The following is a 57,272-nucleotide window of genomic DNA, read 5'->3' as shown; positions in this document are numbered from 1 at the left end:
GATACGGATGCGTCAAGCTGGGTGATCGAGGCACGCGGACGCCGCTTCAGCCCGCCACGGCGCGGACTGGTCGCGCCCCACGCGTTGACCCTCAAGTCGCTGGTCTACTCCGACAAGCGCATCCTTCACCCGATGAAACGGGTCGACTTCGACCCGGACGGCGAGCGCAATCCGCAGAACCGGGGCAAGTCCGGCTATGTGCGTATCAGCTGGGACGAGGCCCTGGACATCGTCGCCAAGGAGATCAACCGGCAGAAGCGTGTTCACGGCCCCGGTTCCATCACGTTCCCGATGTCGTCCCACCACCAGTGGGGCAACGTCGGCTACTACCTCAGCGCGCTGACGCGCTTCGCCAACCTGATCGGCTTCACCCGGGTCGCCGCGAATCCGGACAGCTGGGAAGGCTGGTACTGGGGCGCGATGCATCATTTCGGCAACTCGATGCGTGTCGGCGTGCCCGCCGGCTACGGCGGCCTCGAGGACGGTCTCAAGGAGGCCGAAATGATCGTCTTCTGGTCCTGCGACCCCGAAAGTACCAACGGGGCCTACGCCGGATTCGAGGGAACCCCGCGCCGCCTGTGGGCCAAGGAGCTCGGCATCGAGTTCGTTCACATCGACCCGCACTGCAATCCCACCGCACAGCTGCTGGGCGGCCGCTGGATCCCGATCCGGCCGCAAACCGATGCCGCGCTGGCGACCGCCATCATGTACGTCTGGACCGTGGAGGGCCTCTACGACAAGGATTACGTCGCGACGCGCACGACCGGTTTCGACGATTGGAAAGCCTACCTGCTGGGCGAAACCGACGGTACTCCCAAGACACCCGAGTGGCAGGAAAGCGAGACCGGCGTGCCGGCCAAGGACGCCCGTGCGCTTGCGCGCCTGTGGGGGAAGAAGAAGGTGCATCTCGCCGTCGGGATGACCGGCGCGGGATTCGGCGGCGCGGGCCGCGGGGCGACCGGCGCGCAATGGGCGCGCTGCATGATCATGATGATGTCCATGCAGGGCTGGGGCAAGCCGGGGGTGAATTTCGGCTGCCTCGAAATCGGCGTCCCGCACGACCTCCAGTTCTACTTCCCCGGCTACGCGGACGGCGGCATTTCGGGCGACCTGGCGTGGACCGCCAATGCGGTGGACAACTACCAGCGCATGCCGCATATCCTGACCATGAATCCCGTCAAGCAAATGGTGCCGCGACAGCAGATGCCCGATGCGATTCTCAACGGTCACGCCACCGGTTATCTCTGGGACGGCATGTCCCAGGAAGCCCAGTTTGCGCCGTTCACGTACCCGATGCCCGGCTATTCGCCGATCCACATGATCTATCGCTACGGCGGATCCGCGTTCAGTACCGTGACGAATTCCGGACGCTGGACGCAGGCCTACCGGCACTCGAGCATCGAGTTCGTCGTCAATCAGTCGATCTGGATGGAAGGCGAAGCCCAGTTCGCCGACATCATCCTGCCCGCGTGCACTTCGCTGGAGCGCTGGGACATCGGAGAATGGGCGAATTCGGGCGGCTACGCCCACCACGGGTATGGCACGGTCAACCATCGCATGCTGACGCTGCAGCACAAGTGCATCGAACCCCTGGGCGAGTCCCGCTCCGACTACGACATTTTCACTGCCATCCTGACCCGGTTGGGCCTGGGTGGCATTTTCACCGAAGGCTGCGGAGATCTCGACTGGGTCAAGCGCGTCTTCGACTCGTCGGATCTGCCCGATCACATTTCGTGGCGCGAATTTTGCCGCAAGGGCTATTTCGTCGTGCCGCCCGAAAAGCCCGAACTGCGCCATCCCGTGGACATGCGTTGGTATGCGGAAGACAGGAAGAAGGACCTGCCGGAACCTCATCCGCTGCCGTCACAGTTCTCGGAGCGGTTCGGCAAGGGCCTGCAGACGCCGAGCGGCAAGCTGGAGTTCGTGCCCGAGTTGCTGAAGCGGCACACCGCGGACAATCCGGAGCGCCCACCGCTCAACCGATATATCCCCTCCTGGGAGGGGATGCGATCGGACCTGGCCCGGCGCTACCCGCTGCAACTGATCGCCACCCACAGCCGCTACAGCTTCCATACCCATTGCGACGGCAAGAATTCTGCCGTGAACGGCATCGACGATCACCGCGCGCTGATCGCGGGGCACCGGTTCTGGCTCCTGAGACTCAATCCGGCTGACGCTGCGGCTCGACGCATTGCCCATCGCGATCTCGTCAAAGTACACAACGACCGCGGCGCCGTGATCTGTGCGGCCGATGTCTCGCCCCTGGTGAACGCCGGAGTGGTGAAATCCTACGAGGCGAGCGCTGAATTTCAGCTGATCGAAATCGATGGCGAGCAAGTCGAGATCGGCGGCTGCATGAACATGCTGACCCCCGATCGGCCGCAGACCGCCGGCACCAGCAGCATGAGCCCGAATTCCTGCCTGGTGCAGGTCGAGAAATGGCGCGGTGCCGAGGCATTCATGCTCGGTCGCGCAGCGTGAGGAATTTCAAATGAGCAAGTGGAACCTGATCATCAACGTCGGCCGTTGCGAGAACTGCCAGAACTGTGTGATCGCCGCGCGAGACGAGCACGTCGGCAATGACTTCCCCGGCTATACGGCACCCGCCTCGGCCAGTGCCGAGAGCCCCATCCGCATCCTGCGTCGTGTACAGGGTGCTTCGCACATGATCGAGACCACTTACTTGCCGGTCATGTGCAACCACTGCGACGACGCGCCCTGCATGCGTGTGGGCGGCAGCGCCATTCGCAAGCGCGCCGACGGCATCGTCATCATCGATCCGGACAAGGCGCGAGGCCGAAAGGACATCGTCAAGGCGTGCCCTTACAAGGCGATCGTCTGGAACGAAGAACTGCAACTGCCGCAGATCTGGATCTTCGATGCGCATTTGCTCGACCAGGGCTGGTCCCGCCCGCGTTGTCAGCAGTCGTGCCCCACCGATGTCTTCGAGACGGTCAAGCTCGATGACACGGCGATGGCCGAGAAGGCCAGGCGTGAGGGACTCAAGGTATTGCGACCCAACCTGAGAACGAAGCCCCGCGTGTGGTATAGCGGCCTCGAGCGTTGGGAAACGTGCTTCGTCGGCGGAAGTGTCAGTGCCGAGGCAGGAGACGTGGTCGAGTGTGTCACGGATGCGGTCGTCGTCTTGTATGCAGGTAATCGGCAGGTAGCCGAAACCGTCTCGGACGGCTTCGGCGATTTCCGGTTCGACGGCCTGGCCAGGGGCAGCGGCCTCTACCGAGTCCAAATCCGGCATGCCCGCGGCAATGCCTGGCGCGAGTGCAGATTGGGCGACAGCGCCTACCTGGGCGAGATCAGGCTCAGCCGGTCGACCAACACCGTGGCGATCGAGTGCTCATGATCCGGGCGAAACTGGACGCTGCGGTTACCGACGGTGAGCGAATCAGAAAAAACAAGGCCGGGCAGAACACCCGGCCTTCGCCAACGCCATGCCGCATGCGCACCGCCCAAACGGAGGCACGCACGCGACCACCCGGTCGTCAGACCGCCATCACCGTCACCGACTTCGTGACGAGATACGGCTCCAGCGCTTCCGGCCCGCCTTCCGACCCGTAGCCCGAATCCTTCACGCCGCCGAACGGCATTTCCGGCCAGGGCGTCGCCGGCTGGTTGATCCACAGCATCCCGACTTCAAGGCGCTGCGTCAGCAGGTGCACGTTCGCGAACGAACGCGTGAACGCATAGCCGGCCAGCCCGAACGGCAGACGATTGGCTTCGGCGATCGCGTCCTCGAGCTTGTCGAAACCGCGGATCGCCGCGACCGGGCCGAACGGCTCGTTGTTGAACACGTCCGCTTCGAGCGGCACGTTCGCGATCACGGTCGGCGCGAAGAAGTTGCCTTCCGAGCCGATCCGTTCGCCGCCGGTCTCGATGCGCGCGCCGACCTTGCGCGCGTTCTCGACGACCGACGCCATCGCGGTCAGCCGGCGCGGGTTCGCCAGCGCGCCGAGCGTCGTGCCTTCCTCGAGGCCGTTGCCGACCTTCAGCCCCTGCGCATGCGCGACCAGCGCACGCGTGAATTCGTCGCGGATGCTGTTGTGCACGAGGAAGCGCGTCGGCGAGATGCACACCTGGCCCGCGTTGCGGAACTTCGCGCCACCGGCGGCCTTCACCGCCAGCGCGACGTCCGCGTCCTCGGCGACGATCACCGGCGCGTGGCCGCCCAGCTCCATCGTCGCGCGCTTCATGTGCTGGCCCGCGAGCGCCGCGAGTTGCTTGCCGACCGGCGTCGAGCCCGTGAAAGTCACCTTGCGGATCACCGGATGCGGAATCAGGTACGACGAGATTTCCGCCGGATCGCCGTACACGAGACCGACCACACCGGCCGGCACGCCCGCGTCGACGAACGCGCGCAGCAGCGCGGCCGGCGATGCCGGGGTTTCTTCCGGCGCCTTCACGAGGAACGAACAGCCGGTCGCCAGCGCGGCGCTCAGCTTGCGCACGACCTGGTTGACCGGGAAATTCCACGGCGTGAACGCCGCGACCGGTCCGACCGGCTCCTTCACGACGGTCTGCTGCGCGCCGAGATTGCGCGGCGGCACGATCCGGCCATACACGCGGCGGCCTTCGTCCGCGAACCATTCGATGATGTCGGCGGCCGACAGCACTTCCACACGCGCTTCCGTCAGCGGCTTGCCCTGCTCCTGCGTCATCAGCTGCGCGATCGTGTCGGCGCGCTCGCGCACCAGCGCGGCGGCCTTGCGCATCGTCGCCGCACGCTCGTGCGCGGGCACCTTGCGCCATGCTTCGAAACCGCGCTGTGCCGCGGCCAGCGCGCGATCGAGATCGGCGATGCCCGCGTGGGCCACCTTGCCGATCGCCTTGCCCGTCGCCGGGTTCACGACGTCGATCGTCTTGCCGCTCGCGGCGTCGACCCACTCGCCGTCGATCAGCAGTTGCGTATCCGTATAAGTCACGTTAGCCATCCAGACACCCCAGTTTTACGTCGATAAAACGCGCGCGGCCGCGAACGGCCGCACGCCGGTTGACAGAAAGCGCTGCGCCACCGGGCGCCCCGCACCCGGCAATGTTCGACGACGGGCGCGCGGCACGCATGCCCGCCGTCATTCGCCACGGTCGGTCGCGCTGAGCGGTCAGCGCGCGGCCGCCGTCGCCTTGCGGAGTTTCGCGACCTCCGTCGCCTGCACGGCCGGCGCGCCGTTGTTCCAGCCGGCGCGCATGAACGTCAGCACGTCGGCGATCTGCTGGTCGTTCAGCTGGTTCGCGAACGCCGGCATCGGGTACGCGGACGGCACGCCACCGATCACGAGCGACTCGCTGCCGTTCAACGTCACGTTGATCAGCGACGCGGCATCGGCCTCGAGCACGTTCGGGTTGCCGGCGAGCGGCGCGAGCAGCGGCGCGTAGCCGCGGCCGTCCGCGCCATGACAATGCAGGCAGTAAGCGTTATACACCTTTGCGCCCGGATCGTTCGCCGGCCGGCCCAACACGACCTGCGTCGCCTTCGGCTCATAACGGTAAGGCGGCGCGCCCGTGCCGCCCGCTGCCGGCAGCGATTTCAGGTAGCGGGACATCGCCGCCAGATCGTCGTCGGTCAGTTCCTGCGTGCTGTGGTTGATCACGCTGACCATCGAGCCGAACGCGGTCGCATGCCGGTTCGCGCCGGTCTTCAGGAATTGCGCGATATCCGCATCGCTCCAGCGGCCCAGCCCGGTATTGTGCTCGCCGGTCAGGTTCGACGCGAACCAGTTGTCGATCGGCGCGCCCGACAGGAACGCCGAACCGCCCTCGTCCAGCGCCTTCTCCTGGAAGCCGACACCGCGCGGCGTATGGCACGATCCGCAGTGCCCGAGCCCCTGCACGAGATATGCGCCGCGGTTCCACATCGCATCCTTGGCCGGCTTGTCGGCATAAGGCGTCGTATCGAGGAACACCATGTTCCACAACGCGAGCGGCCAGCGCATGTTGAGCGGCCACGGGATGTCGGACGCCCGGTTCGCCTGCTTCACCGGCTCGACGCCGTGCATGAAGTACGCGTACAGCGCCTTCACGTCGTCGTCCTTCAGCTTCGCGTACGACGGATACGGCATCGCCGGATACAGGTTGTGACCGTCCTTCGCGACGCCCTTGCGCAACGCGTTCGCAAAATCGGCTTCCGTATAGCCGCCGATGCCCGTGTCCGGGTCGGGCGTGATGTTGGTCGTGTAGATCGCGCCCATCGGCGTGACCATCTTCAGGCCGCCGGCGAACGGCGTGCCGCGCGGCGCGGTGTGGCACGCGACGCAATCGCCGGCCTTCGCGAGATACGCGCCGCGTGCGACCAGCGCGCTGTCGGCGGCCGCCGCTTGCGCGGCGTGCGCCGCCGTGCCGGCCATCAGCGCGGACAGCGCGATCAACGACGTGCCGAACGTGCGAGCGGCGCGACTCAGGCGGTTCGGACGATTCGAGGTGAGGTTTCGCATGGTTCGTGTCCTCCCCTCAAGCCGTCTTCAGCTGGTTGCCGACCGGCAGCTTGCGCAGCCGCGTGCCGGTCGCCGCGAAGATCGCGTTCGACACGGCAGCCGCGGTCGCCGCGGTGCCCGGCTCGCCGATTCCGCCCGGCGCCTCGGCGCTTTTGACGAGATGAACCTCGATCGGCGGCGTCTCGTTGATGCGCATCACCCGGTAGTCGGTGAAGTTGCTCTGCACGACGCGGCCGTCCTCGATCGTGATCTCGCCATACAGCGCGCCCGTGATCCCGAAGATGATGCCGCCCTGCACCTGCGCCTCGATCGTGCTCGGATTCACGGCCATCCCGCAGTCGACCGCGCACACGACACGCTTGACCTGCACTTCGCCGCCTTCCACCGCGACGTCGATGACGATCGAGAAGAAGCTGCCGAACGCGTGCATCACCGATACGCCGCGCCCTTGCCCCTTCGGCAGCGGCGTGCCCCAGCCGGCCGCCTTCGTCGCGACATCGAGCACGTTGCGCGCACGCGGCGTCTTGTCGAGCAGCGCGCGGCGGTACTGGACGGGATCGGTCTTGGCCTGCGCGGCGAGTTCGTCGATGAAGCTCTCGACGACGAACGTGCTGCGGGTCGGCCCGACGCCGCGCCAGAACGCGGTCGGCACGTGGCGCGGTTCCTGGCGCACGTAGTCGATCAACTGGTTCGGCAGGTCGTACGGCAGGTCGTTGGCAACCTCGACCGCGTCGGGATCGACGCCGTCCTTGAAGGCCGGCGGTGCGAAGCGCGCGAGGATCGACGAACCGACGATCCGGTGCTGCCATGCGACCGGCTTGCCGTTCGCGTCGAGGCCGGCCGAGATCCGGTCGTAGTAGTACGGGCGATACATGTCGTGCTGGATGTCTTCCTCGCGCGTCCACACGACCTTCACCGGCGCGTTGACCTGCTTCGCGATCTTCACGGCCTGGCCGATCATGTCCGTTTCGAGCCGTCGGCCGAAACCGCCGCCGAGCAGGTGGTTGTGCACGACGATCCGGTCGGGCGCGAGACCTGTGAGCTTCTGCACGGTGTCGACCGCCCGCGTCGGCACCTGCGTGCCGACCCAGATCTCGCAGCCGTCGCCGCGCACGTGCACCGTGCAGTTCACCGGCTCCATCGTTGCGTGCGCAAGGAGCGGCTGTTCGTAGACGGCATCGATGCGCGTCTTCGCGTTCGCGAACGCGCGGCCGACGTCGCCGTCCTTGCGCGCGACCGCACCCTTGCCATTCGCTGCGGCCTGCGCGAGATCGGCGACGATGTCCTTCGTCGACACCTTCGCGCCCGCGCCTTCGTTCCACTTCACGACGAGCGCCGACGCGCCGCGCTTCGCGGCCCACGTGTGATCGCCGACCACCGCGACCGCGTTGTCCGCGCGCACGACTTGGCGCACGCCCGGAATCTTCTTCGCGGCCGTGTCGTCGACGCTCGCGACCGTGCCGCCGAACACCGGGCTGTTCACGATCACCGCATACAGCATGCCGGGCACGCGCACGTCGAGCCCGAACTGCGCGGTGCCGTCGACCTTCTCCGGCGAGTCGAGCCGCTTCACCGGCTTGCCGATCAGCTTGAAATCGGCCGGCTGCTTCAGCGCGACGTCCTTCGGCACCGGCAGCTTCGACGCGGCATCCGCGAGCTGGCCGTACGATACGCGCCGGCCGCTCGGCGTGTGCTGCACTTCGCCGTTCGCCGCCCGGCAGTTGGCCGGATCCACGTTCCATTGCTTCGCCGCCGCCGAAACCAGCAGCGTGCGTGCGGTCGCGCCCGCGCGGCGCAGCGGTTCCCACGCGTACCGCACCGACGTCGAGCCGCCCGTCAGTTGGCCGCCGAGCAGCGGATCGAGGAACAGCTTCTCGTTCGGGGGCGCATGGTCGAGCGTGACGTTCGACAGCGGCACCTCGAGTTCCTCGGCGATCAGCATCGGCAGCGCCGTGTAGACACCCTGGCCCATTTCGACCTTCGGCATCACCAGCGTGACCTTGCCGGCGCGGTCGATCTGCACGAACGCGTTCGGCGCGAATACGCCGGCGCGCGCGCGTTCGTCCGCATCGCCGCCGATCACCGAGCGCCGTGCCTCATCGCCCGCCGCCGGCATGCTGAAGCCGAGCAGCAGGCCGCCGCCCGCCGCCGCGCCGAGCGACATGCCCGCCTTGAGAAACGAGCGGCGCGACACGCCCGCGCCGGCCCGACCCGCTTCGATCAGTCCTCGCGACATGTCAGCCTCCGCAGAGCCGCCTCAAGGAGGCTGACCGCCCCCTCGGGGGGCAGCGAACAAAGTGAGCGTGGGGGCTGTTTCATCTCATATCCCCTTCGCGGCGTGTTTGACCGCCGCGCGAATCCGGTTGTAGGTACCGCAGCGGCAGATGTTGCCGGCCATCGCCGCGTCGATGTCGGCGTCGCTCGGGTTCGGGTTCGATGCGATCAGCGCGGTGGCCGCCATCACCTGCCCGGACTGGCAGTAGCCGCACTGGACGACGTCCAGCTCGCGCCACGCCTGCTGGACCTTCTGCCCGGCCGGCGTCGCGCCGACGGCTTCGATCGTCGTGATCTTGCGGCCCGCGACGGCCGCGACCGGCAGTACGCATGCGCGTGCGGCGAACCCGTCGAGATGCACGGTGCACGCGCCGCATTGCGCGATCCCGCAGCCGAATTTCGTGCCGGTCAGGCCGACGACGTCGCGCAGGACCCATAGCAGGGGCATGTCGTCGGGCGCGTCGACCGTGCGGTTCTCGCCGTTGATGTTGAGGGTGACCATTCAGACTCCGGGGCCGGTGTATTGGGGAAGCGGCGCGAACGATGCGCTACGCCGCGTTGTCGTTGTCATTGCCGTCGCGTCATGCGTGACGGTTGCCGCGCGGCCCGGGCGGAGCGAGCCGCGACGACGGTGCCGCGTCGTTACTCGGCCACGTCGATGCCCGACAGCACCTTGATGACGGGCGGCGCCGCGAACCAGTCGGCCGACTTCACGCGAAATTCCGTGAAGTGCGGGCTGGCGAGGTGCGCGTCGAACGCGGCCTGGTCGTCGTAGATCTCGTACAGGTGCAGGTTCGGCGAACCGTCCTGCTCGCGGAACAGGTCGTAGCGCCGGTTGCCCGGCTCGACGCGCGTCTTGGCGACCATGCTGCGCAATTCGGCCTCGGCGGCCTGCGCGTGTTCGGGTTTCAGGAACAGGGAAGCAATCACGTGAAGCGTCATCTTTGTCACTCCTTTCGAAACGGAATCGAGCATGCCACAAGCCGGCGTCTCGCGACGCCAGCGTGCAATCGTCGTGTGTCGTCTTGCGCCGGTGTCAGGCCAGTTCGTCCGGACCCACGCGCACGACGACCTTGCCGAAATTCTTGCCGGCGAGCAAACCAATCAGCGCATTCGGCGCATCGGCGAGATCGGGGATGACATCCTCGAGCGCCTTCACCTTGCCCTGCGCGAGCCACTCGCTCATCTCCGTCAGGAACTGCGCGTAGCCCGTCGCGTAATGATCGAAAATGATGAAGCCCTGCATCCGGATGCGCTTGCGCAGGATCGTCCCCATCAGCAACGGCAGGCGATCGGGGCCGGCCGGCAACGCGGTGTCGTTGTAATGGGCGATCAGCCCGCACACCGGCACGCGCGCATGCTCGTTGAGCAGCGGCCACACCGCATCGAACACGGCGCCGCCGACGTTCTCGAAATAGACGTCGATACCCTTCGGACAGGCTTCCTTCAGCCGGGCGGCGAATTGCGGATCGCGGTGATCGACGCAATCGTCGAAGCCGAGCGTGCCCTTCACGTACGCGACCTTGTCGGCGCCGCCCGCGACGCCGATCACGCGGCAGCCCTTCAGCTTCGCGATCTGGCCGACCACCGCACCGACCGCCCCGCTCGCGGCGGCGACGACCACGGTTTCGCCGGCCTTCGGTTCGCCGATCTTCAGCAGCCCGGTGTACGCGGTGAACCCCGGCATGCCGAGCACGCCGAGCGCATGCGACGGATGCGCGAAGTCGCGGCCGAGCGGAATGAGACCGCTGCCGTCCGACAGCGAATAGTCCTGCCAGCCACCGCGCGCGACGACCAGGTCGCCTTCACGATACGCGGGCAGGTTCGACGCCACGACACGGCTGACCGTGCCGCCGACCATCACGTCGCCGAGTTCGACCGGCGGCGCATACGACGGCGCGTCGCTCATCCGGCCGCGCATGTACGGGTCGAGCGACAGCCAGATCGTGCGCAGCAGCACCTGGCCGGCGCCGGGCACCGGTACGTCGCCGGTTTCGAGACGAAAGTCGTTCGGGGTGGGCGCGCCGACCGGGCGCGCGTTCAGGATGATTCTGCGGTTTGCTGCCTTGCCTTGCGGCATGGGAACCTCCGTCAACAGGAAGGGACGTGCACGGGCACGATCGGATCAACGTTGGACAACCGTGATGCGCGAGGCTGCGGCCTTGCCGGCGAATCATCCGGCGGCGGGGCCGCCGCCTCGCGGGTAAAACAATGTGATTTCAGCCTAAGTAGACCAGTCGTCTAGCACTCACGCAAAAAACAAGGCGCGCCTGCGCGCGCCCACATTACGACTGCACTCCGTCGGGCTCGAAGGACGGCAGGTTCAGCATCCGCCGTGTTTCGAGCATCGCGCGTTCGAGCGGTTTGCGGTCGCGGTGAATCTTCTCCAGCAGCGTCGCGCCCAGCCACAGCTCGTAAAGGATCGCGGCCGTATGCGCCGGATCGTCGACGCCGCCCAGCGAACCGTCGGCCAACCCGGCCTCGATCCCGCCCGCGAGTCGCTCGATGATCTGGCCGGTGCCGCGCCGCAGGACCGCGCGCATCGCCTCCGACAAATCGGACACTTCCGCGCCGAGCTTCACCGCGAGGCACTTGCCTTCCGGATCGTCTGCGCACTGCGTGCGCAGCCAGTTGCCCCAGTACGTCATCAGGCGCTGCGCGCCCGAGCCGGCCGGGTGCTTGAGCAGGTTGTCGAGGTGCTCGAGATAGCCTTCGAAATACGATTCGAGCAGCGCCTCGCCGAACGCCTCCTTCGAACCGAAGTAATGGTAGAACGAGCCCTTCGGGATGCCCGCCGCGGCGAGAATCTCGTTCAGACCGACCGCCGAAAACCCCTTGTGGAGCATGATCGGCTTCGCGATATTCAGGATGTGCTGGCGGACTTCCGCGCCTGAAGATGCATTCATGATGGCGTATCTTAGCAACGATTAGACCGGTCGTCTAGTAACGTCGAGCCGGCAAGTTGAGCGGCACTTTACCCGAATCGCACCGCGTCGCGGACACGTCGTCGCCGCACCGTGGCGCCCACGTCACGCGGGTTTCGGGACGCGCTTCCTCGCGACCGGTTTCGCCGCACGCAGGGTGCCGCCCGCCGGTCGACCCGGCGCCCGGCGCGCGGGGGGGCGTGACGCCCGTTCGGCACGCAATGCGTCGAGTTCGCCGACGTACGCGGCATTGGCCGCGCGGGCCCCGTCGAGCTGGCCTTCGAGCATGCCGCAGCGGTGTTGCGTGTCGGCCAGTTGCGCCTGCAGTGCCGCGAGATCCTTGCGGTGCTGCGTATCGCGCTGTTCGGCGCGAGCCGTGGCCGCGTCGAATTCCTTCTGAACGCGCGCGGCCGCGAGCCGTTCGCGGTCGATCTCCTGAAGCGCTCGCCTCTCCGCTGCACGCAAGCGTTCTTCGGCCCGGCCCGCGTCGTCGCGCAGCCGCTCGAGTTGCGACGTGAAATCGGCGCGCGCCTGCGCCAGCGCGCGATCGGCGTCCGCGTTGTCGGATTTTAGCCGCTCGATTTCCGCTTGCAGCGCGCGGCGCGATGCTTCGTCGGCCGCCCTCGCCTGCTCGAGTTCCTGGATGCGCACCTGGGCCGCCAGCAACGCGCTCGTGCGGTGCTCCAGCGCGGTTTCGGTGCGGGACAGGTCGGCTTGCAATGCCGCGACCTCCGCTTTCGCCGCGGCCCGCTCGGCTTCGACTTCGGCGCGCAGTGCATCGAGCGCTGCGGCGGCGTCGGTACTCGAGCGGCGCCACAACGCGGCGACGAGCTCGCCCGCTGCCGCCTGCAGATCGGCCGGCAGATCCGGATGCTCGATGCGCACCCGGCTCTTTTCCCGCAACTCGGCCCAGAACTCGCCGAGCACCGCCGTCGGCGTGCTCATGCTGCCCTTGCGCACGAGCTGGTAAAGGCGGTTCGCGGTGGGCGTGACGCCGAAACGGAAGAACATCAACGCGCAGACCTCGCGATAGAGCTCGCGGGTCTTCGGGAAATCGGCCCTCAGGCGGTCGATTTCGGCGATCAGGCGGGATTCGTCGGCAACGAGGTCGGACATGACGGTTTGAGTCGTAGTTTCGTTAATAATATAACGTAAACCGTTAAATATCCAATTTCTCTGCGCCTATTATTTGACATTATTTCTATAATGTTGAGTTTTTAACGGCGAGCGTTGTCATTTCTGAACATGGCTTCCCGCCTCGCTGTTGCCATAGGCGTAGTGCGTCCTTTCACCGCTGCGGAGGGTAGAAACGAAAGAGGCTCGCACCGCGCGAGCCTCTTGTTTATGACGTCGTAATCGTCGTCACACCGACGTCGACCGCAGTCGACGTAGCGGCAGACCAATGCGCTCGCTACCGACGCGGCGGCTTACGGCACGACGTGCCGCCCCGATCAACCCAGCGGCACCACGCTCCCGAGCAGGATTCGCACGAGTGTCGCCTGGCGCGTCACGCCCGTCTTCGAGAAGATCGCGCGCAGGTGCGTGCGCGCGGTGTTCTTGCTGATCCCCGATTCCTCCGCCGCCTCCTCGAGCGTCAGCCCGTTCGTCAGCAGCAGCGCGAGCGACGTCTCGGCGGGTGTCAGGTCGAACAGCTTGCGGATGATTTCCTGCGCGCCCTGCGGCTTGCGGTCGGGGTCGCGCAGGAACAGCGTGACGGCCGGCCGGCGCTTGTTGTCCTCCGACCAGTCGGACAGCAGCACGGTGCGCACCAGCAGCCCGAGGCGCGGCTTGTCGAAGCCGCGCGTGATCGGCATCGCCTCGACGATCGCCGCGGCCGTGCCGTGGTGCCCCATCACCGCGTGGCGGATCAGCCGCTTGAGCGTGCGGTTCTCCTGCGCATCGGTCGCCTCGATCGTGCCGCGCGCAATCGTCAGACCGTTGTTCTGCTTCAGGATCTCGTCGGCGACGCCGTTCATGTCGATGATCGTGCCGTTCTCGTCGAGCGTGATCGTGCCGATCTGCATCCGGTTGATCGCGTTGGCATAGATCGACCGCTCGACCTCGGCCGTGTCGAGCCGCGAATGCAGTTCGACCGCCCGCTTCAGGTGCGGCAGCAGCAGCGCGCAGATCGCCTTGTCGCGCGCGGAGAACTGCTTCGACGCATGATTGCGGCACACGCGGAACCGGCACTCGACGCCCGACGGCGTGCGCAGGTCCGCGCCGAGGATGTAGCGCACGTCCTGCGGCTTCAGGAACTGCTTGTACAGTTCGCTCGACAGCCAGCCCGTGTCGCCGAACACGTCGTCGACCGTGACCACGCGATCGGCCGGCAGGCCGACGAACGGGTCGAGCGAATAGTAGTAGTTGTTGTACGACGCCTCGCCGTCCCCCGGCACGACCGGGCCGAACTCCGATGCATGCACGGACAGCGGTGCGCGACGGTCGCTCGCCGCCGCGCGCAGGATCAGCGTCACGTAGCTGGCCTGCAGCAGCCGGCGAACCATCTCGAGCGCGCCGGCCCACGGCGGCGTTTCCATCGGCCCCTGGTAGATGCGCGCCATCAGCTCGCTGAAATCAGCGACGCCGATGTCGGCCTCCTCGCTCGTTGACTGGCTCTCTTGCGGGGCCCATCTCGTCTCCATCAGCACGCTCCATCCTCCATGCAACTTGTGTTCGGTGCGATTCATCCGCGCCGCCATGATTAAGACGTGTCTTAATTCCGGCGTCATCGGGACATTCACTGAATGGTGAGCTTTGGCCATCCGGACGCGCGAACCATCGTCCAATCGGATGATGTGGCGCCCTGCCCGCTGCGCTGGAATGCCCGTCAGGCCGTGCCGGCAAGCGTCCGGCGCGGGCTCAGGGAAAACCGCGACGCGGGTTTACCTGATTCAGACCGCATCCGATTCAGACAGGAGTTCCAATGCCGCTCGACCCTCAGGCGCAGGCGCTGCTCGCCGCGCTCGCCCAAGTGCCCGCGATCGATTTCGATCGACTGACCGTGCCCGCGTACCGTGCGAGCCTCGCCGGAGGCAGCGCGTTCGCGCCCGGCGACGCGATTGCCGCCGAAGAGGACTGGCAAATCCCGGCGCCGGGTCGTCAGTTGTCCGCACGACTGTATCGGCCCGATGCCGACGGGCCGTTGCCGCTGACCGTGTTTTTCCACGGCGGCGGCTTCGTCGCGTGCGGCATCGATTCGCACGCGAACCTGTGCCGCAGTCTTGCCAGGCGGGCGCGCACGCTCGTGCTGTCGGTCGATTACCGGCTCGCGCCCGAAGCGCGCTTCCCGGCAGCCGCGCAGGACGCTTGCGACGCGGTGCGCTGGGCCGCCGCCGGTGCGCGCGATCTCGGCGCGCGCACCGGTGCGATCGCCGTGGCCGGCGACAGCGCGGGCGGCAACCTGGCCGCGGTCGCCGCGCTGCAGTTGCGCGGCTCGGGCATCGCGATCGCGCACCAGTTGCTGCTGTATCCGGTCGTCGATTGCGCGACCGAGCATCCGTCGTACGAATCGCTCGGCGAAGGCTATTTCCTGACGGCGGACGCGATGCGCTGGTTCAAGCGCCAGTATTTCGACGACGGCGCCGACCGCGCATCGCCGCTCGCGAGCCCGCTCGCCGTGGCGGACCTGTCGGGCGCGGCGCCGGCCACCATCGTCAGCGCGGAATTCGATCCGTTGCGCGACGAGGCCGAAGCGTACGCACTGCGTCTCGCGCAGGCCGGCACGCCGGTCTCGCTCGTGCGCTGGCCGGGCCAGCTGCACGGCTTCGCGAGCATGCTCGGCGCGCTCGACGCGGCCGATCGCGTGCTGACCTTCGGCGCCGACGCGCTGCGCCGCGCCTTCGACGCGACGGAGGCGCAATGACGCTCGCCAGTACGCCGGAAATCGTCGACGAGCTGCGTGCGGGGCGGATGGTCCTGCTCGTCGACGAGGAGGACCGCGAAAACGAAGGCGACCTCGTGATCGCGGCCGATCACGTGACGCCCGACGCGATCAACTTCATGGCGCGCTTCGGGCGCGGGCTGATCTGCCTGACGCTGACCGCGGAGCGCTGCGAGCAACTGCGTCTGCCGCCGATGGCCGAGCGCAACGGCACGCCATTCGGTACCGCGTTCACCGTCAGCATCGAGGCGGCCGAAGGCGTGACGACCGGCATTTCCGCGGCCGATCGCGCGCGAACGATCCGCGCGGCGGTGCGCGCGGGCGCGCGTCCCGACGATCTCGTGCAGCCCGGCCACGTGTTTCCGATCGCCGCGCGCCCGGGCGGCGTGCTGGTGCGCGCGGGACACACGGAGGCCGGCTGCGATCTCGCGGCGCTCGCCGGGCTCACGCCCGCGTCGGTGATCTGCGAGGTGATGAACGACGACGGCACGATGGCGCGGCTGCCCGAACTGCGGACGTTCGCCGCGCATCACGGGCTGAAGATCGGCACGATCGCGGACCTGATCCATTACCGCCGCGAGCACGAATCGCTCGTCGAGCGTGTCGGCGAACGGCCGCTGCATACGCCGTGGGGCCGGTTCCGCGCGATCGAGTATCGCGACACCGTGCACGGTGCGCCGCATCTTGCGCTGGTGCGCGGCGAGCCCGATCCGTCGACACCCGTGCTGACGCGCGTGCATGAATGCCATTCGCTGCTCGACCTGCTCGACGCGGAACCGTCCGCGCATTCGTGGCCGCTGCACGCGGCGCTGCAGCGGATCGATGCGGCCGGTTGCGGCGTCGCGGTGCTGCTCGACTGCGACATGCGCGGCGACGCGATGCGAACGCCGGCCGGCCACGCACGCCGCGACGGCCGCGTGACGGGAATCGGCTCGCAGATCCTGCGTGACCTCGGCGTGCGGCGGCTGAACGTGCTGTCGAGTCCGTTCCGGCTGCCGGCGCTGTCGGGGCACGACCTGGAAATCATGGCGTTCATTCCGCTCGGCGACGACGATCCGGAAAGCGCGCGCCGCCGATGCGAGCCCGCTGCGGGCGGCGTGATGCCGGGCTGACGGACTGACGGACTGACGGGCGCGTGCCGCGCGTCCTGGCACCGCCCCCACGGGTTTCCGCTTGACAGGCTATCGTTTGTTTTTATGAAATACAGTCTCGGGTTTGTATTTTGACGATACATACCATAGACTGTATTTTTCGATTACAAACGATCGCCTGTCATTGCGCGGAGAGTCCATGGCATTCCCTGTCCAGACCTTGAGCCAGTTGCGCCCGATCCTCGTCGGCTTCCGGAAGTCGGCGGGGTTCACGCAGGCGCAGCTCGCTGCCCGCCTCGGCGTGACGCAACAGTCGTACGCGCAGCTCGAGGCCAATCCGTCCGCGGTCAGTATCGAACGTCTTTTCAAGGTGCTGAACGTGCTCGGCGTTCGCCTGGCGCTCGAGCCGGGCACGCCGGACGACGCAGCAGCGCCCGCTGGCACCGCGCCGGCGCCCAAGCGCACGCCGGCCGCGCGCGGTCGCTCGTCCGGTTCGTCTGGCTCGTCCGATCTGCCGGTTCGCCCGCCGACCGCTGCGAAGGCCCCATCCGCCGCCACGCGGAAACGGCCTGCCGCCGCCACGCCCGGCAAGCCTCGGGGCACCACACGGGAGGACTGGTGACGATGGCCCGCCGCCCCCGCCACGACCGCCTCGACCTGTGGATGAACGGCATCCCGGTCGGCTACTGGGAAGTCCGGCGCGGCGTCGAGCGCCTCGTCTACCTGCCGGCGTGGGTCGACGATCCGCAAGGCCGTCCGCTGTCGCTGTCGCTGCCGTTCACGCCGGGCAACCAGCCGCACCAGGGCGCGATCGTCGCCGACTACTTCGACAACCTGCTGCCGGACAGCCAGCCGATCCGCCGCCGCATCGCGCAGCGCTACCGGCTCGGGTCGACGGCGCCGTTCGAACTGCTCGCGTCGATCGGCCGCGATTGCGTCGGGGCGCTGCAGTTGTTGCCCCCGGACGAAGCACCGGTCGACCTCGAATCGATCGACGGCACCGCGCTCGACGATGCGGCCGTGGCCGACGTGCTGCGCCACGCGACCGCCGCGCCGCTGCCCGGCCACGCGGAGCCGGACGGCGAGCTGCGCCTGTCGATCGCCGGCGCGCAGGAAAAGACCGCGCTATTGCGCGACGGCAATCGCTGGCTGCTGCCGGCGGGCAGCACGCCGACCACGCATATCTTCAAGCTGCCGCTGGGGCGCGTCGGGAACATGCAGGCCGACATGCGCACGTCGGTCGAGAACGAATGGCTGTGTTCGAAGATCGTCGCCGCGTACGGCCTGCCGGTCGCCGCGTGCGACATCGGCCGGTTCGACGACCAGAAGGCGCTGATCGTCGAGCGTTTCGACCGCCGTCCGTCCCGCGACGGCACCTGGATCCTGCGGCTGCCGCAGGAGGACATGTGCCAGGCGACCGGCACGCCGTCGGGCGCCAAATACGAATCCGACGGCGGCCCCGGCATCGCGACGATCATGGGCATCCTCGCGAATTCCGCCGAGGCCGCGCGGGACCGGACGAACTTCTTCGTCACGCAGCTCGTGTTCTGGGTGCTCGCGGCCATCGACGGCCACGCGAAGAATTTCAGCATCGCGCACCTGCCCGGCAACACGTATCGCAGCACGCCGCTGTACGACGTGCTGTCCGCGCATCCGATCATCGGCACGCGCCGCAACCAGCTGCCGCCGCGGCGCGCCCGGCTCGCGATGGCCGTGTGCGGGAAGAATCGCCATTACGTGATCGGCGACATCCAGCCGCGTCACTGGATCGCGCAAGGCGCGCGTGTCGGTCTGACCGAAGACGCCGTACGCGCGGCCATGGCCGATGTGGCGGCACGCACCGAACCGGTGATCGCCGGCGTCGCGTCGCGCATTCCGGCGGATTTCCCGTCAGACGTGGCCGATGCGATCTTCGACGGGATGCGCCGCCAGGCGCGCAAGCTGGGCGCGGCCGACTAGGCGGTGCGGCCGACTAGGCGGTGCGGCCGACTAGGCGGTGCGGGCGGCGGGCGGCGAGTCATCCACGTGGACGATGCGGCGTTGCGCCGACTCCGCACAATGGTCGCCGTGCTCATCCCCGCGCTCGCCCGACATGGAAACCGCCGCCCTCGATACCGCGTTCAGCCCGCTGCAGGTCGGCCCGTTGACGCTGCGCAACCGCCTGATCAAATCCGCGACCAACGAAGGGATGACGCCGAACGGCGTGCCGTCGCGTGCGCTCGTCGGGTTTCATGAACGCATCGCCGCGGGCGGCGCCGCGCTGACGACGGTCGCGTACTGCGCTGTCAGCGACGACGGCCGCACGTTCGTCGACCAGGCGCGGCTCGATGCGCCCACGGTCCGGCAATTCCGCGCGCTGACCGACGCGGTGCATCGCCACGGCGCGGCGGCGTCCGCGCAGATCACCCACGGCGGCTGCTTCACGTTCCTGCCGTCGCTGTCGACGAAACGTCCGTTGAGTGCGTCGGGCGGGTTCAACAAGGTCGGCGTGATGAGCGGCCGCTTCCTGAAGCAGGCGATGACGCGCGACCAGATGACCGTCATCGCCGACGAATTCGCACGCGCGGCGCGCCACGCGCGCGACGCGGGCTTCGACGCGGTCGAGATTCATATGGGTCACGGTTATCTGCTGAGCCAGTTCCTGTCGCCGCTGTACAACCGTCGCCGCGACGCATACGGCGGCGATGCGGCGCGCCGCGCGACGTTCCCCGTCGAGGTGCTGCGTCGCGTGCTCGATGCGGTCGGCCGCGATCTCGCCGTGGTCTGCAAGATCGGCGTGACCGAAGGCGTGCGTGGCGGCGGAACGCCCGACGACGCATGCGGGATCGCACGGCGGCTCGAGGCCGAGGGCGCGCACCTGCTGGTGCTGAGCGGCGGGATGAACGTCGAGTCGGTGTGGCAGCTGTTCGGCAGCCCGCTGCCCGGCGAGGCGCGCGCGAACGCCGACAACGCGATCGTGCGCACTGCGATGGCGCTGCAGAAGCTCACCGAGCCTAAGATGGGCGCGTTTCGGGAGATGTATTTCCTCGAGCATTCGCGGCAGGTGCGTGCGGCCGTCCGGATGCCGCTCGCCTATCTCGGCGGCGTGCGCTCGCGCGAAAACGTCGCGCTGGCGATGCGCGAAGGATTCGACGCGGTGGCGCTCGCCCGCGCGCTCGTGTTCGAGCCGGGTTTCGTGAACGAACTGCGCGACGGCCGCATCGCGCAATCGGGCTGCACGTCATGCAATCGCTGCGTCGTGTCGATGTACACGCCGGGCGGCACCGCATGCGCGCTCAAGGCGCCGAACGATCCGGCGCCGAACCGTGTGCCGGCCGCGGGCGTGTGACGTTACGCGGTCGCTGATTCCGCAGTCGCCCTCGCGGCCGTGGCCACTACCGCGAGCACGCCCTCTGCCGCTCATCCGGCGTCGCGGGCGCGGGCCAGCGCCGCGAGGTTCCCTTCCCCGAATCCGTGGTGCCCCTGCCGCTGCACGATCTCGAAGAAGATCTCGCCGGGCCGGCGCTTGACGAAGGTCTGGAAGAACAGGCGCGGCACGCCGTCGCTGCCGATTTCGCCGTCGACCAGCACCGCGCGGCGGCGCAGCGCGTCGAGATCGACGCCGTGCCCCGGCAGCCGCGCATCGACTTCGTCGTAATAGCGCGCCGGCGGTTCGATGAATTCGACGCCGTTCGCGCGCAGCGCATCGACGCTCGCCAGGATGTCGTCGGTCGCCAGCGCGACGTGCTGGACGCCTTCGCCCGGATGGTCCGGCAAATACGCGTGCATCAGCTCGGTGCGCCGCGTGCCTTCCTCGTAGACCGGAATCCGCACCGCGCCGCACGGCGACACCATCACGCGCGACTCTTCCGACACATGCCAGTGCGCGTCGATTTCATGGATTTCGCGGAAGTGCAGCAGGTCGTGATAGAAGTCGAGCCACTCGCGCATGCGCCCCGCGCCGACCGTCTGCGTGAAATGGTCGACCTGCTGCAGGCCCGTGCCCGCGCAATCGAGATCGGTATGCGCGGTCGCGATGTCGATCGGCCGGAAATCGATGTCGAAGATCGAGATGTCGCCGACGCCGCCGCGCTGGCCGTCCCGCCCACGCCAGCGGTCGACGAAATAAAGGTGCGAATCGCCGATCCCCTGGATCGCGGGAATCTTCAGCTCGCCGACCCCGATCCGCTCGCCCTCGAACGCCCACGCGCCGAGCTCGATCGCACGCTCGAACGCGCGCCGCGCGCTGGCCACGCGCAGCCCGATCGCGCACACGCCCATCCCGTATTCCTCCGCGTAGCGCGCAGCGAACGAATCGGGCTCGGCGTTGATCAGGAACTGCATCTGCCCTTGCCGGTACAGCGTGACGTTCTTGCTGACATGGCGCGCGATCGCCTTGAATCCGAGCTGCTCGAAGCGTTGCGCGAGCGCGTCCGGCACCGGCGCCGCGAACTCGACGAACTCGAGCCCGGCCATCCCGAGCGGATTGGCGGCCGGATCGGCAACGGGCGGCGTATCGCTGGACAGGGGGTGGGAATTGCCGGGCATTACAGTCTCCGGGGTATGCGGTCGATGGGGATGACGCCCGGCGCGTGCGGCACGCCCGGCCGATGGGGTGGCCGGGTGTCCGCCCGATTCGGGCAAGGTTTTGATGGTCCCGATTTTAACCAGATCGTTCACGGCGGCACACCCTGGCCGAACGGGATACGAATGCCTCGCCTAGTGCAAACCCGGGATTCGTTCGATAATCGCACATAAAAGAGCGATAATCGCGCATTTTGACCAATCGGCCAATTGCCGTCGTGCGGCGCGCGCCCTATTCTCCGTTCACCCATCGACTTCAATGCAGCATCGGACGCGGCGCCGCCACGATTCCACGATGCGCCGCGCCAGGAGACTTCGCCATGACCCCAACCTTCGACACCCTCGACGCCGCCGCCGGCGCCCGCGCGCGCAGCCAGGCCCGCAAGGCCGCGATAGGCAGCTTCGTCGGTGCCGTCGTCGACTGGTACGACTTCCTGCTGTACGGGATCGTCGCCGCACTCGTCTTCAATTCCGAATTCTTTCCGAAGGTGAGCCCGACCATGGGCACGCTCGCGGCGTTCGCGACCTTCGGCGTCGGCTTCCTGTTCCGGCCGCTCGGCGGCGTCGTGTTCGGCCATTACGGCGACCGGCTCGGCCGCAAGCGGATGCTCGTGCTGACCGTGATGCTGATGGGGCTGTCGACCGTCGCGATCGGCCTGCTGCCGAGCTTCGCGACGATCGGCTGGTGGGCGCCCGTGCTGCTGGTGCTGATGCGTGCGATCCAGGGCTTCGCGGTCGGCGGCGAATGGGGCGGCGCGGCGCTGATGGCCGTCGAGAGCGCACCGAAGCAGAAAAAGGCGTTCTACAGCAGCGGCGTGCAGGTCGGCTACGGCGTCGGGCTCGTGCTGGCCACGGGGATCGTGTCGATCCTGAGCCATACGCTCGGCGAGGCCGCATTCAAGTCGTGGGGCTGGCGCCTGCCGTTCGTGTTCAGCATCGTGCTGGTGCTGATCGGGCTGTGGGTTCGCAAGAGCATGGACGAGTCGCAGGAATTCGTCGAGAAGGTCGAGCACGGCAATCGCAAGCTGCGCCTGCCGGTGCTGGAGGCGCTGACGCGCCATCCGAAGGCGTTCCTGCTGATCGTCGCGCTGCGGCTCGCCGAACTGTTCACGATGTATATCGTCACCGCGTTCGCGCTCAGCTATTCGACGTCGAACCTCGGCATGTCGCGCGACCTGTTCCTGAACATCGGCCTGCTGGTCGGCGCGGTCAGCTGCGTGACGATCCCGTGCTTCGCGTGGCTGGCGGACCGCTTCGGCCTGCGCCGCATCTACCTGATCGGCGCGCTGATCGGCCTTGCGTCGGCGGTGCCGTTCTTCGTCGCGCTGGAATCGCGCTCGATCGCGTGGATCGTGGTCTTTTCGATCCTGCTCGCCAATGCCGCGCACGACATGATCGTGAGCGTCCAGCAACCGCTCTTCACCGAGTTGTTCGGTGCGGAATACCGCTACAGCGGCGCGGGCGTCGGTTATCAGTTCGCGAGCGTCGTCGGCGGCGGGTTCACGCCGTTCATCGCGGTGGCCCTGGTCAGCCTGGCCGGCGGTTCGTGGCACCTGGTCGCCGGTTATCTCGCGGTGGGTTGCCTGATCTCGCTGGTGGTCGCCGCGCGGATGCGGGCGGCGTAGTGAGGGAATGACCGGATGGCCGGCCGTGATACGCGCCGGCCATTTTCACACCGGCTACTATCCCCGGCGAGCCGGACGGGCCCGGCCCTCGCCCAACGTCAAACACAGTCAATCCCGCGCGCAGAAGCCCTTTTTCCCCTCTGAACATTCCACGTCACCCGCCGACCAATGGCATCATATGGGCCTACGTCAGTCACAGATACGCCCCCATATCATGTCGAATCTCATCGTCCACGGCGGCACTCCGCTGCGCGGGGACATCAAGCCGTCCGCGAACAAGAACGCCGTCCTGCCGATCCTGTGCGCCACCCTGTTGACCGATCAGCCGCTGCGCCTCGTCGGCGTGCCGGACATCACCGACGTGCGCAAGATCCTCGACATCTTCCGCACGCTCGGCAGCGACGTGTCGGTCGACTTCACGACCGGCATTCTCGAGCTCCACCATCGCAACACGACGTTCGACCCGGCCGTTCACCGCCTGCCCGAGGCGATGCGCTCGTCGATCATGCTGATTCCGCCGCTACTCGCGCGCTTCGGCGTCGCGCGCCTCGAGAACGACGTGAAGGGCTGCACGCTCGGTGTGCGCGAAATCGATCCGCACGTCGAAGTGTTCGAGCGCTTCGGCGCGCACATCGAGCGCACGCCCGATTCGCTGATCGTCCGTGCCGACGGCCCGCTGACGGCCAACGATCACTGGCTCGACTACGCATCGGTGACGACCACCGAAAACTTCGCGCTGTGCGCGACGGCCGCGGGCGGCACGTCCACGCTGATGAATGCGGCGTCCGAGCCGCACGTGCAGGAGTTCTGCCAGTTCCTCGCGATGATCGGCGTCGCGATCGAAGGCATCGGCACGTCGCGCCTGTGCGTGACGGGCGGCGGCAAGCTCGGCGGCGGCGAATTCCGCTTCGCCGAGGATTTCCACGAAATCGCGACGTTCCTCGCACTGGGCGCGATCACCGGCGGCGACATCACGGTGCGCAACTCGTCGCCGGAGCATTTCCCGCTGATCGACCGCACGTTCGCGAAGTTCGGCGTGACCGTCACGCACCGCGACGGCTGGTCCCGTGCGGAACGCGACGGCCCGCTGCGCGTGCGCCGGCCGTTCACGCAGAACATCCTGACCAAGGTCGAAGCCGCGCCGTGGCCGTACCTGCCGGTCGACCTGCTGCCGATCTTCATCGCGCTCGGCGTGCGCGCGGAAGGCAGCGCGATGTTCTGGAACAAGGTCTACGACGGCGCGCTCGGCTGGTCCGGCGAACTGTCGAAATTCGGCGCGCACGTGCTGCTGTCCGATCCGCACCGGCTGATCACGTTCGGCGGCCTGCAGCTGACGCCGGCGCGCGTCGAGAGCCCGTACATCATCCGTGTCGCGATCGCGCTGCTGATGGTGGCCGCGAGCATCGAAGGCCGCTCGGAAATCATGAACGCGCTGCCGATCCGTCGCGCGCACCCGCATTTCGTCGAAAACCTGCGTTCGGTCGGTGCGAACGTCGAGTGGACGAGCAGCGAGTAACGTCGACCCGGATGCGGCGCGTGTAACGTTCGCGCCGCATCCTCAGGCAAACGGATTTCGCAACTCCGGACCGCCCTCCACGCTCAAGCCGTCGTGCATGTCCTCGGTGTACAGGTATTCGCAACCCTCGATCGACGCAGCTGCCACGATGCACGCGTCGTGGAAGGACAAGCGATGCCGCTCCGCCAGCCTTCGCGCGAGGTCGTGCGTATCGACCGTGATCGGCACGACATGGCACAAACTCCTGATCGGCTCCAGAAACTGCCCCACCTCGCGCCAGGGCATCCGCAATTTTCGGCTGCACACGCTGGCGACTTCGTTCAGTACCTGAACGCTGATGGTCGGCCGTCGAAGGAATAGCGCCTCCGCACGATTTGCCCTGGTTTCGTCCTCGGACAACAGATAAAGCACGACATTGCTGTCGACGAACGATTTCGCCGACTCAATCCCGCTCATTCGCGTCATCCCGGCTGAACTTGAAGTCGGCGGGCAGCTTGCCCCTGAAACGCCTCAATCGCTGCAGAAGCTCGTCCGGCCTCGGCTTGCGACGCACGGCGAAAACGCGCGGACTGTCGACGACGATTTCGATATCGTCCCCCTCGCGAAGCTCCAGTGCGTCGACCACACTGGCCGGAAGGCGGACCGCCAGGCTATTGCCCCACTTTGCAACCTGCATACGAACCTCCGTGGATATACAAGATAAATTGTATATCTGCGATGCGAGGCCACACAGCTGGCCGAACGGATAGCGCCGGCTCGCCGCATGTCGCATTGCCCGCTGAGCCGCGCGATAATCGCCCACTCCCGCACGAACATCGCGCACAACGCATCCTCGACCATGAAAAAGCCCGACCTCGACCGACGCGACTGGATTGCCGGCCTCGAAAAGGGCCTGATGATCCTCGAGGCATTCGACAGCCAGCACGCGCGGATGACGCCGACCCAGGCCGCCGCCCGCACCGGCCTCACGCGCACGGCCGCGCGACGCTACCTGCTGACGCTCGAATCGCTCGGCTACGTGTACACCGACGGCAAGCTGTACGGCCTCACGCCGCGCGTGCTGCGGGTCGGCTGGTCGTACTTCGATTCGGCGCGCCTGCCGCGCACGGTCCAGCCCTATCTGCAGCAACTGAGCGCGTCGCTGAACGAATCGGCGTACGTGAGCGTGCTCGACGGCTGGGAACTCGTGTTCATCGCCCGCAACGGCGTGTCGCGTGTGATGACGACCGGCTTCGTGCTCGGCGCGCGCGTACCGGCCCCGCTGACGTCGCCGGGCGTCGTGCTGCTCGCGCATCATCCGGATCGCGAGGCCGTCCGCACGTGGCTCGACGACACCGAACTCGCGCCGTTCACGCCGCACACGATCACCAACAAGGCGCGCCTGCTCGAACAGGTCGACCACGCGCGCGACGCGGGCTTCGCGGTGATCGAGCAGCAATTGCAGGTCGGCGTGCGCGGCATCGCGGTGCCGCTGAAGAACCGTCACGGCGAAGTCGTCGCCGCGCTGAGCACGAACATGCCGATCGGCACGGAGACGACCGACGCGGCCGTGCGGCGCGTGCTGCCGCATCTGCAGGAAACCGCGCTCGCGATGCTCAACGTGCTTTAGGGATTCACGCGAGCCGCGCGCACGTCATCCCGCTCGCGACATCCGTCACGCCCGTCACCCGATCCGCCACCACCGCGGCAACAGATCGCGCACCTCCCGCCGCCGGTAACGATCGTCGATCAGATGCACGACGCCCTCGTCGTGTTCGGTGCGGATCACGCGCCCGGCCGCCTGCACGACCTTCTGCAGGCCCGGGTACAGATACATGTAGTCGTACCCGTTGCCGAAGCGCGCCTCCATCGCGCGCCGCATCTGTTCGTTGACATCGTTGACCTGCGGCAGCCCGAGCGTCGCGATGAACGCGCCGATCAGCCGCTCGCCGACGAGATCCACGCCTTCCGAGAACGCACCGCCCAGCACCGCGAAGCCGACCCCGCGCCCGCCCGCGTCGAAGCGCGCGAGAAACGCGTCGCGCTCGCTTTCGGCCATGCCGGGCGCCTGGGCCCACACGGGCACGTCCGGATGACGCGTCTGCATCAGCGCGACGACGCGCCCGAGATAGTCGAAGCTGCTGAGGAAGCCGAGGTAGTTGCCGGGCCGTGTCGCATACTGCGCGGCGATCAGGTCCACGATCGGTTCGAGCGAACGGTCGCGGTCGCGCCAGCGCGTCGATACATGGCTCGCGACGCGCACGGTCAGTTGCTCGGCGCGGAACGGCCCGTCGACGTCGAGCCAGCCGGTGTCGGCCGGCAACCCAAGCGTGTCGCGATAGAAATGAAACGGGCTCAACGTGCCGGAAAACAGCACGGTCGCGCGCGCGGCATCGTAACGCGGCGCGAGAAAGCCGGCCGGAATCACGTTGCGCACGCACAGCGTCGACTGGATGCGGCGGCGGCGCTCGGCCGGTGCGACACCGTCGAGCCCGGACTGGCGCGGCAGCGGCTCGCCGTGCAGCGTCGCGTCGAAGATCGACGCGCCGTCGAACGCATCGGCGAGCACGCCGAACTGGATCGCCTCGAAATGAAAGCGCAGCAGCGCGTCGCCGTTCGCGCGCGGCGCATCGGTCAGGTGTTCGCCGATCGCCGCGACGAGGTTCTGCACGGCCGACACGATCGGCCCCGGAATCTCGGGGTATGCCGCATAGCGCTCGGCCTGTGCGCGATTGAGCGTGCCCCACGCGCGCGCGAGCCGGTCGAACGCCTTGCGCAGTGCCGCGGGCGCCGTCTCGCGCGCGGCCGCGAATGCGAACGGGTCGAGCGATGCGCTGTACATCTTGCGGGCTCGATCGAGCAGGTTGTGCGCCTCGTCGACGAGCACGCCGACGCGCCACTGGTTCTGCTGCGCGAGCGTATGCAGCATCGCGCTGCCGTCGTAGTAGTAGTTGTAGTCGCCGATCACCATGTCCGACCAGCGCGCCAGCTCCTGCGCGAGATAGTACGGACAGACGTCGTGCGCGAGCGCCGCCTCGCGCACGGTATCGCGATCGAGCAGCCCCGCGCCGATCGCCGCCTCGCGCGCCGCCGGCAGCCGGTCGTAGAAGCCTTGCGCAAGCGGGCACGATTCGCCGTGACACGCGCGGTCGGGATGCTCGCACGCCTTGTCGCGCGCGACGAGCTCGAGCACGCGCAGCGGCAGCGCCGGCGTGCCGGCGCCGAGCGTGGTCGCCGCTTCCAGCGCGAGCGCGCGGCCGGGCGTCTTCGCCGTCAGGAAGAACACGTGATCGAGCTCGCCCTCGCCGCACGCCTTCAGCAGCGGAAACACCGTGCCGAGCGTCTTGCCGATGCCGGTCGGCGCCTGCGCCATCAGGCAGCGCTCGTCGCGCGCCGCCCGATAGACGGACACGGCCAGCTCGCGCTGGCCGCTGCGGAATCGGCCGTGCGGAAACGTCAGCGCACGCAGCGCCGCATCGCGGGCCGAGCGGTGCGCGGTCTCGCGCTCGGCCCAGCCGACGAAGCACGCGCACTGCTCGGCGAAGAACGCGGCGAGCGCGCTTGCGCCGAGCGTCTCGGTCAGCACGGTCTCGCGCTCCGACACGATGTCGAAATACACGAGCGCGACGTCGATTTCCGCGAGGCCGCGTGCGTCGCACATCAGGTGAGCATAGACCTTCGCCTGCGCCCAGTGCAGCGCGCGATGGTTGGCCGGCATCGCGTCGAGGCTGCCGCGGTAGGTCTTGATCTCCTCGAGCCGGTTCGCGACCGGATCGTAGCCGTCCGCGCGCCCGCGCACGGTGAGCGTGCCCCACGTGCCGGTCAGCGCGATCTCGGTTTCGTAGCGTGCGCCGCGCCTCGACGTGACGGCGCCGTGGCCGGCAATGCCTTCGAGCGCGGTCGGCGCGGGCGTGAAGCGCAGGTCGAGATCGCCGCGCCGCGCGGTGAATTCACACATCGCCCGCACCGCGACGACGTAGCTCATGCGGACAATCCCGCCGCTTCGGCCTGCTCGACTCCGGCTCCAGCCCATTCGACATCGACGACACGCACCGGCATGCCGTGCGCGAGGCAGTACGCGAGCCAGCGCGTCTGGTTGTCCTGCAGCCGGTCGCCGGGGCCCTTCACCTCGATCAATTCATAGCGCCGCTCGCCGGGCCAGAAACGGACGAGATCGGGCAGCCCCGAGCGGTTGCCGCGGATATCCGCGAGCAGGCGCGTGAACCACAGCCGCAGGTGCTCGGGCGGCAGGCAGGCCAGCGCCTCGTCGATCAGTTCGCCGGTCAGCACGCCCCAGAACACGAACGGCGATTGCAGCCCCGTCTTCGTCGCGAAGTGCCGGCGGATCGTGTCGCGGTACGCGCCCGAGTCGAGTTGCGCGAAACAGGCGGCGAACGCGTCCGTGCGGCGCACGGCGAAATCGGGCGCGTGCAGGTCGGCCGGGCCGCGCTGGAACGGGTGGAAGAACGCGCCGGGCACGGCCGCGAACACGGGCTCCCAGCACAGCAGGCCGAACAGCGAATTGATCAGCGTGTTCTCGACGTAGTGAACCGGCGCGCCGGGCTGCGCGAGATGGTCGCGCACCGCGTATTCGACGCTGACGAACGCTTCGGGGCGCACCAGCACGAGCGTCTCGCGCGGCACCTCGGGCGTGCCGCCCGCGCGTTCGACCCGCTGCCCGAGACGGCGCTGCAGGCGCGGCAGCATCCGCTCGACGCGCTGGCGCTCCTCGTCGCTTTCGAAGCCGCCGCGCGCATCGAGCGCGAGCGCGAGCGCATCGGTGTCGCGGCCGCAGCGTTCGAGCACGCGAATGCGCCGGTGCCGGCTGCCCGGCCACGCGCTGCGCGCATACGCGTCGAGCGCGGCAGCCCAGTCGGCGCGGCGCTCGCAAGTCTGCCCGAGCGTGAACAGCAGCTTCGCGCGGCGCGTCGCGAGCCACGGCTGCGCGCAGCCGACCGCGTCGATCGCCTGCAGCAGATCGTCGAACGGCTGGTCGTCGGGCCATGCGTCGAGTGCTTCTCGGCAGGTCTGCAGCGCGAGATACGCGTCGACGTCGTCGCGCTGCTGGAACGCGCGCGACGACGGCGCGAACGGCACGCTTTCGTACTGGAACACGCCGAGATCGGCGAGCACGAATTCGCTCCAGTCCTGATGAAGATTGCCGAAGAACATCAGCCGCAGGCGGTCGCACAGCGCGCCGACCGTCACGCGCAGCACGCGATCGCCGGCCTGCGCGCACCATGCGTCGAGCGGTTGCGCCACGTCGTGCGCGGGCCGCAACCGCTCGAGCCATTCGGGCTTGCGCTCGCCCGCGTGCGCGGCGAGCGACGGGAACACCTTCAGCAGGTCGGCCTTGGTCGACAGCGCGAACAACTCGTCGAGCGTGAGCGCGGGTGCCGGATCGACCCAGCCGAGCTCGACGAGCGGCGCGGCCGCGTCGAGCGTGCTGCCGATTTCGTCGTACGCGAGCTTGCTCGCGCGGAAGTCGGTGCCGCTGCGCATCAGCATCCGCACGAGCAACGCACGCGACGCTTTCGGCAGTTGCGCGAAATGCGCGAGAAACGCATGTTCGCTCGCATCGAGCAGGTCGTCGTAGCGCTCGCCGAGCCAGGCCAGCGCGCGTTCGAAATTGGTCAGGTAGTAAAACGCCGGGGGCGTCGGCGATGCAGGCGTCACGGGGATCGATCACTGTACGTTTGTACAGGTCGGAATCATATCAAATGTGACGAAAAATGCCGCATGCCGCGCACCACGACGCAGCCGCCCGACCGTCGCCGATCGCGGTCAGAACTGGTAATTCACCGACATGTCGAACACGCCGTTCGTCGACTGCTGCGTGATCGGGCTGCGCCGTGCGTGGCCGACGAGCTGTTCGATCGCGCCGTCCATCGTCACGAACCAGTGCTTGTTGACGAACCACACCATCGTCACGCCCGCGCCGAACGACTTCATCCCCGCGCCCGACGAATAGGCCGGCAGGCCCGAACGCGCGGACGCCCCCGCGGGCACGCCGAACCAGCTGTTCATGTAGCGCGAATCGGCGAACGACACGGTCGGCCCGGCGAACCAGAAAAAGTGTTCGTTGCTGCCCGGCATCGGCATGTACGCGGAGAAATCGCCGACCCAGCCGTTCGAGCCGCCGATGCTGCGCCGCACATCCGCGCGCAGCACGAGCGGAAAGTCCTTCGAGATCACGTAGTCGGCCGCGAGCTTCATCACCGGCGCCGCGTTGATGTTGTCGAGTCCGTTCAGGTGGTCGAGGTCGTCCGCCGAGCGGCGTCCGAGGTCATAGCCGACCGACAGGCTCACGCGCCAGTTGGGCCCGCGCAACACGTTCGCGCCGAGCCCGTCGCCCGTCGACAGGAAGAACAGGTCGCGATAGCGCACGTCGAAATTCGGGCCGCCCATCACGCGATAGCGATCGGAACCCGCGTAGCGCGGCTGCAGCGTCATCGCCGCGCCGACGCTGACCTGCCACGTGGGGACGGTCGGACTGAACAGTTTCTGCAGCGGGACGCCCGCCGAGTATTGCCATTCGCCGAGCGGCGACGGCGTCTGGGCCGACGCGTCGCGGGCACCGGCCGCCGCCAGCGCGGCGAAGGCCGACAGGCCGGACACGAACCGGCGGGTGCCGGGCGACAACAACGGGCGGGCAACGGTCATCAAGGCGGTCTCCGTCGGTTGCACGAAACGAACCTGAGGGAAAGCGCGTCGCAGCCTGGCCGGCTGCAACGGCGAGCAGCCGACGGCGCGAACGTAGCGTGCGCTGAATTGTGAACATCCTACGCTGGCGCACGCGAAGCCGCAAAGCGCCCGTTGAACGCGGGCACTTTGCCGGATTCCGGCATGAACCGGCGCAGGGTTGCGGAATCAGAAACGCTCGACGTGATAGTCGCCGGCGAGCGCGGCGGGGCTGCGCTTCGCCATCATGCGCGAGAAGCCGTCCGCGAGACGCCCGAGCGCAAGCTGCTTCTGGCTCGCGTCCCAGTGCGTGTACGTGTCGTACGCGGTGTCGTCGAACGACACGGTGACGGCGACCGGGCGCCCGCTCGCGCGAAAGCCGATGTGCAGCACGCCGCCCGGCAACTCCTCGATGTGGTAACGCAACGAACGCGACTCGAAATAGCGGCCCAGCACCTGGGCGATCGCGCGCTTGTCGGGCGATTGCACGTGAATGTCCATGATGGTCCTCCTTTTGATGATCGCGCGGCCGGCCGCGGTTCGCTGCCCTCGCCCGGCATCCGCATCGGCGGCGGCTGCGACGGCGGATCGCCTTGCGGCAGGCCCGGGGGCACGGGCGGATCGAACGGATCGTCGTGCTCGGGCAGCGCCGGATCGGGATCGAAGTCGGGCGTCGGCTCCGGACGGTGCAGCATGGATCGTGTACTCATGTCGCTCCTGCGCGGCGGCTCGCGCGTGTCGATGGGTGCGGCGAGCGCGCGCAAGCGGCGTGCCTGCCCGGCGGGCAGCCGCGCACCGGTCATGCATCGTAGGCCGCCATCACCAGCCACAGCGTCCGCCCTTCGGCGGCGAGGCGCGCCGCGAGTGCGAACCGATCGGACGGCGCGCATCGCGCGGCGAGCGCCCGCCGTGCGCTTTCCGGCCCCGCGTAGACGGTAGGGTTCAGCTCGCGAACCTCGTCCTTCCCGTCGAACATGCGCCGCTCGGGCCGGTGGATCCGCGATTCGCGCTTCCATGTGTCGAAACGCTCGCGCACCTGACTGAAATCGCCGCCGCACACGTTCGCGTCGTAACGTATTCTTTCCCTGGGTTCATTCATCACGATGTCCTCTCGTCCACGCCGGCGGCGGGCCGGCCACGTGTCCGCCCGCCCGGCCGGCTCGACGGCTGCAAGCGTCATGCCGCCCGCGCCGCGCGGGCACGGTGCTTGCACCCCTCGTACCCGTAAGGAGGTTCGATCATGACCGCATCCGCCCCCGGTAGCCGAGACGCCGTGTCACCGGCTGCCAGCCCGCTCTCCCTGGCCACGTCGCGCAAGCCGTCCGACGACAAGACGGAAGAGCGCATCGACGAAGGGCTCGAGGAGACGTTCCCGGCCAGCGATCCGCCCGCCGTCGGCGGTGCGACCCGCATCGACCCCGCCAGGCCGTCCGGCAAACGCGAACGTCGCGCGCCCGACGCCCCGCAACCGCCCCGCGATCACGGCTGACGGCGGCACCCCGGCCCGCGATGCGCGGCAACGTAGCGTCGCCCGGCCGGCCCAACCGGAGTGAAGTGATGAAACGCATCGAACGTGCATGGCACGAAGTCAGCGGCGCCGCGGGCGTCGCGGCGCTCGCCGCGATCGAGAGTGCGCTGGTCCTCGCAATCGTCGTGATGACGGGCGTCGGCCACTGAGCGTCGCTCGCGGCCCCGCCGCGGCTGCCGCCGTGGAAGATGTACAAGGCGGCTGGCAAATTTCTCCGTGGCCCGGCCGCGCAGGCCCGGCCTGTGCCGATTGAACGCGGCACGCGTTCTGCTTCCATGTCGTCTCGTTCACGAAGGAGGCGTTCATGTATCGCGTCAATGAAATCATGTCGCGCGACGTAGTCTGCGTCGCGCCGACCGACACGATTCGCCATGCGGCCGAATTGATGCAGCGCTTCGACATCGGCGTGCTGCCGGTCTGCGATGACACCGGGCTCGTCGCGATCGTGACGGACCGCGACCTCGCAGTGCGAGCGCTGTCGCACGGGCATTCGTCCGATACCCCGGTGAAGGTGGTCGCATCCGCGCCGGTGCAGTGGTGCGTGGAGGACGACGGCGTCGGCGACGTCCAGCAGCGGATGGCCGACGTGCAGTTGCACCGGATGCCGGTGCTCGACGCCAATCACCAGATCGTCGGCATCGTGTCGCTGGGTGACATCGCGACACGCGCGGGCGGCCCGGCACGCGACGAGCTGGCGAACACGCTCGAGGACGTGTCCCTGCCGCGCCGCCGCTGACCGCGGCCCTCACCCGTGCGGCCCGCGCGCCGTGTGCGCCGCGCCGCTTCGACCAGGAGAACAGCGATGACAACGGACAGACCGTCGCGCACGCAGGCGCACATCGTCGGCGACCGCGGCCGTTCGGCCGGCGGGCCGGGGCCGGACGTGATGGCCGCCAGCACGCTGGAAGACGATCGCGTGCTGACGCTGGACGGCGACGACATCGGCAAGATCACGAACATCATGCTCGATATCCGCTCGGGCCGGATCGCGTATGCGGTCGTGTCGTCGGGCGGGTTGCTCGGGATCGGCGACAAGCTGCTCGCGGTGCCGTGGAACGTGCTGACGCTCGACGCCGGGCGCCGCTGCTTCGTGCTGCCCGTTTCGACCGAGCGCGTGCGCGACGCGCCCGGCTTCGAGAAAGACCGCTGGCCGAAAATGGCCGATCCCGCCTGGGCCGAGGGGCTGCACGCGTACTACGGCGCATCGCCGTACTGGCTGATCGAGGAAGGCGAAACGGTACTCGATGCGCCGCCCTTCGAGGCGTCGCCGGACGGCCCGGAAAGCGACACGCGACCGCACTGACGGACGCGCCGGGGCGCGCGGATCGCCGTGCGGATCAGTGCGCGGCCGCGATCGCACGCTCGAGTGCGCGCGCGGCGCTCAGGTGCGCCTTCAGCGTCGGCAGCGCGTTGGCCGCGAACGCGCGAAGCTGCCGGTCGTGGCCGTCGCGCGCCTCGGCTGAGTAGAGCCGGATCGCCGCGTCGTGCGCGTTCGGTCCCGCCAGCTCGATGTACCCCTTGTCGAACGCATGGCCATTCTTGCTTCGCAGCGCATTCACCGCCGGATCGACCAGCATCCGCGTCTGCACCGGCAAGCCCTTTTGCGCGCCGAGCCGGCGCAATTCCGCGGTCATGCGAACGTGATCGTCGATCATCCGGCGCGCGAAGGCCTTCACGCCCGGATTCGACGACCGGTCGAGCGCGAGCTGGCTCGCCTGCAGCTCCGTCTTGCCGACGATGCCCGCCTTGTCGATGAATTCGGCGTCGATGCCGCTCGGCCGCCGCGTCATGTCCGCCTCGTCGGCGGTCGGGCCGGGACTGACGACGCCCGGCGCGACCTGAACGGACGATGCCGGCGGCGCCTGCGCATGCGCCGGCGCGAACGCCGGCACGCGCAACACCGCGAGCGCACCCGATCCCAGCAGGCACACGATGGCGGCAACCGCGGCGGATCGGCGGAGATTCCTGTCGCTCGTTTTCATCCGGACCTCCGTATCGGTCGACGGATCGGCCCTGCCGAACGCGGCAACCCGGCCCGTCCGTCATGCGGGACGATGCGCGGACGCAGGAAATCGGTCCACGCGCCTTTGCTCCATACACCCTCGACACGCTCGATCGACAATGCGCCGGTTACCAACAGCGCGCCGCCTGGCGCGGGGTGCGCAGGCCGCCGTGCGTCAGCGATGCCGTCCGGCGGTCGACACGTCCACGATGACCCTGGCCAGCGTCGACATGTCGACCGGCTTGCACAGATACGCGTCGAAGCCGGCGGCCATCACGCGGTTCCGGTCCGCCGCACCCGCATGCGCGGTCACCGCGACGACGGGCAGGCTCCCGCTGCCGTTCGGCAAATGGCGGATGTGGTCGAGCAGCCAGAAGCCGTCGCCGTCCGGCATCGCTAGATCCGACAGCACGACGCTCGGAGGCTGCCGCGCGACCACGTCGAGCGCGTCGTGCCCCGATTGCGCGGTCGACACCTGCGCGCCGAGCGTTTCGAGCGCCGCCGCGAGGCTCGCGCGCGACGTCGCATCGTCATCGACCACCAGCACGCGCTGGCCGTCGAGCGCGACCGCCGTCGACGCACCGCTCGGCCGTAAAGGCTGGCCGTTCGGCACGTCGGCGTCACAGTCCACCGGCAGCATCACGGTCACGGTCGTGCCGCGCCCGGTGCCATCGCTCGCCGCCGTGACCTCGCCGCCGTGGAGCCGTGCGATGTTGCGCACGATCGACAGGCCGAGTCCGAGGCCGCGCTTGGGCGAGGCCGACGCGCCTTCCGGCCGGCTGAACGTATCGAACAGATGCGGCAGGCGTTCCGCCGAAATGCCCTGGCCGGTATCGGCGACCGACAGCCGCACGCGCGCGCCGGCCCGGGTCAGAGACACCTTGATGCTGCCGCCCGGCGGCGTGAACTTGATCGCGTTCGACAGCAGGTTCGACAGCATCTGGCGCACCCGCTCGCCGTCCGCGGAGATCACGCAGTTGGACATCGCGCACGCGGTCGACAGTTCGAGACCGTTCGCCTCCGCCGTCGCGCCGAGTTCGCGCACCGCCTCCCGCACGACGCGCACGAGATCGACGGGCGCGCGCTCGAGCCGCATCCGCCCCGTCGCGAGCGACGAGGCGTCGAGCAGGTCGCCGACCATCCGCGACAGCGAGCGCGCGCTGCGGTCGATCGCATCGATCGCCTGGTGAGCGAAGCTCTGGCCGTCGGCGCTGCGCATCACCTCGACCCAGCCGTAGATCACGTTCAGCGGCGTGCGCAGTTCATGCGATACGGTGGCGAGCAGTTCGTCCTTCAGCCGGTTCGACTCGTCGGCCTGCACGCGCGCGTCGCGGGCACCGCGTAACGAACGCAGGTTGCGCCGCTCGCTGCGGCGGCGTTCGCGCGCTTCGCGCAGCGTCATCGACAGGCCGGTGCAGTTGCCTTGCGCGTCGACGATCGGCGCCGCCACGAAGGTCGCGCGAAAGCGGCCGCCGTCGTGGCGCAGGCACAGAATGTCGAGCGGGCCTGCGGGCGGGCGCGCGTTCGCGAACGACGTGGGAACCGGATGCAAGCGCAGCCAGCGCGGCGCGATCAGCGTCGTGACGTCGTGCCCGATCACCGCCGCGGCATCGATGCCGAACAGGCGCCGCGCCGCCGGGTTCCAGCTCGTGATCCGCCGGACGGTATCGACGCCGACGATCGCGTCGGGCGACGCATCGACCACGCGGCGCAGCAGGATGTCGTCGAGCGAGCGCGACGCAGGCGCCGGTTCGCGGCGCGGCGGGCGTGCGCCGTTCTCTTCGGCATCCTCGGCGCCGCGCAGCCGATCGTTTGCGAGCAGCGGCTTGACGACCACCACGAGCACGCATTCGACGAAGGCGATCGCGACGAAGGCGCCGGCCTGCGCGAGCAGCGCGGGCAGCGGCACCCCGCGCCACCCCAACGCGCAGATCACGACCGCGCTCGCGGCGGTCGCGGCCAAGCCGCCGCCGAACGAGGTCAGCCAGGCCGCAGCCGCAACACCGGCGTAGAAAGGCAGCTGTGCAAACGGTGCATGCACGCCGACGACGTGCATCGCCCACGCCTGCAGCGCGGACGCCGCCCCGACGGCCAGCACGACCCATGCGCCCTGCCGGAACAATTCACGGGTAGAGATCCTCATCGTTTCCCTGCATCGCCCCGGCGACCGTCGCTCGACGGCTCCCGCCTCGGCGGTCGGCATGCCGTCGAGCGTTCGGGGGCGAGCCTAAGGGCCGGCGCAACGCGCGTACCCGCGGCACGGCCGCGCGGCGGCTTCGCCGCGCAGCCGCGCCGCGCGGGCCGCCGCGTCGCGTCGCTCGGCCGCCCTGCCGCGTTTGCGCGGCATGCGGGGTGTTGCCGACTGGCGATTTTTCCTCAGACGGCTGCAAAAAAGCATCAGCAGGCGGCGCCGGCTGCCGCCGGTCGGCATCGTGCCCCTGTGATCGCGTATTTCTTCGATCCGCGCACCGGACATTGTAAATTTCTAAATCGCGGCACCTTCCGTGCGGTTTCGCTGTCGATGATAGATATTGCAATGAAGGGGATGTGCGGTGCCGATTTTCAAAACGGCCCGCCGACGCTTATGGCTGAATCCGCAAACCGTCCGAAGCAAGGCGCCGACCCGCGCCGGCTGTCCGGCCGATCCGCGGCGATGCGCACGCTGCTCGGCCGTATCGAGAAAATCGCTCCGACCCGCGCCAGCGTGATGATTGCCGGCGAAAGCGGGGTCGGCAAGGATATCGTCGCGCGCCGGCTGCACGACCTCAGCGCGCGACGCGACGGGCCGTTCGTGCCCGTCAACTGCGGCGCGATTCCGGCGGACATCGCCGAAGCGCAATTGTTCGGTCACGAAAAAGGCAGCTTCACCGGCGCGATCGCGCAACGGGAGGGTTTTTTCGAAGCCGCATGCGGCGGCACGCTGCTGCTCGACGAGATCGCGGAGATGCCCGCGTCGCTGCAGGTGAAGCTGCTGCGGGCGCTCGAATCGAACACGATCGTGCGGGTCGGCGGCACCGAGTCGATTCCGCTCGACGTGCGCATCCTGTCGGCGACCCGCCACAATCCGGCCGATGCCGTGCGCGACGGCCGGCTGCGCGAGGACCTGTTCTACCGTCTCGCCGCGTTCGCGCTGTATGTGCCGCCGCTGCGCCAGCGCAGCGGCGACGTCGAGGCGATCGCGCATGAGTTCGTCGATGCGCTCAACGCGCGGCACCGCTCGCACAAGCGGCTGACCGACGCGGCGATCGCCGCGCTGCGCGCTTATTCGTGGCCCGGCAACGTGCGCGAGCTGCACAACACGATCGAGCGCGCGTACATCCTCGCGGACGACGGTATCGACGTCGCGTTGCCGAAGCCGGCCGTGCCGCCCGACTACACGTCGGACGACGCGATGGCGCTGCCGCTCGGCGCAACGCTGCATCATGCGCAGCAACGTTTCATCGCCGCGACGCTGCAGCACTTCGACGGCGACAAGCCGCAAGCCGCGAAAGCGCTCGGCATCAGCCTGAAGACGCTCTACAACCGGCTTGCGCTGATGCGCGACGACGGCCGCCCCTGAGCGCCGCCGCGCGCCGCGGCCCGCCCTCCGTCAACCGGCGCAGGTCATGCGACCTTGAACTGCCCGACCGTCGTCGCGAGCGCGTTCGCCTGCGTCTGCAGCGCGGTCGCGGCCGCGGTCGACTGTTCGACGAGCGCCGCGTTCTGCTGCACCATTTCGTCGAGCTGGGTGACCGCGCGGTTCACTTCCTGGATGCCGCGCGTCTGCTCGTCCGCCGCGTGCGTGATCTCGGAGATGATCGTCGTCACGTTGGCGACGTTCGACACGATCTCGCGCATCGTCTCGCCGGCCTGGCGCACCTGCCCCGACCCGGCCGACACGCTTGCCACCGTCGATTCGACCAGCACCTTCACCTCGCGCGCGGCCTGCGCGCTGCGTTGCGCGAGACTGCGCACTTCCTGCGCGACGACCGCGAAGCCACGGCCCTGCTCGCCGGCACGCGCCGCTTCGACGGCCGCGTTCAGCGCGAGGATGTTGGTCTGGAACGCGATCCCGTCGATCACGCCGATGATGTCGCCGATCCGGCCCGACGCTTCCTCGATCTTCTCCATCGTCGACACGACGTCCGATACGACCACGCCGCCGTGCGACGCGATCCGCGACGCCGCGGCCGCGCGTTCGTCGGCCTGGCCGGCAGCGGCCGCCGACTGGCCGACCGTCGCGGTGATCTCTTCCATCGACGCGGCCGTTTCCTCAAGGCTCGCCGCCGCCGATTCGGTGCGCGACGACAGGTCCTGGTTGCCCGCGGCGATTTCGTTCGCGGCCGTGCGCACCGATTCGCTCGCGTCGCGAATCTGCCGCATCACGTCGTTCAGCTTGTCGACGAAGCTGTTGAACGAGCGCGCGATATCGGCCACCTCGTCGCGGCCGTCGGCCGGCAGGCGCTGCGTCAGGTCGCCCGTGCCCGAGCCGATCGACGCCATCGCCTGACGCACCTGAGACAGGCGGCGGAACGCGGTCGTCGTGATCGCGCCGACGATCAGCGACGCGACGCCGACGATCACCACCAGCGTGATCAGCGACGCGGTCAGCAGCGAGCGCATCCCGGCCGTCGCTTCCGATTTGTCGAGCAGGACCAGCGCGTACCAGTCGGTGCCCGGCACGGCTTGCGCGCGCACCAGCTTCGCGTCGCCGCCGACGTGCACTTCGACCGGCGCGCTCGACGCCGCCAGCGTCGCGGCGCTCATGCCGCCGAGGTCGGGCGACACGTCGGCGACCGGCTTCAGCGTGAGCTTCGCGTCAGGATGCGCGACGACGTGGCCGCTGCTGTCGATCAACATCCCGAAGCTCGCGGGCGTCGGGTGGATCGACTTCACGTTCGCGATCACGCTGTCCATCGCGACGTCGGCAGCGACGACGCCCTTCAGTGCACCGTCGCGCAGGATCGGCACCGCGAACGTGACGACCAGGTTGCCGGTGCCCGCATCGACGTACGGCGGCGTGACGACCGGCTTGCCGGCCTGGGCGGCCTGCTTGTACCACGGACGGCCGGTCGGGTCGTAGTCGGGCGGGATGCCGGTCGGGTCGGAGAAATGGAACACCTTGTCGGCATAGCCCGCGTAGACGTTCGTGAAGCCGCCCGCCGCGGCCATCTGCTTGAACACCGGCAGCGGATCGGGCGACAGCGCGGCGTCCTGCAACGACGCGATCATCCGGCTTTTCGTCGCGACCCAGTCGCCGATCCCGACCACGTGGCCGCTCGCGACGGATGTCAGGTTGCGGTCGATCGCGTCGTCGTTGTACGCGTGCGCGATGAAGTAATTGATCAGCGTGGTGGCGACGAGCGCGAACACGACGATGGCGACGCACGCGGCTAGGATGCGGGTGCGGATGGACGAGAACATGGCAACGACTCGGTAAGGGAGCGCGAACGCCCGGTGGACGAATTCACCGGGTAAACGGCATCCGCGCCGCTTACTTGAGGCCGTTGTGTCGATTCGGTCAAATATATGAATAAAGGCGCGACCGGCAGGCAGGCGCGTTGCCGGTACGCATGCGTGCAGCGGTGCTGGTGCCGGAGGCGCGCGCGGCGCTCAGGGGCCTGCCGCTGTCATGAGGCACCGCGGCGCCGGTCGTGCTCCTCGTCCCTTACAGACGCCGGCCGGTACGCGTATCCGGCTCGTCGCGCGGCGTACTGGCCGGCGTGTCGCGCTCGAGTTCGTCCTGCCTGCGCATCCGTTCGCGCAGGTGGCGGATCGCGAACACGTGGATGTAATCGTGCACGCGGGCATCGGACGACAGCGCTCGCACTTCATCGTCGAGCATCGTGCGCAACTGATCGGCGCCGATCGCGCGCTCTGCGGCGACGGCCTTCAAGGCATCAAGCAAATTGTCCTGTGACATCGACGGGCTCCTGACGGTCGAGGAACGAAAGGAAAAATGACGCTACCGGCAGATTAAAGGCTGGACAGCCGCCCGGCGTACGATGCGCCGAAGCGTGGTTGCGCGCGATCAACGGCACCTTGCGTGCCGCCGCGCCGATCCGTCGCCGGACCGGCCCGCGCGCAGGGTTCGCGGCGCCCGTGGCCCGCGAACGACTGGAAGGATTGTCACGCCACCCCGAGGCGCGGCACCGCCGATCGCGCGGACGATGAACCGTCGCGCAACGCCGATGCAGTGTGGGACCTTAGACCGGCGAAAGTCCTGCGTCAAGCGACGCATGCCGGCCGCGATTCGTCTGTTCGAATGCACCGGATCGGGGCGCCGCACATCGCGCCTGCCCGCTGCCCGCCTCGCGCCGCAGCGGCCGCTCGCCGGTCCGGCGTGTCAGCGGATTCCGATACCTCGCACGCAATGTCTGACAGCGACTTCAGCACGCACCGATTGGCAGCGCAGCTTCCGCGGCGGATACTGATGCCATGAACGATGCGTTCATACCCGGTCATCGCTCAGCCGGCCCTCGAGCCGGCACGCGGGGTCGGGCGCAGGGAGACCAATCATGATTCATCGCAACTTCCCGGCGCGGGACGGACAGCGGCGCACGCGCACGCTGTCCGCGCCCGCCGTGCCGGCCGTAATCCGCCCGCTCGAAGATCTCGACGCATTACTTGCACTCGCGCGCGAATCGGGCTTGCTCGTCACGCTCGACGGGCAGATCGGCCGCGAAAAATACCAGAGCGTCGCGGGATCGGTGCTCGCGCTGCAGCGGTTCGCCGCGGCGCTCCGCGCGCGGGCCGGTGCCGGCGCAACGGTCATCGTGAGGCCGCGCCGCAAGACGCGCCCCGGCTGGCCGCGGCTGCGCAATCGCACGCTGGGCGGACAAGGCCGACTGCATGGCGTGCGTCGCGATGCACGCGTCTGCCGCGCCGCGCATCGCCAGCGCGACCTGCGAGCGCCTCGCGCCGCGTAAAGGCCTGAACGCGGGGACTGAACGCAAGGCCGTTACGCAGCCGACGCCGCACGCGGCCGCGTGAGGGCTGCGGCATCGCGCCGGACGCGCAGCGCATGCCGCGATCCACACCGAATCCGCGATCGCTCGATCGCGTGGCATCACGCGCCGTTCCATACGGCGACATCGACGAAGACAATCCCTGCGAGGAAAAGAGTCTGCACGGGGCCAGGAAAGCGGACGGGGTGCAATGCACCCCGTCCGTTGTCCAAGGCAGCCGCAGGCTGCCTACCCTCGTGCCGGAGAGTTCGTGATCGACCGATGCGCGACGCGCTGCGCGGCACGGCTACGGAAATCGGCTGAATCGCAACGGCATCGGACACGCGCCGGTTCGCGCGATTCCGGACCGACGTGTCGGATCGCGGCGTCGGGTACGGACGACAGACCATCCGCCGCATGCACACGCACGTCATGTGACTGTCTCATGCGAAGCGCGCGACGTTTCTGATGCAGGTCAACGAAAGGCCGCTTCGCATTCGTCGCAGCGCAATCTTCACGCGGCCTCGCGCACGAGCAGCACCGGCACCTGCGCGAGATGCGCGACCCGGCGCGCCACGCTGCCGATCAGCCAGGCCGCGATGCCGCGCCGGCCGTGCGTGCCGACCACCAGCAGTTCCGCATGCCAGTGCACCGCGTCGCGCATCAGTGCATGGGCGACGTCGTCGCTGGTCGGACGGGTTTCGACGATGCCGCGCTTGGTCGGGTTCCCCGTTGCATGGAACAGCGGGCCGATCCGCGCCAGCGCCTCCTCGCCCTCCGCGCGATATGCATCCTCGAGCGCGCGCACCGGCACGAGATCCGTCAGACGAACCGCGCGATCGACGACATAGGCCGCGTACAGCAGCGTCGTCGGCACCGCGAAGCCGAGCCCGACGCGCACCGCGTGCAGCGACGGCTCGCTGCCGTCGACCGCGAACATCAGGCGCTGCAGCGGCCCGTCCGACGGCCGCACATAGTCGGCGGGCACGATCAGCAGCGCGCAGCGTGCGCGCGCGGCCAGCGTGTCGGACACCGCCCCCTCGACGAGCCGCAGCAGCCCATGGTGCGGATTGGCGCCGACCACGAGCACGTCGGCGCGCCATGCCGACGTGTCGTTCGCGAGTGCATCGGCCACCGTGCCGCCCGTGAGCGACGTATCGATGATCGTCTGCTCGATCCCCACGCCGCTGCCGGCGAACAGTGCCGCGATGCGTTCGAGCGTCGCCTGCGCTTCGCGCGTCATCTCCTCGCGCGCGGAGGTCAGCAGCGCGTCGACGCGCGGGATGTCGGGCAGCACGAGACGCGGATTGTCGATCGCGCAGACGATGCGCACCTGCATGCCGGGACGCAACAGCGTGCGCGTGTAGCGCGCGGCGGACAGCGACTCCGGCGTCAGATCGACGGCCAGCGAGATCCGCGCGAGCGGCGCGATGGTCGGGGTGGATGGCATGGCGAAAGCCTCCTTGCGGACGCGTCGTCGCGAACGACGACCGGAGCTTCGCGCGGGCAGCGGCGAACGACGAATGGCGGACGGACGGCCGACGCGGTCGCGCGGATCGGCGTGCGGCCACGCGAAGCGCGGACAAGCGATTCAGACAGCATATGTCGTCCGGCCCGCACGTGCATGATCGCGATCAATACCCATGCGGGCCGCGATGCGTCGCGCACGCCTGTGCGGCGCGCGGCGCGGCGACTTTCGGCCGGTTGGCTTACGACTTCGTCGACGCGGGCGCGCCCGCCCGGTTCGCATGGAACACCGCGTATGCGATGCCGAGCAGCACGATCCACACCGGGCCGATCACGAGCGCGACGCGCGTATCCGGCGAGAACGCCATCAGCACGACGACCAGCGCGAGAAACCCGAGTGCGACGAACGAGCCGAGCGGATAGAACGGCACGCGGATCGGCAGGCGCGCGATCCTGTCGGCCGACAGCGTGCGGCGAAAGCGCATCTGCGCGATCAGGATCACGCACCACGTCCAGATCGCACCGAACGTCGACACCGACGTCAGCCATGTGAACACGTGCTGCGGCGCGAGATAGTTGAGCAGCACGCCGATCAGCAGCAGCGCGACCGACACGGCCACGCCGTACACGGGCACGCCGTTGCGATTCACGCGGCCGAGCATGGCCGGCGCCTGGCCCTGCTGCGCGAGGTTGTAGAGCATCCGCGCGGTGCTGAACAGGCCGCTGTTGCACGACGACAGCGCCGCGGTCAGCACGACGAAGTTGATGATGCCGGCGGCGGCCGGGATCCCGAGCCGCGAGAACGTCATCACGAACGGGCTGCCCTGCGTGCCGATCTGGTCCCACGGATAGAGCGACATGATCACGAACAGCGCGCCGATGTAGAAGATCAGCACGCGCCAGAACACCGAGTTCACCGCCTTCGTCAGCGACTTCTCCGGATTGCGCGCCTCGCCGGCCGTGAGGCCGAGCATCTCGACGCCGAGATACGCGAACATCACGATCGGCAGCGCGCCGATCACGCCGTCGATGCCGTTCGGCATGAAGCCGCCATGGGCCCACAGGTTCGAGATGCCCGTCGCGACGCCGCCGTTACCGATGCCGAACGCGATCATGAGGCCGCCGCCGACGATCATCAGCACGATCGTGACGATCTTGATCAGCGCGAACCAGAACTCGAATTCGCCGTACAGCTTGACCGCGATGAAGTTCACCGCGCCCATCGCCGTGAGCGCCGCCAGCGCCCAGACCCAGTTCGGCACGCCGGGGAACCACATGTGCATGTAGACGCCCACCGCGGTGATTTCCGCCATGCAGGTGACGATCCACACGAACCAGTAGGTCCAGCCGGTCAGGTAGCCCGCGAGCGGGCCGAGGTAGTCGCGCGCATAGCGGCTGAAGGCGCCGGCGACCGGATTGGTGATCGCCATTTCGCCGAGCGCGCGCATGATCAGGAAAATCGCGATGCCGCCCAGCAGGTAGGTCAGCAGGATGGCCGGGCCGGCCGTGCGGATCGCGGCGGCCGAGCCGAGGAACAGGCCGACGCCGATCGTCGCGCCGAGCGCCATCAGGTTGATGTGCCGCTCTTCCAGCCCGCGGTGCAGCTGGTCTTCTGGTTGTTTCAAGTCCGTCTCCTGGCAGCCGCGAACGGGCCGCCGTCATTGTCGATGTCAATGCGCGACCGTTCATGCCGATACCGGCAAACCGAAAACGAAAAATCCCCGCTACCGTTTTTCTGATGAAAAACGCTGCGGATACTGCGTCACTCCGATTGGAATTACCGTTGATTATCGGCATTTTCCGGAACAATCCGGAAAACGGATCGGGCCTTTCACGGAATACGCCCATGCGGCCCGTGCGACACGGCTGTGAGCGTGGCAGGCGGCAACGGGATCAATCGCTTTCGGCGCGAACGAACGCGCGTCGAATGTGCGCAATCAAGCGCACGCAATATGCAGGCGGGATTATAAGAATAATCGGAGGTTTCGCGCCAGCCGATTTTCCCGGAAATGGGAAGCGTGAAATCGGAGGCGAAATCGGCATGTGCGCGGCATTCCGCGCGCGACTCACTTCGACAACGTCGCGCGCACCGTATATTCGCCCGCGAGCGCCGCATGTTCCGGCCGCACGAAATACCTCGATGAATCGAGATCGGCCGGCAGCGGCTCGACCGGATAGCCGTGCTTCTCCCACGCGTCGAGGCCGCCCTTCAGCGCCTTGATGTTGTGCAGCATCTTCTTGCGCTGCATCTTCGCGATCAGGCGCTTCGCGGTCGCCTCGTTCGGGCACACGCAATACACGACGATCGGCCGCTTCAGCAACTCCGGATCCAGCAGGTCCGGCGAATCGAGATCGACCGGCACCGCACCGGCAATCCGGTACGGCTCGCGTTCGCGGATCGCGCGCGGCCGCGCATCGAAGATCAGCGGCGGCTCGTTCGACGTCATCATCTCGACGAGTTGCGGCGGGGAAATGCGCACCTGCGCGAGGTAGCGGCGAAACTGCACGCGGCGCACCCAGCGGTACAGCAGGAACGTGATGAAGATCGCGAGGAACGCGTCGAGGATCGTGCCGCCGCTCGCGCGCACCCACAGCACGAACTGGACGATCTGGTCGTGCACGGCCGCGCCGCCGATGAGCCAGAACGCGGCCCACAGCGACGCGCCGGCCAGATCCCAGAACAGGAACACGCCGACGCCGATCGCGGTCGTTCCGAGCAGCGGCGCCGACACGAGGCCGAGGCCAGGCAGGAATTTGGAGAGGACGAGCAGCGGCGCGCCGTATCTTTCGAATACATTACGCGCGAAGCGCAGCGTCGTGTCGAGCGACAGCGAGAATCGCACGAGCCCGTTCAGCAGTCGCCGGCCGCGCGTGCGGCCCATGAAGAACCACAGCGAATCGGCGAGCATCGCCGCACCGATCGCCGCCGCAAACATGCTCGCCCAGGACGCCTGCCCCATCGCCGCCATCGTACCGCCGAGGATCAGCATCGGCACGGCCGGCACCGGCACGCCGAGCTGCGTGATCAGTACGCTCGCGAACACGGCCCACGGGCCGAGCGACGAGGGAATCGCGATGGGAAAGTGCCACACGGCGGCGCTCCTGGAAGACATGCGGACCGTGCGACGGGGGCGGCCGTCGATACGGCAAGCAGCGATCGCCGCGGCACGTCCGCGGCCGATCCTGCACCACCGTGCATTCTAAACGGGTTTGGCCGGGGCCGCGTGGAACGACTGTCGTCGAAAGCGGTTCGGGGCGGCCGGCATGGCCGCCGGCGCACTCATGCGTCGGAGCGCTGCGCGAGCCCCGCGACGTATTCCGCATACTCGGGGAACGCGGCGGCCAGCGCCGTCGCGTCCGCGAGTTCGAATTCCGCAAACTCGAACCCCGGCGCGACCGTGCAGCCGACGAGCGCGACGTGCTCCGGCGACGCGCAGCGCGCGCCGAACCAGCGCCCGGCCGGCACGACCGCCTGGAATACGGTGCCCGGGTGCGTGAGCGGGTTGCCGAGCCGGTGGATCGTCAGGCCGTCGCGCTCGTCGAGCACCCACACTTCGAGCGGATCGCCCGCGTAGAAATGCCAGACTTCGTCGGAACGGATCCGATGCCACGACGAATACGCACCGTCGCACAACAGGTAGTAGATCGCGGTCGACGCCGCACGCGGCGCGCCGTCGGCCGGACGCACGACCGTATCGGCCGCGCGGTAGGTTTCCCGGAAATAGCCGCCCTCGGGGTGCGGTTGCAGATCGAACTGTTGAATCAGGTCGGCGGCGGAGATCGGCATGGCGGATGACGTCGGTGAAGGAGTGAACCGGACACGCGACGCACGGCCCGTCCGATCGACGATGCGATCGGCCGACGTCGCGTGCCGCTGCGTCGATCGCCGCGGCCATGCACGCGGCGACCGGGTCGCGCGCGGAACGCGGCGCGCGACGATGAAGCGAACGCCGGTCGATGCTGCCAGAAGTGCGGGCCACGATGCAACCGGCGCGACGTGACACCGCCGTTGCGGCGCAGCGGATGCGCGGCATGGCGATCGATGCAACGGACGAACCATCGAACCCACATCACGCCGGCGTCCGCGCGGCAGCCCCGTGCCCGCCGCCGCTCACGCGTCGGTGCCGTACCGCCCCGTCACGCGGTCGCCGCCGCGGCCGGCTCGTCGTGCCGCACCAGCAGCACGGGCCGGTCGGCCGCGCGCAGCAGCGATTCCGCGACACTGCCGAGCAGCAGTCGGCGCAGGCCGTGACGCCCGCTCGTCCCCATCACGATCAGATCCGCGCCGACCTCGGCCGCCGTGCGCATCAGCACTGCGGCAACATCCTCGCCGTACGCGTCGATCGCGCGTACGGTGCCCGCCACTTGCCGCTGCGCGAGCGCTGCTTTCGCGTCGTCGAGCACGGGTGTCGCCGCAGCGGTTGCCGCCGCGTCGCCATCGCGTTCGGCCGCAAATCCCGCATCGACGTCGACGAGCTGCGGCCGGTGCTCGACGACATACGCGCACGTGACCTCGCCGCCGGATGCCGCCGCGATCCGGATTGCCTCGTTCAGCGCGAGACGCGCACTCGGGCTGCCATCGAGCCCGACGAAAATCCGCTTGTACATGGTCCCCCCTCCGACCGGGCACCCGTCGCGCATCGCGCAAACGGCGTCCCCGTCACCGCAAGCCGGCCCGATGCCGGCTCGCCTGCCGAACAGTCTGCCCCACGTGCCGACGCGCCCGTTGACGCGCGTCAAATGCGGCCGGGACGCCCGCTACACCGCCCGGCTATCTCATTTTTAGCTGACCCTATTACAAAAAACGCGTAAAACGCGCACAATTTCATCTTGAAAATAGACGTCGCACGCGGCCGGTGCGAGTTTTTCCCGGTTTTTCCCGGTTTTGCCGCGCTGCCCGCGTGCCACGGGCGGCCCCGACACCAGAATGGCCATCGAATGACCGTCAGTGGAACCCCGTCGCGTGACGCCCGAGGGCCCGCGCGTTTCCAGATCATGTTACGCCAGCCGCTCGCGGCTGGCGTCGTTACGCTGTTCGCCGGCGCCGCGCTGTCGCTCGGCGTCGCGCTGCTCGTGCGCGAGCAGTGGCAAGGCGCCGTCCATACGCGCTTCGAACGCCGCACGACGCAGGTGACGGCGACGCTGCGCCACGAGTTGCAAGGCAGCGTCGCCGTGCTTGAAAGCGCGCGCGGCGCATTCGCGCTTGCGCCGCAGATCACCGCCGAGCAATGGCGACGGTATGCCGACACGCTCGATCTCGACAGCGGACGTTCGCCGATCCGGCAGCTCGGCTATGCGCCGCTGTCGACCGCGACGCGCGGCGCCCTCGCCGGCCACGCGCCGATGCCGGCCGGCCCGCTCGCGGTGGCCACCCTCGTTGCGCCGGCGTCGAGCTCGGCCGGCGTGCGCTTCGGCGCGCCGGACCAGGCACCGTTGGCGCGCGCGCTGCGGACCGGCGATATCGCACTCGGCATCCATCCGGCCGACACCGATACGTCCCGCGATGCGCGCACCCTCACGCTGTTCGTCCCCGCGACGGCTTCGTCGCGCACGGCCGTCGCCCATGACGCCGGCGCCGACGGCGTGCTGTTCGCGGAAGTGAGCCCGAATCGCCTGGTCGAGCGCGCGCTCGACGCGGAACGCGGGCTCGACCTGCGGATGAGCGCGGGCGACGATCCGCACCCGATCGCGAGCGCCGAGACGACGACCGACGAAGCCTCCGCGTCGCCCGACCTGATGCGGCGCACCGACCAGCTGAATTTCGGCGGAACCGTGCTGAAGCTCGCCTATTCCGCGGACGGCCGCCCGAGCGCGACCGGCGCGCAGCGCGCGGCCGGCACGGTGCTCGCCGCGGGGCTGATCGCGTCGTTCGCGTTCGCGGCGCTCGTCCATGCGCTGCTGCGCGGCCGCGCCGGCAACGCCGATACGGGCGCCAGCAGCCGCGGCATCCTGAACGAGGCGCGGATGATGGGCATCATCCGTTCGTCGATGGAAGCGATCATCACGATCGACGAGAAGCAGACGGTGGTGATCTTCAACCCGATGGCCGAACAGGTCTTCGGCGTGTCGGCGATGGAGGCGATCGGCGCGCCGCTGTCGCGCTTCATCCCCGAGCGGTTTCGTGCCGCGCATGCGAAGCACGTCGACCAGTTCGGCGTGACGGGCGTGTCGGAGCGGCAGATGGGCCGCCAGCGCGTGCTGTTCGGGCTGCGCGGCAACGGCGAGGAGTTCCCGCTCGAGGCGTCGATCTCGCAGATCCGCGATGCGTCGGGCAAGCTCTATACGGTGATGCTGCGCGACATCACCGAGCGGCAGCGTGCCGAGAATGCGCTGAAGCAGTCGCGCCAGGAGCTGCGCGAACTCTCGGCGAACCTGCAGAACGTGCGCGAAGAGGAAAAGACCCGCATCGCGCGCGAACTGCACGACGACCTCGGCCAGCAACTCACCGCGCTGAAGATGGACCTGTCGGTCATCGAGCAGCAACTGCGCACGCCGGGGCATGCGCAACCCGAAGTCGGCGTGCTGTCGCACCTGCAGGGCATGCGCCGGCTGATCGACGCGACCGTCGCGTCGGTGCGGCGCATCGCGGCCGACCTGCGCCCGGTGATGCTCGACGATCTCGGCCTCGTGCCGGCGATCGAGTGGCTCGCGAACGACTTCACGAACCGCTACGGCATCGACGTCGAGCGCCACATCGAGACGGGCGGCCTCACGTTCACCAGCGCGGGGGCGACCACGCTGTTCCGGATCGTCCAGGAAGCGCTGACGAATGTCGCGCGCCATGCGGACGCGACGCGCGTCGCGCTGCGCCTCGACATCGAGGAAGGCTTCTGCGTGCTGCGCGTCGCGGACAACGGCCGCGGCGCGGCACCGGTCGGCACCGCCCACGAGGACAAATCTTTCGGCCTGATCGGCATTCGCGAACGCGCACACATGCTGGGCGGCAGCGTGACGATCGACACCGCGCTCGCGCGCGGCTTCTCGATCACCGTCGCATTCCCGCTCGGTTCCGTACAACAGGAAACCACCCTCACATGATCAAGGTGCTCATCGCCGACGACCATACGCTCGTGCGCGACGGTCTGCGGCACATCCTCCAGAACGCCACCGGATTCGAAGTAGCCGGCGAAGCATGCGACGGAGCGTCGACGATCGCGCTCATCCGGTCGACGCCTGCGCAGGTGCTGGTGCTCGACCTGTCGATGCCGGGGCGCAACGGCGTCGAACTGATCAAGCAGATCAAGGACGAGAAACCCGCGCTGCGCGTGCTCGTGCTGACCATGCACGCGGAACAGCAATACGCGGTGCGTGCGTTCCGCGCCGGTGCGTCGGGCTATCTGACCAAGGAAAGCGCGAGCGCCGAACTGGTCGGCGCGGTGACCAAGGTGGCGTCGGGCGGCGTCTACGTGAGCCTCGCGATGGCCGAACAGTTCGCGCAGAGCCTGAACGAGCCGGCCGAGACGCTGCCGCACCAGCGGCTGTCCGATCGCGAGTTCGACGTGTTCCGCCGCATCGCCGCCGGGCAGACGCTGACCGAGATCGCGCAGGCGCTGTGCGTCAGCGCGAAGACGGTCAGCACCTACAAGACCCGGATCCTGGAAAAGATGCAGATGCCGCACGAAGCGGCGCTGGTCCGCTACGCGCTGCGGCACAAGCTGCTCGACGAAACGGACGACGTCTAGGCGAACGGGCCGGCGAACCATGCCGGCCGCGCGACGCGCGCTGCGAGCTCGCCGGACGTCGCGCAGCCGTTACTTCGCCGGCACCGGGCACGCGAGATCGCCTTCCTCGCAGGACAGATAGCTCTTCAGCGTCTCGGTGCGGGTCCTGGTCAGATCGTCGAGGCAAGTCGACACGACCATCGGATAGGCGCTGCCGCCTTCGGCATTCGCGCTGGAGAAGTTGCATTCGGCATCGCGGTAGGCGATCCACGCGCGCTGCGCGTTCACGAGTTTCTCTGCGAGCGGCTTCGCATCGCGCAGGCGCGCGGTGACGGCCTGGTAGGTGCGGTTCAGCTCCGCGTCGGATTTCTTGTACGCGCGATCGGCACATGCCGTCATCGCCGCCTGATCCGTCGCGTCCGCGCAATTTGCCTGTGCGTGGGCAAGGTTCGCCGTCAGCGCCAGCGCGCACAGCAGACCGGTCAAGACACGCATGGATGCTCCTGTTTGTTTTCGTTGAAGTCGTGGAACGTGATGCCGGATTGGTCGCGCATCGGCCGCTGCGCCACGGCAACACCGATCGCGATGCTAGCGCACGCGCGAATGGTTGTCAGCGGGTGTCGGACTGAAGCGTGGGATTCGTTTGACGGAACGACGGTGCACGCACCGAAATCAATGGTTCAAGCGCCGTTCGGCGGTGCGGACAAAAGCGGTCAGTAACGGTACGCGTAGCCGGTTCCGATGCGTTCCGCCTTCAACGCGCTCACACTACCCGACAGGCCGAGCAGTTTGAGGATCTTTCTGGTGCGACGCCCGCTAATCAATTCGTCCCGGTAGGCCAGCAACACCAGCAGAGCCACAACCAGCGCCGACATTATCAGCACGAACGGCATCAACTCGAAAAACTCGCCCCAAGCGGGCAGTGCGAATGCATAAAGTACGGCTTGTCCAAAAAATAAAAACAAAGTCACCCCGAGGCAAACGTAAAGCATGGACTTGTTGAAAACGGGTTTCAGGCCTTCAGGGCAAGGCGGCCTGAATACGACCAGTCTCGCCTGCGGATTATTGACCGCCATCAGCAATCCGCTTTTATCGAAAACAGCGTCCACATGCCCGCCATTCTCGAACGAGAGAGTGTCGAACCAGCCTTTGAGCGCTCGCCCGCCGACCTCCATCTCGATCCAGTAGCCTTCGGCCGGTTCGGGGCGATTTCGGTCGGAATCGTGCGCCGTTGCACTGGCTAGTGCCATACCGCCTTCGCCAATGGACGCAAGCAACACAGGAGCGAGCTCCGTTGCCCTTTCCTCGAACTTGCGCAACTTCGATGGCGAATACTTCTCGATCGAGTAGCGCAAATTTGATACCGTTCCGCTGACCGAATACAAGCGCATCGCTTTCCCGTTGATTGAAGCCGTCTCGTCCATTCCGCAGGAATCTTACTCTACCGATGCAACGTGAAAAGATCCCTGTCAGGCATCGCATTCGACAGGGTTTGGCACGGGACCGACTCCCGCGTCCTCCTGATGATCGAAAGGGGAACGCCGTCGTGCCCCAATGAAAAAACCCGCCCTCGAGCCGAGTGCGGGTTTTTTTATTGCGGCTTCGCTGGCGGTCGCAAAGGCCGCCGCGGCGCGACAAGCTCAGTGACCGAAGTACACCGACGAACGATCGGCTGCGGCCGGCACGGTCACGCGCTGGCCCGACTGCGACGTCGCCGCCGGGTTCGCGCCGTAGCCCGTTGCATCAGCCTGCGCACCGGTGTTCTGGGCTGCCGCGATCTTCGCCTGTGCGGCCTGGATGTTTTCCGGATAGTTGATCCAGTCGTTCGGGTTGTAGCCGGCCTTTTCCAGCTGGGCCAGCTCGGCACGCACTTGCGCGCGCGTCAGCGGCTGCTGGTTCGATTGAGCGAAGGAGACGACCGGTGCGGCCACCAGAGCGGCCAGTGCAACTGCCTTGATCAGCGATTTCATGATGCGTTACCTCCAGATTTGTCTTGTCAGGCGCTTCGGACTGGGCAGTCGTTGCGCATGAGTGAAAGTCTAGGCGGCACGGCTATCAGGGTAAATACTTAAATCGCAAATTCACTGTTGACCGAATCCGTACAATTTCCACGCATTCGATCGAATCGTCAGATGATTATGGCCGCATCCGCAGCCAATAGGCTGCGGCGCGTTCGACACATCAGCGGACCTGCTCCGCCTCCACCGCCCCCGACGACAGGTCGAACAGCAGCGCCTTGAGGCGCATCCGGTCGGCGGCAGCGACTTCGTCGAACGCCACGTGGTGAAGCGTCCAGCCCGACCCGGCCGGATCGCCATGCACCGCACGCACCGTCCCGTCGAGCGTCAGCAGCGCGACACGGTCCTCGTCCGCATACGGCAACTGCACGCGCAACGGCTCGCCGGCCGCCGCGAGCGGCCGGTCGAGCGCGATCGACAGTCCGTTCAGGCTGAGATCGCGCACGATCCCGATGCCGTCGGCCTGCGCCGGCCCGCCCGTGCAGCGGGCCGCGATCCGTACCGGCACGCGCGGCTCCGCGCGCGTGCGCAAGCGGTCGACGAAGCCCGGCGGCGAGAGCACCATGAACGGCGCGGCGCCCGTGGCCTGCACCGCTTCGACCGTCGCACCGAAGCGCGACACGGCCGACCGGCCGATCGCGACCGCCTCGACGTCGTCGCCGCGGGCAAACTCGAGCACGACCGCCGGCTGCGGCTCGACGAACAGCGCGCCCGATGCGCCGACCCCGATCAACCGGCAGCGCTGCAGCACGCGGGTCGCGCCGACCCGCCGCCGGATGCCGATCGCGGCGCCGGCCGACAGCCCCATGCGCGTGGCCGCCGGCACGGTGTCGTGCGCCGGCGCGGCAGGCTCGGCGTCATCGCGCCGGCGCACCGGCCGGAAGTGATCGAACAGGAAGTCATGCTGCGCGGGATCGCGCAGCGTCGTGCCGGCGGGCAGCAGCGCGGCGCCGCCGGCATCGTAGAGATCGAAGCCGAGCGGGACGCCGGCGGAGATGTCGTCGCGCGCGAGCGCGACGTGATCGGTGATGAGCCGCATCGGAAAGGCGCGGAGCGACCGCGCGAGCTGTCGTGACAACGTTATTACGGCAGCCTCGCGCGAAATCTGAACGGCTCGTTACTCCGAACCGCTGGTCGCGTCGGGTGAAGCCGGTGTCGGTGTCGGCGCCGGCGTAGCGGAAGGCGCGACGGCCGGGGCGGAGCCGAGGCCGCCACCGGCGTTGCCCGGGCTCGTCGCGTTGCCACCCGCCGTCGGCGGCTGCGCGACCGGCGGCTGCGACGCCGACAATGCAGCGGCCGATGCCGCCACCTCGGACGCGGGCACCCATTCCTCGACGATGCCGCCGGATGCCGCCTCGGGCGCCGACGCGCCGGATGCGGCCGACGCCGCGGCTGCGTCCGCCTCCGGCTCACGCTCGATACGCTGCGTCCTGACGGGCGCCGCCGCCTGCTTCGGCTCGGGCCCGAACCAGCCGTCGACCAGATCCGTCACCCGTTCGCGCACCGACGCGAACCAGCCGGGCGACGGCTCGGTGTCGAATTTCAGCTTCGTGTCGACGATCCGGGCGCGTTGCGCGCGCTGGAAGAAGTCGCCGACGATCGGCAGCGCGCTGTGCGCGCCTTGCCCCCAGTAGTCGCTGCGCAGCGTCACGCGGCCGTCGTCGAAGCCGACCCACGCGCCGGCCACCAGCCCGGGCTGCATCAGGATGAACCAGCCGTCCGCGTTGTCCTGCGTGGTGCCGGTCTTGCCGGCCACGTCGCCGCGAATGCCGAAGCGCGTGCGGATGCTGCTGCCGGTGCCGCGCGTCACGACGCCGCGCATCACGTCGAGCAGCGTCTTGTCGGTTTCGGCGTCGAGCGCGCGCTCGGGCGGCGCCGGCGCGTATTCGGCGAGCACCTCGCCCCGGCGGTTCTCGATGCGCGTCACCATTTGCGGCTCGACGTACAGCCCGCCGTTCGCGATCGTCGCGTACGACGCGACCATCTCCTTCAGCGTCACGGGGCTCGTGCCGAGCGCAAGCGACGGCACGCGCTCGAGCGGGCTTTCGCGCACGCCCATGTCGCGCGCGAACCGCGCCACGGCCGCCGGACCGACCTTCTCCATCACCTGCGCGGTGATCCGGTTGCGCGACAGCGCGACCGCGTCGCGCAGCGTCATCGGCTTGCCCGTCGGCGGCGCGTCGTCGCTCGGCCGCCAGATCTCGCCGCCCTTCAGCGGAATCTCGACCGCCTGGTCGATGAAGGTGTCGTCCGGCTTCATCCCGTTCGCGAACGCGACGCCATAGACGAACGGCTTGAAGGTCGAGCCCGGCTGACGCCGCGCCTGCGCGACGTGATCGAACGGCTCGTTCGTGAAGTCGCGGCTGCCGACCCACGCGCGAATCTGCCCGTCGCGCGGATCGATCGCGACGAAGCCGGCCTGCACGTCGGTCTTCGCCTTGCACAGCACGCGCATGAAGCCGCGGTCGGCGGCGAGCTGCTTCATCGCGGCCGCATCGTTCTTGCCGGCGTCCTGCGCGGCCTTGTATTCGGGCGACTCGCGCATGAAGGTGCGGAACACCTCGTTGTCGGTGCCGCAGCCGTCGCGGCCGCTCCACGCATTGTTCGCGATGCCCTGCAGCTGGTTCGCCTGCAGCGTCAGCGCCTGGGTCGCCATCTGCTGCAGACGCGAATCGATCGTGGTGCGCACGATCAGCCCGTCGGAATAGATGTTGTAGTCGTTGCGGTCGGCCCAGCCGATCAGCCATTTGCGCAGTTGCTGCGCGAAGTGCGGCGCGGGCCCCGGCGGCTCCTTCTGGCGCTCGAAGTCGATGCGCAGCGGCCGGCGCTGCAACTGCGCGAACTGTGCCGGCGACAGCTTGCCGTACTTCACCATCTGGCCGAGCACCGTGTTGCGCCGCTGCAGCGCGCGCTCGGGATTCAGCACCGGGTTGTAGTAGCTGTTGCCCTTCAGCATCCCGACGAGCGTCGCGCTGTCGAGCACGTCGAGCTCGTCGGCCGACTTGTCGAAATAGGTGCGCGCGGCCATCTCGACGCCGTACGCGTTGTACAGGAACGGCACCGTGTTCAGGTAGGTCTCGAGGATCTGGTCCTTGCTGTAGACGGCCTCGATCTTCAGCGCGGTGATCGCCTCCTTCACCTTGCGCGTGAGCGTCGGCGCGCGGCCGACCTCGTCCGGATACAGGTTGCGTGCGAGCTGTTGCGTGATCGTCGAGCCGCCCTGGCGGCTGCCCGAGAACGTATGGAGCGCGGCCGACGCCGTGCGCTTCCAGTCGAGACCGTGATGCTCGTAGAAACGATGGTCCTCGGTGGCGATCAGCGCGTCGACCATGTGCGGCGAGATCTGCTTGAGCGACACCCATTCGCGGTTCGACGGCTTGAATTCCGCCAGCACCTTGCCGTCGGCGGACAGCACCTGCGCCGGCTGGTCGACGCGCGCCTTGCGGATGTCGCCGATGCCCGGCGTGAACGGAATCAGCACCAGCACGTACAGCAGGAACAGCGCGGGCACGGCGGCGGCCGCGCGCAGCACGCCGCGGCGCGTCGGATGACGGAGATGGTGCCAGGCGCTGGCCAGGACACGCTTGACGAGCACGGCGGCAGCGGCCGCGACGGGTTGGGCGCGCGCGACCCATCTGGCACTGAGGTCACGCACTGACGACACGTTTCGGCGATTCACGCGGGTGGGGGATCTGCTGGAAAGGCTGCATCGTACCAAAACTCGCGCCGCCCACCGGCCGGCGGCCGTCCCGGGCCTGCGCGAACGGCGCCCGCGCGTGCATTTTTACAACAAAAAAGGCGCGCGCCCCGTAACGGAACCGCGCGCCAAGCCTGGTACAACGGTGCCGTGCGCCGCTGCTCAGCGCACGAGAAAACCGTAGGTCAGCGGATCGCGCTCGTCGACGATCCAGTTCGCGAATCCGCAGATGTGCGCGCTGCCCTCCACTTCCGGGATCACGGCCGGGATGTCGCCGACCGTCGTCTCGCGCAGCACGCGCCCCTTGAACACGGTGCCGACGATCGACTCGTTGACGAGCGTGTCGCCGGCCGCGAGCCGGCCGCGCAGGTACAACTGCGCGACGCGGCCGCCGGTGCCGGAGCCGGTCGGCGAACGGTCGACCTCGCGATCCGCGAACACGCAGCAATTTGCCTGCGTCGAGCCCGGATGGCGCGGCGCGTTCGCGATGATCGTGCCGTAGATATGGTTGATCTCCGGAATCTCCGGATGCACGACCGGATATTTCGCGTTCGCGGCGGCCTTCACTTCGGCGCCGAAGCGGATCAGCTTCTCCACGGCCGCCTCGCGCACCGGCAGGTCGAACGGCGCGCCGTCGACGTAGAAATAGAACGCGCCGCCATACGCGATGTCGCCGGTCACGGTGCCGAACGACGGCGTGTCGACCGACACGTCGCGCTGCCAGATGAACGACGGCACGTTGACGAAGCGCACCGGCCCCGCGTGCTCGCCGTCCCATTTCACGAACGCCTCGATGAAGCCGCATGGCGCGTCGATGCCGACGCGCGTCTCGGGCACCGTGCGCTGCACCCAGCCGAGCTCGACCGCGGCGGTCGACAGCGCGATCACGCCGTGCCCGCAATGGTCGCTGTAGCCTTCGTTGTGCACGAAGATCACGCCGAAATCCGCGTTCGGCGACACCGGCTCGGTCAGGTAGCCGCCGTACATGTCGGCGTGG

Annotated in this window: 49 protein-coding genes (2 of these 49 only partly in view); 17 read left to right on the top strand and 32 right to left on the bottom strand. The window is 68.3% G+C overall.

Features of this window, described 5'->3' with window-relative positions; all coding sequences use genetic code 11:
- Window positions 1-2,481 carry the 3' portion of a molybdopterin-dependent oxidoreductase gene (locus NQV17_RS13140; protein WP_257772605.1) on the top strand. Its footprint begins 498 nt before the window's first position, so the window shows 2,481 of its 2,979 coding nt (coding positions 499-2,979); its start codon lies beyond the left edge, outside the window; its stop codon occupies window positions 2,479-2,481.
- A gap of 10 nt (window positions 2,482-2,491) precedes the next feature.
- Window positions 2,492-3,361, top strand: coding sequence for a 4Fe-4S dicluster domain-containing protein (locus NQV17_RS13135; RefSeq protein WP_257772604.1), 870 nt, complete (start codon window positions 2,492-2,494; stop codon window positions 3,359-3,361).
- A gap of 139 nt (window positions 3,362-3,500) precedes the next feature.
- Here NQV17_RS13135 and NQV17_RS13130 read toward each other — a convergent pair whose 3' ends face one another.
- From NQV17_RS13130 to NQV17_RS13090, 9 genes are all read right to left on the bottom strand, one after another.
- Complete coding sequence (locus tag NQV17_RS13130; protein WP_257772603.1) at window positions 3,501-4,946, bottom strand: NAD-dependent succinate-semialdehyde dehydrogenase; 1,446 nt, start codon at window positions 4,944-4,946, stop codon at window positions 3,501-3,503.
- Window positions 4,947-5,114: 168 nt separating this feature from the next.
- Window positions 5,115-6,443 (bottom strand): cytochrome c, encoded by a 1,329-nt coding sequence (locus NQV17_RS13125; protein ID WP_374692705.1) that lies wholly within the window; start codon window positions 6,441-6,443, stop codon window positions 5,115-5,117.
- A 16-nt stretch (window positions 6,444-6,459) separates the two neighbouring features.
- A complete protein-coding gene (locus NQV17_RS13120) occupies window positions 6,460-8,679 on the bottom strand; it encodes a xanthine dehydrogenase family protein molybdopterin-binding subunit (RefSeq protein ID WP_257772602.1) in 2,220 nt (739 codons plus the stop codon).
- An 84-nt stretch (window positions 8,680-8,763) separates the two neighbouring features.
- Complete coding sequence (locus tag NQV17_RS13115) at window positions 8,764-9,219, bottom strand: (2Fe-2S)-binding protein (protein ID WP_257772601.1); 456 nt, start codon at window positions 9,217-9,219, stop codon at window positions 8,764-8,766.
- Between the two features lie 140 nt (window positions 9,220-9,359).
- Window positions 9,360-9,659, bottom strand: coding sequence for a putative quinol monooxygenase (locus NQV17_RS13110; RefSeq protein ID WP_257772600.1), 300 nt, complete (start codon window positions 9,657-9,659; stop codon window positions 9,360-9,362).
- A gap of 94 nt (window positions 9,660-9,753) precedes the next feature.
- Window positions 9,754-10,797, bottom strand: coding sequence for an NADP-dependent oxidoreductase (locus NQV17_RS13105; RefSeq protein ID WP_124519462.1), 1,044 nt, complete (start codon window positions 10,795-10,797; stop codon window positions 9,754-9,756).
- A gap of 205 nt (window positions 10,798-11,002) precedes the next feature.
- The gene (locus NQV17_RS13100; protein ID WP_257772599.1) at window positions 11,003-11,623 is read right to left on the bottom strand and encodes a TetR/AcrR family transcriptional regulator; all 621 of its coding nucleotides are present in this window, start codon (window positions 11,621-11,623) and stop codon (window positions 11,003-11,005) included.
- 123 nt (window positions 11,624-11,746) lie between these two features.
- Window positions 11,747-12,757 (bottom strand): DNA-binding protein, encoded by a 1,011-nt coding sequence (locus tag NQV17_RS13095; RefSeq protein ID WP_257772598.1) that lies wholly within the window; start codon window positions 12,755-12,757, stop codon window positions 11,747-11,749.
- 335 nt (window positions 12,758-13,092) lie between these two features.
- Window positions 13,093-14,283: a helix-turn-helix transcriptional regulator gene (locus NQV17_RS13090; protein WP_044843154.1), complete on the bottom strand. Its 1,191-nt coding sequence runs from the start codon at window positions 14,281-14,283 to the stop codon at window positions 13,093-13,095.
- A gap of 281 nt (window positions 14,284-14,564) precedes the next feature.
- Here NQV17_RS13090 and NQV17_RS13085 point away from each other — a divergent pair, with 281 nt between their 5' ends.
- The 5 genes from NQV17_RS13085 (at window position 14,565) to NQV17_RS13065 (ending at window position 19,940) form a co-directional block, all read left to right on the top strand.
- Window positions 14,565-15,503 carry an alpha/beta hydrolase gene (locus tag NQV17_RS13085; protein WP_257772597.1) on the top strand — a complete coding sequence of 313 codons (939 nt, stop codon included), beginning with the start codon at window positions 14,565-14,567 and terminating at the stop codon, window positions 15,501-15,503.
- Entirely contained in the window at window positions 15,500-16,633 is a 1,134-nt protein-coding gene (gene ribBA, locus NQV17_RS13080) for a bifunctional 3,4-dihydroxy-2-butanone-4-phosphate synthase/GTP cyclohydrolase II (protein ID WP_257772596.1), read from the top strand. Before NQV17_RS13085 ends, ribBA begins: the two co-directional genes overlap by 4 nt.
- Window positions 16,634-16,811: 178 nt before the next feature.
- The gene (locus NQV17_RS13075) at window positions 16,812-17,234 is read left to right on the top strand and encodes a helix-turn-helix transcriptional regulator (protein WP_257772595.1); all 423 of its coding nucleotides are present in this window, start codon (window positions 16,812-16,814) and stop codon (window positions 17,232-17,234) included.
- A 2-nt stretch (window positions 17,235-17,236) separates the two neighbouring features.
- On the top strand, window positions 17,237-18,571 hold the full coding sequence (locus tag NQV17_RS13070; protein WP_257772594.1) for a type II toxin-antitoxin system HipA family toxin: 1,335 nt from the start codon (window positions 17,237-17,239) through the stop codon (window positions 18,569-18,571).
- Between the two features lie 133 nt (window positions 18,572-18,704).
- Window positions 18,705-19,940 carry an NADH:flavin oxidoreductase gene (locus tag NQV17_RS13065; RefSeq protein ID WP_257772593.1) on the top strand — a complete coding sequence of 412 codons (1,236 nt, stop codon included), beginning with the start codon at window positions 18,705-18,707 and terminating at the stop codon, window positions 19,938-19,940.
- 71 nt (window positions 19,941-20,011) lie between these two features.
- Here NQV17_RS13065 and NQV17_RS13060 read toward each other — a convergent pair whose 3' ends face one another.
- Window positions 20,012-21,139: a 4-hydroxyphenylpyruvate dioxygenase family protein gene (locus NQV17_RS13060; protein WP_044843109.1), complete on the bottom strand. Its 1,128-nt coding sequence runs from the start codon at window positions 21,137-21,139 to the stop codon at window positions 20,012-20,014.
- 356 nt (window positions 21,140-21,495) lie between these two features.
- On the opposite strand from NQV17_RS13060, the gene shiA reads away from it, so the two are divergent.
- On the top strand, window positions 21,496-22,800 hold the full coding sequence (shiA, locus tag NQV17_RS13055) for a shikimate transporter (protein ID WP_257772592.1): 1,305 nt from the start codon (window positions 21,496-21,498) through the stop codon (window positions 22,798-22,800).
- A 214-nt stretch (window positions 22,801-23,014) separates the two neighbouring features.
- Entirely contained in the window at window positions 23,015-24,316 is a 1,302-nt protein-coding gene (locus tag NQV17_RS13050; RefSeq protein ID WP_124519561.1) for a UDP-N-acetylglucosamine 1-carboxyvinyltransferase, read from the top strand.
- A gap of 42 nt (window positions 24,317-24,358) precedes the next feature.
- Here the strand turns inward: NQV17_RS13050 and NQV17_RS13045 are convergent, their stop codons facing one another.
- Window positions 24,359-24,772 (bottom strand): PIN domain-containing protein, encoded by a 414-nt coding sequence (locus tag NQV17_RS13045; RefSeq protein WP_257772591.1) that lies wholly within the window; start codon window positions 24,770-24,772, stop codon window positions 24,359-24,361.
- The gene (locus NQV17_RS13040) at window positions 24,759-24,992 is read right to left on the bottom strand and encodes an AbrB/MazE/SpoVT family DNA-binding domain-containing protein (protein ID WP_044843105.1); all 234 of its coding nucleotides are present in this window, start codon (window positions 24,990-24,992) and stop codon (window positions 24,759-24,761) included. Before NQV17_RS13040 ends, NQV17_RS13045 begins: the two co-directional genes overlap by 14 nt.
- Before the next feature lie 162 nt (window positions 24,993-25,154).
- Here NQV17_RS13040 and NQV17_RS13035 point away from each other — a divergent pair, with 162 nt between their 5' ends.
- Window positions 25,155-25,925 carry an IclR family transcriptional regulator C-terminal domain-containing protein gene (locus NQV17_RS13035; protein ID WP_044843104.1) on the top strand — a complete coding sequence of 257 codons (771 nt, stop codon included), beginning with the start codon at window positions 25,155-25,157 and terminating at the stop codon, window positions 25,923-25,925.
- Between the two features lie 54 nt (window positions 25,926-25,979).
- Here the strand turns inward: NQV17_RS13035 and NQV17_RS13030 are convergent, their stop codons facing one another.
- From NQV17_RS13030 to NQV17_RS13010, 5 genes are all read right to left on the bottom strand, one after another.
- Entirely contained in the window at window positions 25,980-28,280 is a 2,301-nt protein-coding gene (locus NQV17_RS13030; RefSeq protein ID WP_257772590.1) for an ATP-dependent DNA helicase, read from the bottom strand.
- Window positions 28,277-29,971 (bottom strand): VRR-NUC domain-containing protein, encoded by a 1,695-nt coding sequence (locus NQV17_RS13025; RefSeq protein ID WP_257772589.1) that lies wholly within the window; start codon window positions 29,969-29,971, stop codon window positions 28,277-28,279. Before NQV17_RS13025 ends, NQV17_RS13030 begins: the two co-directional genes overlap by 4 nt.
- Window positions 29,972-30,079: 108 nt before the next feature.
- Window positions 30,080-30,958, bottom strand: a complete 879-nt coding sequence (locus tag NQV17_RS13020; RefSeq protein ID WP_257772588.1) for a MipA/OmpV family protein — start codon at window positions 30,956-30,958, stop codon at window positions 30,080-30,082.
- 207 nt (window positions 30,959-31,165) lie between these two features.
- Window positions 31,166-31,477 (bottom strand): hypothetical protein, encoded by a 312-nt coding sequence (locus tag NQV17_RS13015; RefSeq protein WP_044843100.1) that lies wholly within the window; start codon window positions 31,475-31,477, stop codon window positions 31,166-31,168.
- A 298-nt stretch (window positions 31,478-31,775) separates the two neighbouring features.
- On the bottom strand, window positions 31,776-32,075 hold the full coding sequence (locus NQV17_RS13010) for a hypothetical protein (protein WP_124551063.1): 300 nt from the start codon (window positions 32,073-32,075) through the stop codon (window positions 31,776-31,778).
- A gap of 141 nt (window positions 32,076-32,216) precedes the next feature.
- Between NQV17_RS13010 and NQV17_RS13005 the strand changes: the two genes are divergently transcribed.
- The 3 genes from NQV17_RS13005 to NQV17_RS12995 all read left to right on the top strand — a co-directional run bounded on the left by NQV17_RS13005 (window position 32,217) and on the right by NQV17_RS12995 (window position 33,807).
- On the top strand, window positions 32,217-32,465 hold the full coding sequence (locus NQV17_RS13005) for a hypothetical protein (protein ID WP_257772587.1): 249 nt from the start codon (window positions 32,217-32,219) through the stop codon (window positions 32,463-32,465).
- A 343-nt stretch (window positions 32,466-32,808) separates the two neighbouring features.
- On the top strand, window positions 32,809-33,240 hold the full coding sequence (locus tag NQV17_RS13000) for a CBS domain-containing protein (RefSeq protein ID WP_044843097.1): 432 nt from the start codon (window positions 32,809-32,811) through the stop codon (window positions 33,238-33,240).
- Between the two features lie 66 nt (window positions 33,241-33,306).
- Complete coding sequence (locus NQV17_RS12995) at window positions 33,307-33,807, top strand: PRC-barrel domain-containing protein (protein ID WP_257772586.1); 501 nt, start codon at window positions 33,307-33,309, stop codon at window positions 33,805-33,807.
- A 34-nt stretch (window positions 33,808-33,841) separates the two neighbouring features.
- Here the strand turns inward: NQV17_RS12995 and NQV17_RS12990 are convergent, their stop codons facing one another.
- Both NQV17_RS12990 and NQV17_RS12985 read right to left on the bottom strand, forming a co-directional pair.
- Window positions 33,842-34,486, bottom strand: coding sequence for a DUF4142 domain-containing protein (locus NQV17_RS12990; protein ID WP_257772585.1), 645 nt, complete (start codon window positions 34,484-34,486; stop codon window positions 33,842-33,844).
- 195 nt (window positions 34,487-34,681) lie between these two features.
- Window positions 34,682-36,649, bottom strand: a complete 1,968-nt coding sequence (locus NQV17_RS12985) for an ATP-binding protein (protein WP_257772584.1) — start codon at window positions 36,647-36,649, stop codon at window positions 34,682-34,684.
- A gap of 378 nt (window positions 36,650-37,027) precedes the next feature.
- Here NQV17_RS12985 and NQV17_RS12980 point away from each other — a divergent pair, with 378 nt between their 5' ends.
- Entirely contained in the window at window positions 37,028-38,065 is a 1,038-nt protein-coding gene (locus tag NQV17_RS12980; RefSeq protein WP_257772628.1) for a sigma-54-dependent Fis family transcriptional regulator, read from the top strand.
- A gap of 44 nt (window positions 38,066-38,109) precedes the next feature.
- Here the strand turns inward: NQV17_RS12980 and NQV17_RS12975 are convergent, their stop codons facing one another.
- On the bottom strand, window positions 38,110-39,909 hold the full coding sequence (locus NQV17_RS12975; RefSeq protein WP_257772583.1) for a methyl-accepting chemotaxis protein: 1,800 nt from the start codon (window positions 39,907-39,909) through the stop codon (window positions 38,110-38,112).
- 244 nt (window positions 39,910-40,153) lie between these two features.
- Window positions 40,154-40,408: a DUF3562 domain-containing protein gene (locus NQV17_RS12970; protein WP_124484851.1), complete on the bottom strand. Its 255-nt coding sequence runs from the start codon at window positions 40,406-40,408 to the stop codon at window positions 40,154-40,156.
- A 595-nt stretch (window positions 40,409-41,003) separates the two neighbouring features.
- Between NQV17_RS12970 and NQV17_RS12965 the strand changes: the two genes are divergently transcribed.
- Window positions 41,004-41,414, top strand: a complete 411-nt coding sequence (locus NQV17_RS12965) for a hypothetical protein (RefSeq protein ID WP_257772582.1) — start codon at window positions 41,004-41,006, stop codon at window positions 41,412-41,414.
- A 532-nt stretch (window positions 41,415-41,946) separates the two neighbouring features.
- Here NQV17_RS12965 and NQV17_RS12960 read toward each other — a convergent pair.
- The 5 genes from NQV17_RS12960 to NQV17_RS12940 all read right to left on the bottom strand — a co-directional run bounded on the left by NQV17_RS12960 (window position 41,947) and on the right by NQV17_RS12940 (window position 47,507).
- Window positions 41,947-42,882 (bottom strand): universal stress protein, encoded by a 936-nt coding sequence (locus NQV17_RS12960; protein WP_257772581.1) that lies wholly within the window; start codon window positions 42,880-42,882, stop codon window positions 41,947-41,949.
- A 259-nt stretch (window positions 42,883-43,141) separates the two neighbouring features.
- The gene (locus NQV17_RS12955) at window positions 43,142-44,524 is read right to left on the bottom strand and encodes an amino acid permease (RefSeq protein ID WP_257772580.1); all 1,383 of its coding nucleotides are present in this window, start codon (window positions 44,522-44,524) and stop codon (window positions 43,142-43,144) included.
- 441 nt (window positions 44,525-44,965) lie between these two features.
- The gene (locus tag NQV17_RS12950; RefSeq protein ID WP_257772579.1) at window positions 44,966-45,991 is read right to left on the bottom strand and encodes a DedA family protein/thiosulfate sulfurtransferase GlpE; all 1,026 of its coding nucleotides are present in this window, start codon (window positions 45,989-45,991) and stop codon (window positions 44,966-44,968) included.
- 188 nt (window positions 45,992-46,179) lie between these two features.
- Window positions 46,180-46,686, bottom strand: a complete 507-nt coding sequence (locus NQV17_RS12945) for a cupin domain-containing protein (protein WP_257772578.1) — start codon at window positions 46,684-46,686, stop codon at window positions 46,180-46,182.
- A 350-nt stretch (window positions 46,687-47,036) separates the two neighbouring features.
- Window positions 47,037-47,507 (bottom strand): universal stress protein, encoded by a 471-nt coding sequence (locus NQV17_RS12940; RefSeq protein WP_124484858.1) that lies wholly within the window; start codon window positions 47,505-47,507, stop codon window positions 47,037-47,039.
- 330 nt (window positions 47,508-47,837) lie between these two features.
- Here NQV17_RS12940 and NQV17_RS12935 point away from each other — a divergent pair, with 330 nt between their 5' ends.
- The gene (locus NQV17_RS12935) at window positions 47,838-49,937 is read left to right on the top strand and encodes a PAS domain S-box protein (protein ID WP_257772577.1); all 2,100 of its coding nucleotides are present in this window, start codon (window positions 47,838-47,840) and stop codon (window positions 49,935-49,937) included.
- A complete protein-coding gene (locus NQV17_RS12930) occupies window positions 49,934-50,581 on the top strand; it encodes a response regulator transcription factor (RefSeq protein WP_124484860.1) in 648 nt (215 codons plus the stop codon). Before NQV17_RS12935 ends, NQV17_RS12930 begins: the two co-directional genes overlap by 4 nt.
- A 69-nt stretch (window positions 50,582-50,650) precedes the next feature.
- Here NQV17_RS12930 and NQV17_RS12925 read toward each other — a convergent pair whose 3' ends face one another.
- The 6 genes from NQV17_RS12925 to lhpH all read right to left on the bottom strand — a co-directional run.
- Complete coding sequence (locus tag NQV17_RS12925) at window positions 50,651-51,055, bottom strand: lysozyme inhibitor LprI family protein (protein WP_044843081.1); 405 nt, start codon at window positions 51,053-51,055, stop codon at window positions 50,651-50,653.
- A 218-nt stretch (window positions 51,056-51,273) separates the two neighbouring features.
- A complete protein-coding gene (locus NQV17_RS12920) occupies window positions 51,274-51,984 on the bottom strand; it encodes a hypothetical protein (protein ID WP_257772576.1) in 711 nt (236 codons plus the stop codon).
- 216 nt (window positions 51,985-52,200) lie between these two features.
- On the bottom strand, window positions 52,201-52,530 hold the full coding sequence (locus NQV17_RS12915; protein ID WP_124484862.1) for a DUF4148 domain-containing protein: 330 nt from the start codon (window positions 52,528-52,530) through the stop codon (window positions 52,201-52,203).
- A 211-nt stretch (window positions 52,531-52,741) separates the two neighbouring features.
- Window positions 52,742-53,617: a PilZ domain-containing protein gene (locus tag NQV17_RS12910; protein ID WP_257772575.1), complete on the bottom strand. Its 876-nt coding sequence runs from the start codon at window positions 53,615-53,617 to the stop codon at window positions 52,742-52,744.
- A 78-nt stretch (window positions 53,618-53,695) separates the two neighbouring features.
- Window positions 53,696-56,242 carry a penicillin-binding protein 1A gene (locus tag NQV17_RS12905; RefSeq protein WP_257772574.1) on the bottom strand — a complete coding sequence of 849 codons (2,547 nt, stop codon included), beginning with the start codon at window positions 56,240-56,242 and terminating at the stop codon, window positions 53,696-53,698.
- Between the two features lie 195 nt (window positions 56,243-56,437).
- Window positions 56,438-57,272, bottom strand: the 3' portion of a protein-coding gene (gene lhpH, locus NQV17_RS12900) for a trans-3-hydroxy-L-proline dehydratase (RefSeq protein ID WP_124484865.1). The gene runs 173 nt beyond the window's last position; the window shows 835 of its 1,008 coding nt (coding positions 174-1,008); its start codon lies off the right edge, out of view — the gene reads right to left on this strand; it ends in the stop codon at window positions 56,438-56,440.

The organism is Burkholderia sp. SCN-KJ, assembly GCF_024656005.1.
GTDB lineage: Bacteria > Pseudomonadota > Gammaproteobacteria > Burkholderiales > Burkholderiaceae > Burkholderia.
The sequence above is the reverse complement of the archived record's forward strand: the minus strand, read 5'-3'. Positions and strand labels throughout refer to the sequence as shown.

Excerpts from the sequence above, each read along its gene's own strand:
- NQV17_RS13015 (WP_044843100.1), bottom strand. The coding sequence starts at position 31,477 with ATGGACATTCACGTGCAATCGCCCGACAAGCGCGCGATCGCCCAGGTG.
- NQV17_RS13125 (WP_374692705.1), bottom strand. The coding sequence starts at position 6,443 with ATGCGAAACCTCACCTCGAATCGTCCGAACCGCCTGAGTCGCGCCGCT.
- NQV17_RS13005 (WP_257772587.1), top strand. The coding sequence starts at position 32,217 with ATGACCGCATCCGCCCCCGGTAGCCGAGACGCCGTGTCACCGGCTGCC.
- NQV17_RS13000 (WP_044843097.1), top strand. The coding sequence starts at position 32,809 with ATGTATCGCGTCAATGAAATCATGTCGCGCGACGTAGTCTGCGTCGCG.
- NQV17_RS12910 (WP_257772575.1), bottom strand. The coding sequence starts at position 53,617 with ATGCGGCTCATCACCGATCACGTCGCGCTCGCGCGCGACGACATCTCC.
- NQV17_RS12995 (WP_257772586.1), top strand. The coding sequence starts at position 33,307 with ATGACAACGGACAGACCGTCGCGCACGCAGGCGCACATCGTCGGCGAC.
- NQV17_RS12930 (WP_124484860.1), top strand. The coding sequence starts at position 49,934 with ATGATCAAGGTGCTCATCGCCGACGACCATACGCTCGTGCGCGACGGT.
- NQV17_RS12970 (WP_124484851.1), bottom strand. The coding sequence starts at position 40,408 with ATGTCACAGGACAATTTGCTTGATGCCTTGAAGGCCGTCGCCGCAGAG.
- NQV17_RS13050 (WP_124519561.1), top strand. The coding sequence starts at position 23,015 with ATGTCGAATCTCATCGTCCACGGCGGCACTCCGCTGCGCGGGGACATC.
- NQV17_RS12985 (WP_257772584.1), bottom strand. The coding sequence starts at position 36,649 with ATGAGGATCTCTACCCGTGAATTGTTCCGGCAGGGCGCATGGGTCGTG.
- NQV17_RS13115 (WP_257772601.1), bottom strand. The coding sequence starts at position 9,219 with ATGGTCACCCTCAACATCAACGGCGAGAACCGCACGGTCGACGCGCCC.
- NQV17_RS12965 (WP_257772582.1), top strand. The coding sequence starts at position 41,004 with ATGATTCATCGCAACTTCCCGGCGCGGGACGGACAGCGGCGCACGCGC.
- NQV17_RS12935 (WP_257772577.1), top strand. The coding sequence starts at position 47,838 with ATGACCGTCAGTGGAACCCCGTCGCGTGACGCCCGAGGGCCCGCGCGT.
- NQV17_RS12980 (WP_257772628.1), top strand. The coding sequence starts at position 37,028 with ATGATAGATATTGCAATGAAGGGGATGTGCGGTGCCGATTTTCAAAAC.
- NQV17_RS12920 (WP_257772576.1), bottom strand. The coding sequence starts at position 51,984 with ATGGACGAGACGGCTTCAATCAACGGGAAAGCGATGCGCTTGTATTCG.
- NQV17_RS12925 (WP_044843081.1), bottom strand. The coding sequence starts at position 51,055 with ATGCGTGTCTTGACCGGTCTGCTGTGCGCGCTGGCGCTGACGGCGAAC.
- NQV17_RS13020 (WP_257772588.1), bottom strand. The coding sequence starts at position 30,958 with ATGACCGTTGCCCGCCCGTTGTTGTCGCCCGGCACCCGCCGGTTCGTG.
- NQV17_RS13130 (WP_257772603.1), bottom strand. The coding sequence starts at position 4,946 with ATGGCTAACGTGACTTATACGGATACGCAACTGCTGATCGACGGCGAG.
- NQV17_RS13100 (WP_257772599.1), bottom strand. The coding sequence starts at position 11,623 with ATGAATGCATCTTCAGGCGCGGAAGTCCGCCAGCACATCCTGAATATC.
- ribBA (WP_257772596.1), top strand. The coding sequence starts at position 15,500 with ATGACGCTCGCCAGTACGCCGGAAATCGTCGACGAGCTGCGTGCGGGG.
- NQV17_RS13040 (WP_044843105.1), bottom strand. The coding sequence starts at position 24,992 with ATGCAGGTTGCAAAGTGGGGCAATAGCCTGGCGGTCCGCCTTCCGGCC.
- NQV17_RS13070 (WP_257772594.1), top strand. The coding sequence starts at position 17,237 with ATGGCCCGCCGCCCCCGCCACGACCGCCTCGACCTGTGGATGAACGGC.
- shiA (WP_257772592.1), top strand. The coding sequence starts at position 21,496 with ATGACCCCAACCTTCGACACCCTCGACGCCGCCGCCGGCGCCCGCGCG.
- NQV17_RS12915 (WP_124484862.1), bottom strand. The coding sequence starts at position 52,530 with ATGAAATCGCTGATCAAGGCAGTTGCACTGGCCGCTCTGGTGGCCGCA.
- NQV17_RS13030 (WP_257772590.1), bottom strand. The coding sequence starts at position 28,280 with ATGAGCTACGTCGTCGCGGTGCGGGCGATGTGTGAATTCACCGCGCGG.
- NQV17_RS13035 (WP_044843104.1), top strand. The coding sequence starts at position 25,155 with ATGAAAAAGCCCGACCTCGACCGACGCGACTGGATTGCCGGCCTCGAA.
- NQV17_RS13135 (WP_257772604.1), top strand. The coding sequence starts at position 2,492 with ATGAGCAAGTGGAACCTGATCATCAACGTCGGCCGTTGCGAGAACTGC.
- NQV17_RS13045 (WP_257772591.1), bottom strand. The coding sequence starts at position 24,772 with ATGAGCGGGATTGAGTCGGCGAAATCGTTCGTCGACAGCAATGTCGTG.
- NQV17_RS12975 (WP_257772583.1), bottom strand. The coding sequence starts at position 39,909 with ATGTTCTCGTCCATCCGCACCCGCATCCTAGCCGCGTGCGTCGCCATC.
- NQV17_RS12990 (WP_257772585.1), bottom strand. The coding sequence starts at position 34,486 with ATGAAAACGAGCGACAGGAATCTCCGCCGATCCGCCGCGGTTGCCGCC.
- NQV17_RS12945 (WP_257772578.1), bottom strand. The coding sequence starts at position 46,686 with ATGCCGATCTCCGCCGCCGACCTGATTCAACAGTTCGATCTGCAACCG.
- NQV17_RS13060 (WP_044843109.1), bottom strand. The coding sequence starts at position 21,139 with ATGCCCGGCAATTCCCACCCCCTGTCCAGCGATACGCCGCCCGTTGCC.
- NQV17_RS13090 (WP_044843154.1), bottom strand. The coding sequence starts at position 14,283 with ATGGAGACGAGATGGGCCCCGCAAGAGAGCCAGTCAACGAGCGAGGAG.
- NQV17_RS12960 (WP_257772581.1), bottom strand. The coding sequence starts at position 42,882 with ATGCCATCCACCCCGACCATCGCGCCGCTCGCGCGGATCTCGCTGGCC.
- NQV17_RS13095 (WP_257772598.1), bottom strand. The coding sequence starts at position 12,757 with ATGTCCGACCTCGTTGCCGACGAATCCCGCCTGATCGCCGAAATCGAC.
- NQV17_RS13065 (WP_257772593.1), top strand. The coding sequence starts at position 18,705 with ATGGAAACCGCCGCCCTCGATACCGCGTTCAGCCCGCTGCAGGTCGGC.
- NQV17_RS13010 (WP_124551063.1), bottom strand. The coding sequence starts at position 32,075 with ATGAATGAACCCAGGGAAAGAATACGTTACGACGCGAACGTGTGCGGC.
- NQV17_RS12940 (WP_124484858.1), bottom strand. The coding sequence starts at position 47,507 with ATGTACAAGCGGATTTTCGTCGGGCTCGATGGCAGCCCGAGTGCGCGT.
- NQV17_RS13105 (WP_124519462.1), bottom strand. The coding sequence starts at position 10,797 with ATGCCGCAAGGCAAGGCAGCAAACCGCAGAATCATCCTGAACGCGCGC.
- NQV17_RS13120 (WP_257772602.1), bottom strand. The coding sequence starts at position 8,679 with ATGTCGCGAGGACTGATCGAAGCGGGTCGGGCCGGCGCGGGCGTGTCG.
- NQV17_RS13110 (WP_257772600.1), bottom strand. The coding sequence starts at position 9,659 with ATGACGCTTCACGTGATTGCTTCCCTGTTCCTGAAACCCGAACACGCG.
- NQV17_RS13085 (WP_257772597.1), top strand. The coding sequence starts at position 14,565 with ATGCCGCTCGACCCTCAGGCGCAGGCGCTGCTCGCCGCGCTCGCCCAA.
- NQV17_RS13075 (WP_257772595.1), top strand. The coding sequence starts at position 16,812 with ATGGCATTCCCTGTCCAGACCTTGAGCCAGTTGCGCCCGATCCTCGTC.